Source organism: Streptomyces sp. NPDC003036, from assembly GCF_040611175.1.
In the GTDB taxonomy this organism is placed as follows: Bacteria; Actinomycetota; Actinomycetes; order Streptomycetales; family Streptomycetaceae; genus Streptomyces.
On the sequence record NZ_JBEXNO010000001.1, the window covers coordinates 56,657 to 112,983 of the forward strand.

General features: G+C 71.5%; 51 protein-coding genes, 3 tRNA genes and 1 pseudogene (2 of these 55 running past the window's edge). 28 read left to right on the forward strand and 27 right to left on the reverse strand.

Going from position 1 to position 56,327, the window contains the following annotated elements; all coding sequences use genetic code 11:
* The 5 genes in view from paaA to ABZX67_RS00265 are tightly spaced (each overlapping or abutting the next) and all read left to right on the forward strand, a layout consistent with a single transcriptional unit that may run on beyond the window.
* Positions 1-226, forward strand: the 3' end of a protein-coding gene (gene paaA, locus ABZX67_RS00245) for a 1,2-phenylacetyl-CoA epoxidase subunit PaaA (RefSeq protein ID WP_355352010.1). It extends 782 nt beyond the left edge of the window; 226 of the gene's 1,008 nt are visible here — the last part of the coding sequence; the start codon falls outside the window, past its left edge; the stop codon is at positions 224-226.
* Entirely contained in the window at positions 223-510 is a 288-nt protein-coding gene (gene paaB, locus ABZX67_RS00250) for a 1,2-phenylacetyl-CoA epoxidase subunit PaaB (RefSeq protein WP_355352013.1), read from the forward strand. Before paaA ends, paaB begins: the two co-directional genes overlap by 4 nt.
* Entirely contained in the window at positions 507-1,232 is a 726-nt protein-coding gene (gene paaC / locus ABZX67_RS00255) for a 1,2-phenylacetyl-CoA epoxidase subunit PaaC (protein WP_355352015.1), read from the forward strand. The genes paaB and paaC overlap by 4 nt, the downstream gene beginning before the upstream one ends.
* Positions 1,226-1,738 carry a 1,2-phenylacetyl-CoA epoxidase subunit PaaD gene (gene paaD / locus ABZX67_RS00260; protein ID WP_355352018.1) on the forward strand — a complete coding sequence of 171 codons (513 nt, stop codon included), beginning with the start codon at positions 1,226-1,228 and terminating at the stop codon, positions 1,736-1,738. Before paaC ends, paaD begins: the two co-directional genes overlap by 7 nt.
* Entirely contained in the window at positions 1,739-2,800 is a 1,062-nt protein-coding gene (locus tag ABZX67_RS00265; RefSeq protein ID WP_355352021.1) for a 2Fe-2S iron-sulfur cluster-binding protein, read from the forward strand.
* A 79-nt stretch (positions 2,801-2,879) separates the two neighbouring features.
* On the opposite strand, the gene ABZX67_RS00270 is transcribed toward ABZX67_RS00265, so the two are convergent.
* From ABZX67_RS00270 to ABZX67_RS00280, 3 genes are all read right to left on the reverse strand, one after another.
* On the reverse strand, positions 2,880-3,224 hold the full coding sequence (locus tag ABZX67_RS00270; RefSeq protein ID WP_355352024.1) for a rhodanese-like domain-containing protein: 345 nt from the start codon (positions 3,222-3,224) through the stop codon (positions 2,880-2,882).
* 84 nt (positions 3,225-3,308) lie between these two features.
* A complete protein-coding gene (locus tag ABZX67_RS00275) occupies positions 3,309-4,130 on the reverse strand; it encodes a hypothetical protein (RefSeq protein WP_355352708.1) in 822 nt (273 codons plus the stop codon).
* A gap of 55 nt (positions 4,131-4,185) precedes the next feature.
* Positions 4,186-5,619 (reverse strand): DUF2252 domain-containing protein, encoded by a 1,434-nt coding sequence (locus tag ABZX67_RS00280; RefSeq protein ID WP_355352027.1) that lies wholly within the window; start codon positions 5,617-5,619, stop codon positions 4,186-4,188.
* A 183-nt stretch (positions 5,620-5,802) separates the two neighbouring features.
* Between ABZX67_RS00280 and ABZX67_RS00285 the strand changes: the two genes are divergently transcribed.
* On the forward strand, positions 5,803-6,297 hold the full coding sequence (locus ABZX67_RS00285; protein WP_355352030.1) for a MarR family winged helix-turn-helix transcriptional regulator: 495 nt from the start codon (positions 5,803-5,805) through the stop codon (positions 6,295-6,297).
* A 20-nt stretch (positions 6,298-6,317) separates the two neighbouring features.
* Here ABZX67_RS00285 and ABZX67_RS00290 read toward each other — a convergent pair whose 3' ends face one another.
* On the reverse strand, positions 6,318-6,722 hold the full coding sequence (locus tag ABZX67_RS00290; protein ID WP_355352033.1) for a metalloregulator ArsR/SmtB family transcription factor: 405 nt from the start codon (positions 6,720-6,722) through the stop codon (positions 6,318-6,320).
* Positions 6,723-6,801: 79 nt separating this feature from the next.
* Between ABZX67_RS00290 and ABZX67_RS00295 the strand changes: the two genes are divergently transcribed.
* The 3 genes from ABZX67_RS00295 (at position 6,802) to ABZX67_RS00305 (ending at position 10,711) form a co-directional block, all read left to right on the forward strand.
* Positions 6,802-8,235, forward strand: a complete 1,434-nt coding sequence (locus ABZX67_RS00295; RefSeq protein WP_355352036.1) for an NAD(P)-binding domain-containing protein — start codon at positions 6,802-6,804, stop codon at positions 8,233-8,235.
* A gap of 300 nt (positions 8,236-8,535) precedes the next feature.
* A complete protein-coding gene (locus ABZX67_RS00300; protein WP_355352039.1) occupies positions 8,536-9,174 on the forward strand; it encodes an aminotransferase class IV in 639 nt (212 codons plus the stop codon).
* Between the two features lie 340 nt (positions 9,175-9,514).
* On the forward strand, positions 9,515-10,711 hold the full coding sequence (locus ABZX67_RS00305) for an amino acid--tRNA ligase-related protein (protein ID WP_355352042.1): 1,197 nt from the start codon (positions 9,515-9,517) through the stop codon (positions 10,709-10,711).
* Here ABZX67_RS00305 and ABZX67_RS00310 read toward each other — a convergent pair.
* From ABZX67_RS00310 to ABZX67_RS00320, 3 genes are all read right to left on the reverse strand, one after another.
* Entirely contained in the window at positions 10,656-15,539 is a 4,884-nt protein-coding gene (locus ABZX67_RS00310) for a DNA repair ATPase (RefSeq protein ID WP_355352045.1), read from the reverse strand. The two genes, ABZX67_RS00305 and ABZX67_RS00310, sit on opposite strands and share 56 nt — an antisense overlap.
* A gap of 95 nt (positions 15,540-15,634) precedes the next feature.
* Entirely contained in the window at positions 15,635-17,680 is a 2,046-nt protein-coding gene (locus tag ABZX67_RS00315) for an SPFH domain-containing protein (RefSeq protein ID WP_355352048.1), read from the reverse strand.
* Positions 17,681-17,751: 71 nt separating this feature from the next.
* Positions 17,752-18,357, reverse strand: coding sequence for a hypothetical protein (locus ABZX67_RS00320; RefSeq protein ID WP_355352051.1), 606 nt, complete (start codon positions 18,355-18,357; stop codon positions 17,752-17,754).
* Between the two features lie 215 nt (positions 18,358-18,572).
* Between ABZX67_RS00320 and ABZX67_RS00325 the strand changes: the two genes are divergently transcribed.
* The gene (locus ABZX67_RS00325) at positions 18,573-19,634 is read left to right on the forward strand and encodes a helix-turn-helix domain-containing protein (protein ID WP_355352054.1); all 1,062 of its coding nucleotides are present in this window, start codon (positions 18,573-18,575) and stop codon (positions 19,632-19,634) included.
* Between the two features lie 3 nt (positions 19,635-19,637).
* Here ABZX67_RS00325 and ABZX67_RS00330 read toward each other — a convergent pair whose 3' ends face one another.
* Positions 19,638-21,536 carry an NAD-binding protein gene (locus ABZX67_RS00330; protein WP_355352711.1) on the reverse strand — a complete coding sequence of 633 codons (1,899 nt, stop codon included), beginning with the start codon at positions 21,534-21,536 and terminating at the stop codon, positions 19,638-19,640.
* Between the two features lie 416 nt (positions 21,537-21,952).
* On the opposite strand from ABZX67_RS00330, the gene ABZX67_RS00335 reads away from it, so the two are divergent.
* Positions 21,953-23,497, forward strand: a complete 1,545-nt coding sequence (locus ABZX67_RS00335) for an alanine/glycine:cation symporter family protein (RefSeq protein ID WP_355352057.1) — start codon at positions 21,953-21,955, stop codon at positions 23,495-23,497.
* 262 nt (positions 23,498-23,759) lie between these two features.
* Entirely contained in the window at positions 23,760-25,058 is a 1,299-nt protein-coding gene (gene nhaA / locus ABZX67_RS00340; protein ID WP_355352060.1) for a Na+/H+ antiporter NhaA, read from the forward strand.
* A 116-nt stretch (positions 25,059-25,174) separates the two neighbouring features.
* On the opposite strand, the gene ABZX67_RS00345 is transcribed toward nhaA, so the two are convergent.
* Positions 25,175-25,261 (reverse strand) — tRNA-Leu (locus ABZX67_RS00345).
* Between the two features lie 356 nt (positions 25,262-25,617).
* Between ABZX67_RS00345 and ABZX67_RS00350 the strand changes: the two genes are divergently transcribed.
* The 6 genes from ABZX67_RS00350 to pknB all read left to right on the forward strand — a co-directional run bounded on the left by ABZX67_RS00350 (position 25,618) and on the right by pknB (position 33,703).
* A complete protein-coding gene (locus ABZX67_RS00350; RefSeq protein WP_355352063.1) occupies positions 25,618-26,487 on the forward strand; it encodes a DUF3662 and FHA domain-containing protein in 870 nt (289 codons plus the stop codon).
* Positions 26,488-26,497: 10 nt separating this feature from the next.
* On the forward strand, positions 26,498-27,007 hold the full coding sequence (locus ABZX67_RS00355) for an FHA domain-containing protein (protein ID WP_355352067.1): 510 nt from the start codon (positions 26,498-26,500) through the stop codon (positions 27,005-27,007).
* Between the two features lie 138 nt (positions 27,008-27,145).
* The gene (locus ABZX67_RS00360) at positions 27,146-28,639 is read left to right on the forward strand and encodes a Stp1/IreP family PP2C-type Ser/Thr phosphatase (protein ID WP_355352070.1); all 1,494 of its coding nucleotides are present in this window, start codon (positions 27,146-27,148) and stop codon (positions 28,637-28,639) included.
* A 27-nt stretch (positions 28,640-28,666) separates the two neighbouring features.
* Positions 28,667-30,097: an FtsW/RodA/SpoVE family cell cycle protein gene (locus ABZX67_RS00365; protein ID WP_355352073.1), complete on the forward strand. Its 1,431-nt coding sequence runs from the start codon at positions 28,667-28,669 to the stop codon at positions 30,095-30,097.
* Positions 30,094-31,554 carry a penicillin-binding transpeptidase domain-containing protein gene (locus ABZX67_RS00370; RefSeq protein WP_355352076.1) on the forward strand — a complete coding sequence of 487 codons (1,461 nt, stop codon included), beginning with the start codon at positions 30,094-30,096 and terminating at the stop codon, positions 31,552-31,554. Before ABZX67_RS00365 ends, ABZX67_RS00370 begins: the two co-directional genes overlap by 4 nt.
* Positions 31,555-31,699: 145 nt before the next feature.
* Positions 31,700-33,703, forward strand: coding sequence for a Stk1 family PASTA domain-containing Ser/Thr kinase (gene pknB / locus ABZX67_RS00375; protein ID WP_355352079.1), 2,004 nt, complete (start codon positions 31,700-31,702; stop codon positions 33,701-33,703).
* 74 nt (positions 33,704-33,777) lie between these two features.
* Here pknB and ABZX67_RS00380 read toward each other — a convergent pair whose 3' ends face one another.
* The 5 genes from ABZX67_RS00380 to ABZX67_RS00400 form a co-directional block, all read right to left on the reverse strand.
* Positions 33,778-34,455: a class E sortase gene (locus tag ABZX67_RS00380; protein ID WP_355352082.1), complete on the reverse strand. Its 678-nt coding sequence runs from the start codon at positions 34,453-34,455 to the stop codon at positions 33,778-33,780.
* Between the two features lie 36 nt (positions 34,456-34,491).
* Positions 34,492-35,586 carry a class E sortase gene (locus ABZX67_RS00385; protein ID WP_355352085.1) on the reverse strand — a complete coding sequence of 365 codons (1,095 nt, stop codon included), beginning with the start codon at positions 35,584-35,586 and terminating at the stop codon, positions 34,492-34,494.
* Positions 35,583-36,221, reverse strand: a complete 639-nt coding sequence (locus ABZX67_RS00390) for an aminodeoxychorismate/anthranilate synthase component II (RefSeq protein ID WP_355352088.1) — start codon at positions 36,219-36,221, stop codon at positions 35,583-35,585. The genes ABZX67_RS00385 and ABZX67_RS00390 overlap by 4 nt, the downstream gene beginning before the upstream one ends.
* Entirely contained in the window at positions 36,218-36,379 is a 162-nt protein-coding gene (locus ABZX67_RS00395) for a hypothetical protein (protein ID WP_355352091.1), read from the reverse strand. The genes ABZX67_RS00390 and ABZX67_RS00395 overlap by 4 nt, the downstream gene beginning before the upstream one ends.
* A 113-nt stretch (positions 36,380-36,492) precedes the next feature.
* Positions 36,493-37,260, reverse strand: coding sequence for a DUF881 domain-containing protein (locus ABZX67_RS00400; protein WP_355352094.1), 768 nt, complete (start codon positions 37,258-37,260; stop codon positions 36,493-36,495).
* A 151-nt stretch (positions 37,261-37,411) separates the two neighbouring features.
* Between ABZX67_RS00400 and crgA the strand changes: the two genes are divergently transcribed.
* Positions 37,412-37,669: a cell division protein CrgA gene (gene crgA / locus ABZX67_RS00405; RefSeq protein WP_355352097.1), complete on the forward strand. Its 258-nt coding sequence runs from the start codon at positions 37,412-37,414 to the stop codon at positions 37,667-37,669.
* A 258-nt stretch (positions 37,670-37,927) separates the two neighbouring features.
* Here crgA and ABZX67_RS00410 read toward each other — a convergent pair whose 3' ends face one another.
* Both ABZX67_RS00410 and ABZX67_RS00415 read right to left on the reverse strand, forming a co-directional pair.
* Positions 37,928-38,791, reverse strand: a complete 864-nt coding sequence (locus ABZX67_RS00410; RefSeq protein ID WP_355352100.1) for a rhomboid family intramembrane serine protease — start codon at positions 38,789-38,791, stop codon at positions 37,928-37,930.
* A 77-nt stretch (positions 38,792-38,868) separates the two neighbouring features.
* A complete protein-coding gene (locus tag ABZX67_RS00415; protein WP_355352103.1) occupies positions 38,869-39,402 on the reverse strand; it encodes a peptidylprolyl isomerase in 534 nt (177 codons plus the stop codon).
* 163 nt (positions 39,403-39,565) lie between these two features.
* Between ABZX67_RS00415 and ABZX67_RS00420 the strand changes: the two genes are divergently transcribed.
* Positions 39,566-40,258, forward strand: a complete 693-nt coding sequence (locus ABZX67_RS00420; protein WP_355352106.1) for a DUF5324 family protein — start codon at positions 39,566-39,568, stop codon at positions 40,256-40,258.
* 10 nt (positions 40,259-40,268) lie between these two features.
* On the opposite strand, the gene ABZX67_RS00425 is transcribed toward ABZX67_RS00420, so the two are convergent.
* The 3 genes from ABZX67_RS00425 to ABZX67_RS00435 form a co-directional block, all read right to left on the reverse strand.
* Positions 40,269-40,604, reverse strand: a complete 336-nt coding sequence (locus ABZX67_RS00425) for a DUF6344 domain-containing protein (RefSeq protein ID WP_355352109.1) — start codon at positions 40,602-40,604, stop codon at positions 40,269-40,271.
* A 164-nt stretch (positions 40,605-40,768) separates the two neighbouring features.
* Positions 40,769-41,851 carry an ACR3 family arsenite efflux transporter gene (gene arsB / locus ABZX67_RS00430; protein WP_355352112.1) on the reverse strand — a complete coding sequence of 361 codons (1,083 nt, stop codon included), beginning with the start codon at positions 41,849-41,851 and terminating at the stop codon, positions 40,769-40,771.
* Positions 41,848-42,156 (reverse strand): metalloregulator ArsR/SmtB family transcription factor, encoded by a 309-nt coding sequence (locus ABZX67_RS00435; protein WP_355352115.1) that lies wholly within the window; start codon positions 42,154-42,156, stop codon positions 41,848-41,850. The genes arsB and ABZX67_RS00435 overlap by 4 nt, the downstream gene beginning before the upstream one ends.
* Positions 42,157-42,208: 52 nt before the next feature.
* Here ABZX67_RS00435 and ABZX67_RS00440 point away from each other — a divergent pair, with 52 nt between their 5' ends.
* Complete coding sequence (locus ABZX67_RS00440; protein ID WP_355352117.1) at positions 42,209-42,640, forward strand: arsenate reductase ArsC; 432 nt, start codon at positions 42,209-42,211, stop codon at positions 42,638-42,640.
* 41 nt (positions 42,641-42,681) lie between these two features.
* Here ABZX67_RS00440 and ABZX67_RS00445 read toward each other — a convergent pair.
* Positions 42,682-43,743 (reverse strand): annotated as a pseudogene (locus tag ABZX67_RS00445) (glycosyltransferase 87 family protein); the annotation flags it as partial.
* Between the two features lie 100 nt (positions 43,744-43,843).
* Positions 43,844-44,437, reverse strand: coding sequence for a GNAT family N-acetyltransferase (locus ABZX67_RS00450; RefSeq protein WP_355352120.1), 594 nt, complete (start codon positions 44,435-44,437; stop codon positions 43,844-43,846).
* 176 nt (positions 44,438-44,613) lie between these two features.
* Here ABZX67_RS00450 and ABZX67_RS00455 point away from each other — a divergent pair, with 176 nt between their 5' ends.
* From ABZX67_RS00455 to ABZX67_RS00475, 5 genes are all read left to right on the forward strand, one after another.
* Positions 44,614-44,928, forward strand: coding sequence for a hypothetical protein (locus tag ABZX67_RS00455; protein ID WP_355352122.1), 315 nt, complete (start codon positions 44,614-44,616; stop codon positions 44,926-44,928).
* A 72-nt stretch (positions 44,929-45,000) separates the two neighbouring features.
* Complete coding sequence (locus tag ABZX67_RS00460; RefSeq protein ID WP_355352125.1) at positions 45,001-45,735, forward strand: hypothetical protein; 735 nt, start codon at positions 45,001-45,003, stop codon at positions 45,733-45,735.
* Positions 45,728-46,453 carry a hypothetical protein gene (locus ABZX67_RS00465; protein ID WP_355352128.1) on the forward strand — a complete coding sequence of 242 codons (726 nt, stop codon included), beginning with the start codon at positions 45,728-45,730 and terminating at the stop codon, positions 46,451-46,453. Before ABZX67_RS00460 ends, ABZX67_RS00465 begins: the two co-directional genes overlap by 8 nt.
* Positions 46,450-48,357: a carbamoyltransferase C-terminal domain-containing protein gene (locus tag ABZX67_RS00470; RefSeq protein ID WP_355352131.1), complete on the forward strand. Its 1,908-nt coding sequence runs from the start codon at positions 46,450-46,452 to the stop codon at positions 48,355-48,357. The genes ABZX67_RS00465 and ABZX67_RS00470 overlap by 4 nt, the downstream gene beginning before the upstream one ends.
* Before the next feature lie 41 nt (positions 48,358-48,398).
* Positions 48,399-49,700, forward strand: a complete 1,302-nt coding sequence (locus ABZX67_RS00475; RefSeq protein WP_355352134.1) for an MFS transporter — start codon at positions 48,399-48,401, stop codon at positions 49,698-49,700.
* Between the two features lie 71 nt (positions 49,701-49,771).
* Here ABZX67_RS00475 and ABZX67_RS00480 read toward each other — a convergent pair.
* Positions 49,772-49,844 (reverse strand) — tRNA-Ala (locus ABZX67_RS00480).
* A 150-nt stretch (positions 49,845-49,994) separates the two neighbouring features.
* Here ABZX67_RS00480 and ABZX67_RS00485 point away from each other — a divergent pair.
* Both ABZX67_RS00485 and ABZX67_RS00490 read left to right on the forward strand, forming a co-directional pair.
* Positions 49,995-50,543, forward strand: a complete 549-nt coding sequence (locus tag ABZX67_RS00485; protein WP_355352137.1) for a DNA-binding protein — start codon at positions 49,995-49,997, stop codon at positions 50,541-50,543.
* A 59-nt stretch (positions 50,544-50,602) separates the two neighbouring features.
* On the forward strand, positions 50,603-51,805 hold the full coding sequence (locus ABZX67_RS00490) for a serine/threonine-protein kinase (RefSeq protein ID WP_355352140.1): 1,203 nt from the start codon (positions 50,603-50,605) through the stop codon (positions 51,803-51,805).
* A gap of 13 nt (positions 51,806-51,818) precedes the next feature.
* Here the strand turns inward: ABZX67_RS00490 and ABZX67_RS00495 are convergent, their stop codons facing one another.
* The 5 genes from ABZX67_RS00495 to gyrA all read right to left on the reverse strand — a co-directional run.
* Complete coding sequence (locus ABZX67_RS00495) at positions 51,819-53,120, reverse strand: hypothetical protein (protein ID WP_355352143.1); 1,302 nt, start codon at positions 53,118-53,120, stop codon at positions 51,819-51,821.
* Between the two features lie 184 nt (positions 53,121-53,304).
* Positions 53,305-53,439, reverse strand: a complete 135-nt coding sequence (locus ABZX67_RS00500) for a DLW-39 family protein (RefSeq protein ID WP_003958712.1) — start codon at positions 53,437-53,439, stop codon at positions 53,305-53,307.
* Positions 53,440-53,605: 166 nt separating this feature from the next.
* Positions 53,606-53,679, reverse strand: a tRNA-Ile gene (locus ABZX67_RS00505).
* Between the two features lie 93 nt (positions 53,680-53,772).
* Positions 53,773-54,366: a DUF3566 domain-containing protein gene (locus tag ABZX67_RS00510; RefSeq protein ID WP_355352146.1), complete on the reverse strand. Its 594-nt coding sequence runs from the start codon at positions 54,364-54,366 to the stop codon at positions 53,773-53,775.
* A 3-nt stretch (positions 54,367-54,369) separates the two neighbouring features.
* A protein-coding gene (gene gyrA, locus ABZX67_RS00515; protein ID WP_355352149.1) for a DNA gyrase subunit A crosses the window boundary here: on the reverse strand, positions 54,370-56,327 show its 3' portion. Its footprint extends 709 nt past the window's final position; only the last 1,958 of its 2,667 coding nucleotides appear in the window; its start codon lies beyond the right edge, outside the window; the stop codon is at positions 54,370-54,372.

The following is a 56,327-nucleotide window of genomic DNA, read 5'->3' on the forward strand; positions in this document are numbered from 1 at the left end:
GGAGCGCGGGCACTACGACTTCGGCCCGATCGACTGGGCGGAGTTCTGGGAGGTCCTCAAGGGCGACGGCCCCTGCAACGAACAGCGGATCACCCAGCGGCGGCGGGCGCACGAAGAGGGCGCCTGGGTCAGGGAAGCCGCGGCGGCCTACGCCGCGAAGCACCGGCCCGAAGCCCCTGACCAGCACGCGAACCACCAGCAGCAGCACGGAAAGGCGACTCCATGACGACCAGCGACTGGCCGCTGTGGGAGGTGTTCGTGCGCTCGCGCCGCGGGCTGTCCCACACCCACGCGGGAAGCCTGCACGCACCGGACGCGGAGCTCGCCCTGCGCAATGCCCGCGATCTGTACACCCGCAGGAGCGAGGGCGTGTCGATCTGGGTGGTCCCCTCCTCGGCGATCACCGCGTCCTCACCGGACGAGAAGGACCCGTTCTTCGAGCCGGCCGCCGACAAGCCGTACCGGCACCCGACCTTCTACGAGGTCCCGGAGGGGGTGAAGAACCTGTGACCGCCACCGTGAGCACCGCCGCGGCGCTCGCCCTCGGCGACGACGCGCTCGTGCTGTCCCACCGGCTGGGGGAGTGGGCCGGCCACGCCCCCGTCCTCGAGGAGGAGGTGGCCCTCGCCAACATCGCGCTGGACCTCCTCGGCCAGGCGCGGGTGCTGCTCTCCCTCGTCGGCGACGAGGACGAGCTCGCCTATCTGCGCGAGGAGCGGGCCTTCCGCAACGTCCAGCTGGTGGAGCAGCCCAACGGCGACTTCGCCCACACCATCGCCCGCCAGCTCTACTTCTCCACCTATCAGCGGCTGCTGTACGGCCGGCTGGCCGCGGCGGCGGACGCGGGCGACCTCTCAGGTCTCGCAGCGAAGGCGGTCAAGGAGGTCGCCTACCACCAGGACCACGCCGAGCAGTGGACGCTGCGGCTCGGCGACGGCACCGCCGAGAGCCATGAGCGGATGCAGCGGGCCTGCGCGGCGCTGTGGCGCTTCACGGGCGAGCTGTTCCGGCCGGTGGAGGGGCTCGACGTCGACTGGCGGGAGCTGGAGTCCGACTGGCTGGCGTCGGTGACGGCGGTCCTGGAGCGGGCCACGCTCACCGTGCCGGACGGCCCGCGCGCCGGCGCGTGGCGAGCGGGCGCCGGGCGGCAGGGCCTGCACACGGAGCCGTTCGGCCGGATGCTCGCCGAGATGCAGCACCTGCACCGCAGCCACCCGGGGGCGTCGTGGTGACCGGCACGGCCGACCCGACGGCGCTGGAGGAGGAGCTGAGCCGGCTCGCCGGCTCGGTCCCCGACCCCGAGCTGCCCGTACTGACGCTGGAGGAGCTAGGTGTGCTGCGGGGGGTGCGTGTCCTCGCCCCCGGCCGGGTGGAGGTCGAGCTGACCCCCACGTACACCGGCTGCCCCGCCATCGAGGCGATGTCCTCGGACATCGAGCGGGTGCTGCACGACCACGGCGTACCGGACGTGTCCGTGGTGACGGTGCTCTCCCCCGCCTGGTCGACCGACGACATCAGCGCGGAAGGGCGCCGCAAGCTCGCCGAGTTCGGCATAGCGCCACCCCGCCATCAGGGCGGGGGCGGGGCCGGGCCGGTGCCGGTGTCGCTCGCGATCCGGTGCCCGCACTGCGGCTCGACCGACACCGAGCTGTTGAGCCGGTTCTCCTCCACCGCCTGCAAGGCGCTGCGCCGCTGCACCGCCTGCCGCGAACCGTTCGACCACTTCAAGGAGTTGTAGATGTTCCATCCGCTCCGGGTGAGCGAGGTCGAGCGGCTCACGGACGACTCGGTGGCGGTCACCTTCGACGTGCCGCCCGAGCTGCGCGAGACCTTCCGGCACACGCCGGGCCAGCACGTCACCCTGCGCCGCGCCACGGCCCGGGGAGAGGAGATCCGCCGGACGTACTCGATCTGCTCCCCCGCCGCGCCCCCGGGGGTCGACCCCGTGCTGAAGGTGGGCATCCGGCTGGTGGACGGCGGCGAATTCTCGACGTACGCGCTCAAGGAGCTCGCCGCCGGGGACACGGTCGACGTCATGGAGCCGATGGGCCGGTTCCTGCTGGAACCGCGCCCGGGGCGCTTCGCGGCGATCGTCGGCGGCAGCGGCATCACGCCGGTGCTGTCGATGGCGGCGACGGTGCTGGAGCGGGAGCCCGACGCGCGGTTCTGCCTCATACGCAGCGACCGCACCGCCGCCTCGACGATGTTCGTGGACGAGGCCGCCGAGCTGAAGGACCGCTTCCCCGGCCGTTTCCATCTGGTCACCGTGTTGTCGCGGGAGGAGCAGCAGGCCGGGCTGCCGTCCGGGCGGCTCGACCGTGAGCGGCTGACCGAGCTGCTGCCCCGGCTGCTGCCGGTCGGGGAGGTCGACGGTTGGTACCTGTGCGGGCCGTTCGGGCTCGTCCAGGCCGCCGAGCGCGCGCTGCGCGGACTCGGTGTGGAGCGTGGCCGTGTCCACCAGGAGATCTTCCACGTGGACGACGGGACGGCGTCCGCCGCCGTGCGGGCCGCCGCGATACCCGCCCATGCCACGCTGACCGCGACCCTGGACGGCCGGTCCGGCACCTGGCCGGTGCGGGAGGCGGAGTCGCTCCTCGACACGGTGCTGCGCGCCCGCGCGGACGCGCCGTACGCGTGCAAGGGCGGCGTCTGCGGGACCTGCCGGGCGTTCCTGGTCAGCGGCGAGGTGCGGATGGACCGCAACTACGCGCTGGAGCCCGAGGAGACCGAGGCGGGCTATGTGCTGGCCTGCCAGTCGCATCCCGCGACGCCGGAGGTCGAGCTGGACTTCGACCGCTGACGGCTGCGACACCGGGCTGGGCCGCGCGGGGCTGGGCCGCGCGGCCCGGTCGGTCCGTCGGGCCGACCACGGCCGGCTCCTACAGGACGAAAGGCTCGGTGCCGTTGTCCGTGACCATCGGGCGGCCGGCACCGTCCCAGGCGAGCATGCCGCCGTCGACGTTCACGGCGTCGATGCCCTGCTGGATCAGGTACTGCGTGACCTGGGCGGAGCGGCCGCCGACCCGGCACATCACATAGGCGCGCCGCCCGTCGGCCACCGCCTCCGTCACCTCGCCGAAGCGGGCCACGAAGTCGCTCATCGGCACGTGCAGCGCGCCCTCGACGTGTCCGGCCGCCCACTCGTCGGTCTCGCGGACGTCCAGTACCAGCCCGTCGGCCGGGACGGACGCGGCGTCCACCGCGGGCAGCTGGGCGAAGTTCATGGGTCACGCCTTCTCTCGTCGCCTCGGACGTACGTCACGTAGGTTCACCACGCACGCACACCACGTCTCACGTACGTCTCGAACCTACTGCACCTGCCGCGTGAGCGCGGCAAGCTCCTCCTCGCGCTCGGCGACCTGCGCGAGCAGCTGCTCGGCGACCTCGTCCAGCAGTCGGTCCGGGTCGTCGGGCGCCATCCGGAGCATCGCGCCGATCGCGCTCTCCTCCAGGTCCTGCGCCACGATCGTCAGCAGCTCCTTGCGGCGGGCCAGCCAGTCCAGCCGGGCGTAGAGCTCCTCGCTCTCACTCAGCTCGGCCGCCGCCGGAACCGGGCCGCGCGCCCACTCCTCGGACAGCTCCCGCAGCAGCGCCTCGTCACCGCGGCCGTAGGCGGCGTTGACGCGCGTGATGAACTCCTCGCGCCGCTGCCGCTCCTCCTCGTCGCGCGCCAGGTCCGGGTGGGCCTTGCGGGCCAGCTCGCGGTAGAGCTTGCGCACCTCGTCGCGGACCCGCACCCGCTTCGGCGGCTGCACGGGCCGGTCGGTGAGCATCGCGGCGGCCTCGGGGGACAGCCCGTCGGAGTCGACCCAGTGGTGGAAGAGCTCCTCGACACCCGGCATGGGCAGCACCATCGCCCGGGCCTCCCGCGCCTTGCGCAGGTCCTCCGGGTCTCCGGTGCGGGCCGCCCGCGCCTCGGCGATGAGGGCGTCCAGCTCGTCCAGGCGGGCGTACATCGGGCCGAGCCTCTGGTGGTGGAGCCGGGAGAAGTTCTCCACCTCGACCCGGAAGGTCTCCACCGCGATCTCGAACTCGATCAGCGCCTGCTCGGCCGCGCGCACCGCCCGCTCCAGCCGCGCCTCGGGCCGCTCGGCGCCCTGCTGCTCGGCGCCCTGCTGCTCGCCGGTCATGTCGTCGCTCGGGGTCGTCACCCGACCAGCGTACGGGCGGAAACCGCCTCGCCGGTCACACCCCCGGCTCCGCGGGGATCCGCCCGCTCCTGACCGCCGCCACCAGGGACGTGTGATCCGCCTCCGTGCGGTCCGCGTACGCCACGGCGAACCGTGCGACCGCCTCCTCCAGCTCGTCGTTCTTGCCGCAGTACCCGGCGATGAGCCGGGGGTCCGCGCTGTGGGCGTGGGCCCGGGCCAGCAGGGCCCCGGTCATCCGCCCGTAGTCGTCGATCTGGTCGGCCGCGAGGGCCGCCGGGTCCACGCTGCCCTTGCGGTTGCGGAACTGGCGCACCTGGTACGGCCTGCCGTCGACCGTCGTCCAGCCCAGCAGACTGTCGCTGACCACCTGCATCCGCTTCTGCCCGAGGACCACGCGCCGCCCCTCGTGCTCCACGACCGGCGCCTCGAACCCCGCCCGGGGCAGGTGCGGCAGCAGCGCCGAGGGCCGTGCCTCCTTCACCTGGAGCACCAGCGGTTCGCCCCGGTGGTCGAGCAGCAGCACCACGTACGAGCGGGTCCCCACGCTGCCGGTGCCCACCACCCGGAACGCCACATCGTGGATGGCGTACCGGGCGAGCAGCGGCAGCCGGTCCTCCGGGAGCGTCCGCAGGTACTCCCCCAGCGACGCGGCGACCGCCGCCGCCTCCGCGTCCGGCACCCGGCTCAGGACGGGCGGCGCGTCCACGAACCGCCGTCCGCCGTCCGCGCACTCCTCCGTCGACTTGGCGGCGAAGCGGGCGCTGGTGTTGGCCCGGGCCTTCTCCTCGACCCGCTCCAGCGTGCCCAGCAGGTCGCGCGCGTCCGTGTGGGAGACGAGCTCCTCGTCGGCGATGGCGTTCCAGGCGTCCAGCGCCGGCATCCTGGCCAGCAGCCGCATGGTCCGCCGGTAGGCGCCCACCGCGTCGAACGCCGCCGCCCGGCACACGTCCTCGTCCGCGCCCGCCTCCCGCCCCGCGAGCACCAGCGACGTCGCCAGCCGCTTGACGTCCCACTCCCAGGGCCCGGTCACGGTCTCGTCGAAGTCGTTCAGGTCGATGACGAGCCCGCCCCGCGCGTCGCCGTACAGGCCGAAGTTGGCCGCGTGCGCGTCACCGCATATCTGCGCGCCGACGCCGGTGACGGGCGTGCCCGCCAGGTCGTACGCCATCAGCCCGGCGGCGCCGCGCAGGAAGGCGAACGGCGTCGCGACCATCCTGCCCACCCGGATCGGCACCAGCGATTCCACCCGCCCGCGGTTGGACTCCTCCACGGCGCGCACCGCGTCCGGCCGCTCCTCGCCCGGCGACGCCAACGCCGCGTGCGAGGCCCTCGGCACCCGGTCGCGCAGCGCCTTGCCCCGCGCCTTCACGGACTGCGCCGCCGCACCGGCCGCCCCCGAGGTCCGCCGCGCGAACCCCGGCACCACCGGTATCCGCTCGCCCTCGTACGTCTCGTGCTCCTCGTACATGAAGCCCCCCCGTCCGCACACCGCCGCCGCCCGAATGACGCAGACCGTACCGCCGCCTTCGCACACGCGTCTCCCCCTGTGGACAACTCGCTGTGGATAACCCGCGCACCACGCGGTACCCGACCTCGTGCACACCCCAGACCGCACACCCCAGACCGCACACACCCCAGGGAAAGGCCGACGATGCCCGGGGCGCGCCACGAGTCCCTCCACGACGTCCGCGACGTCCACACCGTCCGCGACGAGGCCGTCGACGTCATCCAGCGCGAGCTCACGGCGTTCGCCCGCCGCGCCCGCGCCGCGGCCGCCCGGCTGCACCCCGAGCTGCCCCTCGTCTCGTACACGCTCCTCGCGCACATCGACCACTGCCACGGCTGCCGCGCCACCGACCTCGCAGCCCACTACATGCTCGACAAGTCGACCGTCAGCCGCCAGATCGCCGTGCTCGAGAAACTGGGCCTCGTCGAGCGCCGCCCCGACCTCAGCGACCACCGCGTCCAGGTCCTGCACCCCACCGAGGCCGGCCGCCGGCTGCTGTCCTCGACCCACGCCAGCCGCCGCGCCGCCTACGAAGCCCGGCTCGCCGACTGGTCCACCGAGGACCTCGACCGCTTCGCCGCGTACCTGCTGCGCTACAACGCCGCGGCCGCCGACGACCGGGGTTCCCGCCCCTGCTGACCGCCGTCTGCCGACCGCCGTCACGCGCCGCTGGTGAGCACCTTCCCGAGGGCGGCCATGACGGACGGCTCCACCCGGTAGAAGACCCAGGTGCCGCGCCGCTCGGAGGTGAGCAGTCCCGCCTCCTTCAGCTTCTTCAAGTGGTGGGACACCGTCGGCTGGGAGACGCCGACGTCGGAGATGTCGCAGACGCACGCCTCCCCGCCCTCATGAGAGGCGACGGCGGAGAACAGCCGCAGGCGCACCGGATCGCCGAGCGCCTTGAACATCGCGGCGGCCCGCACCGCCTCGTCGGCGGTCAGCGGGCGTTCGTTCAGCGGCGGGCAGCACGGCTCGACGCCCGGGCCCGGCCCCCGGCCCAAGCCCGGGTCCCGGCCCGGGTCCCGGTCAGGCTCCAGAAGCGGCAGCAGCTGGTTATTCGACATACATCTATGTTGACACATGTCGAATCAGAGGCAAGGCTGGGAACAAGACATCGACATACGTCGAATCAAGGAGCCCGCCGTGAACGCGCCCACCGCCCCGCCCACCACCCCGCCCGTCCAGTCCGAGCTGCCCGTCGTCGTGATCGGGGCCGGTCCGGTCGGTCTGGCCGCCGCCGCCCACCTCGTCTCGCGCGGCCTGGAGCCGCTGGTCCTGGAGGCGGGACCGGCCGCCGGATCGGCCGTACGGGAGTGGGCCCACGTGCGCCTCTTCTCCCGCTGGGCCGAGCTCGTCGACCCGGCCGCCGAGAAGCTGCTGGCGCCGACCGGCTGGGTGAAGCCCGACGGCGCCGCCTACCCGACGGGCGGCGACTGGGCGGACCGGTACCTCCAGCCGCTGGCCGACGCCCTCGGCGACCGCGTCCGGTACGGCGCGCGGGTCACCGGCGTCTCCCGGGCGGGCCGCGACCGGGTCGTGGACGCCGACCGTGACGCCCAGCCCTTCACCGTCCACATCACCGGGGCGGACGGCCGCGAGCAGCGGCTCCTCGCCCGCGCGGTGATCGACGCCTCCGGCACCTGGTCCACCCCCGGCCCGCTCGGCGGCGACGGCCTGCCCGCCCTCGGCGAGCGCGCGGCCGGCGACCGCGTCGCCTACCGCGTGCCGGACCTCCAGGACCCCGCCGTACGGGCCCGTTACGCGGGCAGGCGCACCGCCGTCGTCGGTTCCGGCGCCTCCGCCTTCACCGCCCTCGCGGCCCTCGCCGACCTGGCGGAGAGCGCGCCGGGCACCCACGCAGTCTGGGTGCTGCGCCGCGGACTGACCGACTCCACCTACGGCGGCGGCAAGGCCGACGAGCTGCCCGCCCGCGGCGCGCTGGGCCTGCGCGCCAAGGCGGCCGTGGAGGCCGGGCACGCGAGCGCGGTCACCGGCTTCCGTACGGAGGCGGTCGAGCGCGACGGCGACCGCCTGATCCTCGTCGGCGAGGACGGCCGCCGCCTCGACCCCGTCGACGAGGTCATCGTCCTGACCGGCCTCCGCCCCGACCTGTCCTTCCTCACCGAACTCCGCCTCGGCCTCGACGAACGGCTCCAGGCCCCCACCGCGCTGGCGCCCCTCATCGACCCGAACGTCCACTCCTGCGGCACCGTCTACCCCCACGGCGTACGCGAGCTGGCCCACCCGGAGAAGGACGTCTACCTGGTCGGCATGAAGTCCTACGGCCGCGCCCCGACCTTCCTCGCCATGACCGGCTACGAACAGGTCCGCTCCCTCGCCGCCGCCCTCTCCGGCGACCACGAGGCCGCCGAACGCGTCGAACTCACCCTCCCCGAAACCGGCGTCTGCGGCGGCGCCGGCCTCTTCGACGAGCCCAACACCCCCGAGGCAGAGGCCGGCGGCGGCTGCTGCGGCGCACCGGCCACGGCCCCGGCTCCAGCCCCGGCCACGGCCCCGGCCACCCTCCTCCCGACGCACCACGACCACGACCACGGCAAGGGCCCGCAGCCCGCGTGATGGCCATGACGGCCGCCCGGCGCGCGGCCCCGGACCCTGCCGGGGCCGCTTGGGCACCTGCCTGCCAGACCGCAAGCTGCCAGGCGGATTGCTTGGTCCCGGGGTGATAGGCGGCGCAGAATCGCCTTACCGCTTCGCATCAACAGGGGGAAACATCATGGAACTTCTCGTTCGCGCTGCCGCAGGTATTTCGGCTCTCGCCGCCGCGCTGGTGGTCGGGGGAATCGGAATCCACGGCGGGATCAGCGCCGTTTCCGCGCAGCACGGGACCACGACCGCGAACACGAGCCGAGCCTGGGCGTGCGGCCGTCGTGGGAGTACCTGTTCGCGGTGATCGCCTCGCCGGTGGACTACTTCTTCGCCGACGGCTACCAGGCCATCGACGTGTGGTGCGCGCCGGACCACATCCGCGCCGCGCCCGGCGGCACGGGCGCCGCCAAGTGCGCGGGCAACTACGCGGGCAGCCTCGCCGCCAACGCGGAGGCCCTGGCACGGGGTTGCCACGAGGTGCTGTGGCTGGACGCGCGGGAGCACCGCTGGGTCGAGGAGCTGGGGGCGATGAACTTCTTCTGCGTCACCCGCGACAGGACCGGCGGCCCGGTGCTGGCCACCCCGCGCCTGTCGGGGACCATCCTGGCCGGCAACACCCGGGGCAGCCTGATCGAACTGGCCTCCGCGCTGGGCATCCCCACCGTTCAGCGGCCGATCTCCCTGGAGGAGCTGACCGCGGGCGACGGCCGCGTGACCGAGGCGTTCACCTGCGGCACGGCCGCGTCCGTCGTGCCCATCGGGGCCGTGACGACCGACTCCGGGCGCAGCGTCATCGCCGACGGCCGGCCCGGCGAGGTCACCACGCGGCTGCGCGACGAGCTCGCCGCCATCCAGTACGGAGACCGGGCAGACCGGTTCGGCTGGATGCACACGGTGTCCGTTCCGTAGGAGAAGAACATTCCGTGAAGGCCGTTCCGTAGAAGGCCATTCCGTGAAACACGAGAAGTGAAAGGGCTGTTGCTGCCGGGAACCCCCGGCGGCAACAGCCCCTTTCGCTTTTCCAGAGCTTTTCACTCCCCTTTCCGTACGGTCCCCTGGGCCACCGGAATTCGCGCCTCCGGGCAGGAGGATGCCAGGCAGCCTCGCGCCAGAGGAAAACGATGACGTGAGCGCCGCGGACGCGCAGGATGGGACGCACGAAACCGATCCGGTTTCCGGCGCGTTCGGCTCTGCCGCGTACGGCGCGGAGCATCGGATCGCCCATTTCTAGGGGACTTAGGGGAATACATTGGCCACGCCCACGTACACGCACGGTGGTTGGCGTCCTTCCGCGGACCGCTTCCTGGAGATCGTCGACCAGCCGCTGTACCGCACGCTCGTGGACCTTCAGGACCTCGTGACCACCGAGACCGCGCTGTTCTGGAGCGAGCGCGGCGTCAAGTCCGTGCACCTGCCCATCACCACCAACAGCATCTCCAGCCCGATGGGCCTCGGCAGCGACTCCCTGCCGGTCGAGATCGACCTCTTCGGCCAGCGCACCTTCCTCGCCGACTCCATGCAGTTCATGCTGGAGTACGGCTGCCGCCTCAGCCCGCAGGGCAGCTGGTACCTGATGCCGAGCTTCCGCGGCGAGGACTGCGACGAGACCCACCTCAACCAGTTCTTCCACAGCGAGGCGGAGCTGCCCGGCGGCCTGGACGAGTGCATCGACGCCGTCAACGCCTACATGCGCCGGCTGGCCCGGTCCGTCCTGGACCGCTACGCCGACGACGTCCGCGCCATCGCCGGCACCACCGAGCACCTTGAGCGCATGGCGGGCCTGGAGTCCTTCCCGCGCATCACCTTCGAGGAGGCCGTCGCCCACCTCGGCGACGACCCGGACGCCGTCGAGCACCACGGCGGCTGGCGCACCCTCTCGCGCCACGGCGAGCGCCGCCTGATGGACGAGATCAGCCCGATCCTGTGGGTCACCCACTACGACCACCTGTCGGTGCCCTTCTACCAGGCGTACGGCGACGAGGAGGGCCGCACCGCCCTCAACGGCGACCTGCTCTTCGGCATCGGCGAGACGGTCGGCTGCGGCGAGCGCCACGTGGACGGCGAGCAGACCCGCAAGGCGCTGGCCCACCACGAGGTGCCGGAGGCGGACTACGACTGGTACGTCCGCATGAAGGAGGCGCGCCCGCAGCACCCGCGCCCTTTCAGAGGTCATCAGCGCGAAGTTGCCGGAATCCGCAGGCCCTTGGCGCGTTCATTATCGCTCACAGCCCATACATCCGTACATGCTGTGAGATGTGTCATGACACGACCGCGGTTGGCAGGCGTCTCGCCAGGCAGGTGCGGCCGGTCCCGCCGCCGCTGCCGCCAGTCCCTGCCGCCGCGGTGGCGGTGGCCGAAACCCGTCCACCGCCCACGTCGCCGACCGCACATTACCGGCCAGGCTCCCGGCGGCTCAGCAGGTGGCGGGGGTCCGCAGCCCGGGTGATCGCCGTCTCGACGGCGGCGATCCGGTCGGCCAGCAGGCCCAGCGCGGCCACCGTCCGGCCCAGGGCGTCGTCCCCGGAGCCGCCGCCGAGGGCCTGGGTGCGGACGTACGCCGCGGTGACGGCCGCCCAGCGCGCCTCCCCTTCCGCGGTGAGCGTGCCCCGCAGGGCGGCCAGCTTGAGGAGGTTGGCCTCGGCCCCGGTGGTGAGGGTCTGTGCCTCACCCGCGTAGTGGTCGTCGACGACGGCGGCCAGCTCGGCGTCGTTCATGACGGGGGAGACGCGCGCCGCGATCTTGTTCATGTCGCGGTACGAGCCCTGCAGCCGGAACGGCGGCTCGGTGCGCGTCGCGTCCGATTGGGCGGCGGAAGCGAGGTACGCCCGGTTGACGGCGAGGACCGTGTCGCGTGCGGTGAGCAGGTGGCGCAGCACCGCGAGGATCCGGTCGAGTTCGGCCGCCGCGTAGGGGTGCGTGAGCCCGGACGCGACGAGCGGGGGCGCCGCGGAGCGGCTCGTCGAGGGGTGGTGGCCGGGTGACGGGTGGGCCGCCGGGTCGCCGGCGGCGAGGCGTACGAGCAGCTCCAGGTCGGCGCGGTCGCGCCCGGCGAGGGGAGCGAGCACGGGGTGGGAGGTGAGGGCGTTCTCGATGAAGCTGAACGCGAAGGCGTCCTCCTTGCCGGTCAGGACGTCGCCGAGGTTCCGGACGTCGGCGCGGTTGGCGAGCATGTCGGGGATGCGGAAGCGCTGCCCGGACTCCGTGTAGGGGTTGCCGGCCATGCAGACGGCGAAGCGCTTGCCGCGCAGGTCGTGGCCGTTCAGGGTGCGGGTGGCGTCGCACAGCGGGATGAACTTCTGCAGCAGCTCGGGGGACGTGTGCTGGATGTCGTCCAGGTACAACAGCACGTTGTTCCCGGCCGCCAGCGCGAAGTCGATCTTCTCGACCTCCCGGCGCGCGGTGGCGTTCGGCGCCTCCGCCGGGTCGAGGGACGTGGTGGAGTGCCCGAGAGCGGGCCCGTCGACCTTCACCAGGAGCAGGCCGAGGCGGTCGGCGACGTACTCCATGAGGGTGGTCTTGCCGTAGCCGGGCGGTGAGACGAGCAGCAGCAGACCGTGGCTGTCGGTCCGCTTGCCGGCCCCGGCGGCGCCGAGCTGCTTGGCCAGGTTCTCCCCGACGAGCGGCAGGTACACCTCGTCGACCAGCCGGCCCCGTACGAACGACGACATGACGCGGGGCCGGTACTCGTCCAGGCGCAGCCGCCGGCGTTCGGCGGCGACCAGGTCCGCCCTCCGCCGCTGGTAGGCGCGGAAGCCGGGCACCACGCCGGACGTGAAGTCGGCCGTCCTGGCCAGGAACTCGTCGAGCCGCAGGGCCAGGGTGCCCCGCACGATCCTCGGGTGCGTACCGAGCAGGCCCTCGACCACGGCCGTGAGCGCGGCGTCCGCCTCATGCCGTACGAGCGCGGGGCAGACCTCGATCGCGACGGCCTCGGCGAGGTCGCCGGCGTCCGGCTCCTCGCCGCTCGCGGCGGCGTACGAGGCGAGCCAGCCCTCGACGAGCCGGCGCGCGGCCTCGGTGTCACCGGCGTCCAGCCGGTCGCGTACGTCCCGCGCGTACGGAGTCGACTCCACCGACCGGCGGAACTTCTCCAGCAGCGTGCGCGCCGCCGGCCCGGCGACGAAGGACCCGCCGGTGGCGAGCTCCTCGACGAGGTACTCCGCCGCGCGAGCCGTCAGCGCGCCCGCCCCCGCGTCGGCGAGTTCACCGCGCAGCGCGTCCAGCGCGGCCGGCGCGGTGCGGAACGTCTCCCGCGCCCGTACCAGCGACGCGGCCTGCCGCGCCCACAGGTCGCGGTCCCCGGGGGTGGTGCCGTGCGCCCAGAACAGCTGGGCGGCGGCGCGGTCTGCGGCCGGGTACCGCAGCAGCCCGGCCCGCTCCCGCAGGCGCAGCACCACGGAGAGGATCGCCGCCGCGTCGTGGTCGTGGACGCCGCGCTCGTACCCCTCGTCGTACGCGGCCTCGGCCGCCCGCCGGGTGACGGCGGGGAGGTCCACGCCGGTGAGGGCGTCCGCGCCGTGCTCGGCCAGCAGCCGCGCCGCCAGGTACTCCGCGCGGTAGACGTCGGCGTTCTCGGAGGGCAGCAGCTGCTGCCAGAAGGCGCGGGTGTCCGCGAAGTCGGGGTCGTCGACCGGGCGCCGGTAGTCGGTGCCGGTCAGCGCGAACGCCATCCCGTCGTCGCCGTCGGGTACGAGGGTGAGCTCGGGCGGCCGGGTGTTCACGGCGAAGCGGTGCGCGCCCAGGCGGAGGGTGTCGCCGCCGTCCGCGTACAGCTCGGTGCGGTCCCGCAGGGCCCGGCCGGCCTCCTGGCGGGCGGCCTTGAGACGCCCCTCCAGCTCCTCGGCGCGGGCCGGGTCCCCGAGCGCGCGCAGCTCGTCGGCGGTACGGCGGACCTTGGCGGCCATCGGGTCGGAGGCGAAGTACGTGGTGACGGCTTCGGCGCTGTCCAGGGCGGCCGCCCGGCGGGCGATCGCCTCCAGGACGCGCGCGGCGGACTCGGCGAGGCGTTCGGCGCGCCGGGCCCGGTCGTCCTGGAGGGTCTGCCGGCGGGCGGCGAAGGCGTCGTGGACCTCGGCGCGCTGGTCGGCGATCTCGGCGAGGAAGCCGTCGTGGTCGGCGAACCGCGACTCCAGGGTGTCCAGTTGGAGGAGCAGCCGGGCCAGCTGCGCGTCACAGGCCTCCGGGGTGTCGGCCGCCGCCAGCGCTCCGGTGACGGACTGCGCGAGCAGCGCGAACCGCGCCGCGAACTCCGCGCGCCCCTCCTGCTCGACGAGGTCGCGGCGGCGGGCGGCCAGGATCGCGCGGGCGCGGTTCAGCCCGGCCAGCACTTCCGCGATCCGCCCGAGGATCGCGGTGCGCACGGTGGCGTCGGCGATGTCGAGGCCGGCGACGACCTCGGTGAGGGTCTGGAGGCCGGCGACCTGCTCGTCCAGCCTCTCCGTGACCGGGTCCGCCGCGGCGGTCGTGGCGATCGCCCCCGCCTCGGCGGTGAGCCGCTCCACCTCCGCGTGGTGGCCCGCGAAGGCGTCGTCGCGCCGGAGGAAGGCCACCGCCCGCCGCGCGGTGGACGCGATGTGCCGCTCGGTCTCCTCGGCGAGCACGTCGATGGCGTCCGTGTCCGCGTACCGCATCTCCTTCAGGGTCACCAGGCGCCCCTGGGCGCGGCGCAGCGCGGAGATGCGCTCGATCCACTCGCCGGCGCCGGCGGGGGCTTCCCCCTGGACGCGCCGCACCAGCCGCCGCAGGTGCTCGGCGCTCTCCGCGACCGCCTCGGCCGCCTGCCGGGTCAGGGCCCGGACGGACGCGAACTCCGCCAGCACCTGCTCCGCGGTGGCCTTCAGCTCCTCCAGCGGGGTGCGCAGGTCACCGGCGTCCTCGTCGCCCAGCCAGTGGAAGCGGTCGGCGGCCCGCGCGCAGGCGGCGATCAGCGTCTCGTACAGCTCGGTGGTGGCGGTGGTGGCGGTGGTCTCGCGGACCTGGCGGGCGATGGCGAGGCAGTCGGAGATGCCGCGTACGAGGTCGGCGTTGCCGATCCGGGCGAGCGGACCGTCCGCCACGGGGACGGCGTGGGTGTCGGAGACGTACGGCGTGCGCCACACCTGCACCGGGTGGACGCGCGCCGGTTCGCCGGACTCGGGGCGCAGCAGGGCGAGGGTGCCGTCGTCGAAGAGGGCGTAGCCGCGGCAGGTCAGCGGGGTGGCGGCCTCCTTGCGGATGAGGTGGTACGGCAGGAGGAGGGTGCGGCCCTCGGCCCGGTCGTGGAAGACGAACAGCACGTCCTCGCCGTTGGGAGAGCGGACGGCGCGCTCGAACTCCAGGCCTTCGGTCCGCTCCGTGTCGAAGGTCTTCACCGTCCCGGTGGCGAGGCAGTAGCCGCCGGGGAAGACGATGCCCTGGTCGTCGGGCAGGCGCCGGCACGACTGCCCGATGCCGTCCAGCCGTACGACGGACTTGGTGAGCGTGTTGTAGACCAGGTACCGCCGGTTCTCCTCCTTGTACGGCCGGACGCGGATCAGGATCAGGGCGCCGACGGCCGCGTACGCCACCTCGGCGTCGGCGAGCGACTGCAGCGGCTCGTCGACGGGCTCGCTGTGGATGTACTCAAGGGTCTCGGTGTCGTTCTCGGTCTTCACGGTGAGCGTGCCGCCGACCGTCGAGACGAACAGCGTGCCGTCGGCGACGGTGATGTGCGGGTGCCGCCCGACGACGTGATCGTCCCGGGTGGCCTCGGTCCACGTGAAGTCGTACGGCGTGGGCAGGACGTGGTCGCGCTCGCCGCGGGCGTCCAGGAACCGCACCTCGCCGGACGGAGCGAGGGACCAGCGCAGGACACGGATGTCCTCGGCCTGGGCCCCGGTCCGGAACACGGCGAGCAGCTTGCCGTCCACCTGCCGCAGCCGCAGCAGGCGCGCGCCCCGGTAGTAGCGGTACAGCGCGGCGAACTCGGTGACGAAGGCGGGATCGTCGAGCAGGCCGGGCACCGCGTCGTCCGGGAGCCGGTTCAGGTCGCGGTCGTGGAGCGCCAGGACGTCCTCGGGCGACGGTGCCTCGTACCCGGTGAGCAGCACGTCGCCGACCGCGACGACGTCCCGGGCCACGAGGTCCCGTTCGGCGCGGAGATGGCCGGTGGCGGTGAGGGCGAGCCCGGTGGCGCCGAAGGCGGCGACGCGTGCGGTGTTCAGGGCGTCCGCGCGGCGGGCCAGTTCGCCGGCCCGGGCCCCGAGCCGGTCGCGCAGTACCTCGTACGCACCGGCGTCCATCCCCGTCGCTTCCATGCTCTCCCGCTCCCTCGTGTGCGTGGTGAGAAAGGTCCGGAGCTGCCGCCCCCCGCGCGGCAGCTCCGGAATCCCTTGGCCCCCCTGGGCGGCCGTCAGCTCTTCGCGGTGCCGTTCAGGTCCGCGAGTTCGGCGACCGGCATGTCGGCCAGACCCAACTGCCGGGCCTTGCCGATGAGCTCGTCGAGCCGACCGGACCCGGCCGGCATGAGCTTCGTCAGCAGGGCGGACACGGTCAGGTTCTGTACGTCGGCGGTGGAGACCGACCCGAGCACCTTCGTCAGGTCCTCGGTGAAGGAGGCCGAACCGTCCAGCCACGGCCCGGCCAGCGCCTGCGCGGTCTGCGAGCTGTCCATGAACCCGTCGACGCTCTTGCCGAGGGACATGGCCCCGACGATCCGGTCGAAGAACACCGACTCGCCTCCGACGATGTTGATGTCGGCGTTCTCCAGGCCGGTGGCGAGCACGGCGGCCTGCGCCTCGGCGACCTGCCGCTGCACCTCCAGCCCCGCGAGCCGGATGTCCTTCTCCGCCTCCAGGCGCAGCCGGTACTCCTCGTGCGTACGGGACGCCTCGTCCAGCGCGGCCATGGCGGCCGCCTTCTCGGTCAGGCCCGCGGCCTCCGCCTTCAGCTTCTCGCCGATGGCGGTGGCCTCGGCCAGCGCCTTCTCGCGGGCGCCCTCGGCCTCCGCCTTCAGCCGGGCGGCCATCGCCTCGGCCTCGGCGCGGCCCGCCTTCTCGATGGCGTCCGCCTCCTTCTCCCGGACCTGGACGGCGGCCAGGCCCTCGGCCGCCGACTCGGCCTGGATGCCCTCGGCGAGGCGAACCTTGGCGCGGGCGTCCAGGTCGGCGGCCTTGTGGCGGGCCTCCGCCAGCGTGAGCTCCTCGGCCGCGCGGTGGACCGCGGCCTGCTCGGCGGCCTCGGCGGCCTTGATGTCCTTCACCAGCCGCTCCTGCGCCTCCGCCTCGGCGGCGATGACGACGGCCTGCCGCTGCCGCTCGGCCTCCTCGACGGCGCGCAGCCGCTTGATGGACTCCTCCTGCTCGGCGACCGTACGGTCCACGGCGACCCGCTCGCGGATCACCTCGGCGATCTCGCGGCGCTCGGTCTCGACCTCCTTCTCCGCGGAGATGCGGGTCAACTCGGTCTCCCGCTCGCGGGCGATGACCTCCAGCAGGCGGTCCTTCTCGATGCGCTCGTTCTCGATGGCGATGACCCGCTCGCGGTTCTTCTGCGCGACGGCGACCTCGCGGGCCTGGTTCTCGCGCTGGATGCCGAGCTGTTCCTCGGTCTTCAGGAAGGCGCTCTGCGCCCGCAGCCGCTCCTCCTCGGCCACCCGGGCCGTCTCGGCCTCCTCCCGGGCCCGTACGGTCTCGATCTCGCGCTTCTGCTTGATCTCGGCGTCGGCCTGGCGGCGCTCCAGCTCCAGGATCGCCTCGCGGGCGTCGACGTTCTGCCGGGTGATCTCCTTCTCCTCCGTGCGCCGGAACTCGTTGGTGCGCACGTGCTCCACGGCCGTCAGCTCGGTGATCTTCCGGATGCCCTGGGCGTCGAGGATGTTGGAGGCGTCCAGCTGCGCGAGCGGGGTCTGCTCCAGGTAGTCGATCGCCGCGTCCTCCAGGCTGTAGCCGTTCAGATCGGTGCCGATGACCTGGATGATCCGGTCCCGGAACTCGTCGCGCTTGGTGTAGAGGTCGGTGAAGTCGAGCTGCTTGCCGACGGTCTTCAGCGCCTCGGAGAACTTGGCGTTGAACAGTTCCTGCAGGGTCGCCTGGTCGCTGGCGCGGGCGGTGCCGATGGCCTGGGCGACCTTGACGACGTCCTCGACGGTCTTGTTGACGCGGACGAAGAACGAGATGCGGATGTCGGCGCGGATGTTGTCCCGGCAGATCAGACCGTCCCGTCCGGTACGGGAGATCTCGATGGTCTTCACCGAGATGTCCATCACCTCGGCCTTGTGCAGCACCGGCAGGACGACCTGCCCGGTGAAGGTGACGTCGACCTTCCGCATCTTCGACACGATCAGCGCCTTGCCCTGCTCCACTTTGCGGAAGAGCCGGCTGATCACGAACAGCATGGCGAGGGCGATGAGCAGGACAACGGCGACGAGCACGCCGATGCCCCAGGTGATGGCATCCATGAGCAATCCCCGGTTCGAAGGGTGGGATCTGACGTGGGAGGGGAGGGGGAGGAGCAGAGAGGGCGGCGGGGTCAGCCGCGCGGGTCCAGCGCCGTGTCGAAGGGCGCGACCCAGAAGAACTCGCCGGCGTCGTCGTACGCGTACAGCAGCCCGGTGCTGCCGAGCGCCAGCCGGGCGCCGTCGTTCTGACGGACCTGTACGACCGCGGTGGACCCGTCCCTGGCCGCGACCTCCGCCTGACCGAAGTCCGCGTCCACCCGCCCGGTGCGAATGGTGCAGGTCAGTCCGACGAAGTCGTGCCGGGACGGCCCGGGTTCGTCGGGGAAGAGCTTGGCCAACGGGCGCACGAGCCCCCGGGTCAGGCGCCAGGAGGCGAAGAGGGAGGCGAACAGCAGGGCGGCACCCAGCAGGTGGACCAGGGCGTCGGACCATCCCGTACGGGCGAGGAGCACGGACCCGGTGACGGTGAAGAACCACGCGAAGGAGATCAGCAGGGAGGCGGAGACCGAGACGGGCACCCCGCCCAGGTTCAGGGCGTCGGCGTCCACGTCCGCGTCGAAGCCGTCGTGGTCGGCCGCGCCCAGCAGGACCAGCAGCCAGAAGCCGACGACGACCACGAGGGCCGCGGTGAACAGCACGGCGGGAAAGGTGGCGAGGGCGTGCAGGAACTCGGCCATGACTCTTCCCCCTTGGTTTCACCGTACGGCGTGCCGATTTCCGGGGCCCGGCATCGAACTGACGTGTCTGCCCCGGCGGGCTTATCGTGGCAGGACGGCATGTGTGCGCGCATTGCCGTAACCCGGCAATCTTTGCGGCTCCTTGATGCCGGTGGCCGCCCCTCGGTGTACGCATGCCACCCTTGACATCCGCACGCCGGGACACGGGAGGGGCGATGACGGAACGGGTCACGGTCGGGGAGTATCTGGAGGGCTATGACCGGATCCTCACCGGTGCCTGCGCCACCGGCCGCCGCCTGAGCCGGGACGAAGTGGAGGCGCTGCGGTCCCAGGGCGAGCGCGCCGCGGAGGCCGGCATCGGGCTGCGGCTCCTGGTGCGCGCCCACCTCTCCGCCGCCCAGGACGTACGGACCTGCCTGAGCGCGGCGGCCGCCGACCACTTGCTCGCAGCGGTGGAGCAGGCCGTGGACGCCTTCGCCGAGGGGCACGAACGCGCCCAGCGGCTCGCCATCCGCCGGCAGGAGGCGGCCCGGCGCGAGTTCGTCGACGACCTGCTCCACGGCCGCAGCGACGCCGGGCGCCTGGCCGAACGGGCCGAGCGGTTCGGGCTGCTGCTGTCCCACGCCCACGCGGTCGCCGTGGCCCAGGGCGCGGAGCCGTACGAGGACGGATACGCGGTCACGCGCGGCATCGAGTCGGCCCTCGCCGCCCGCTTCGGCGACCGCCGCGTCCTGCTGACGACCAAGAACGGACGCCTCATCTGCATCGCTCCGGCCGACCAGGACGACGTCCTGTCCTCCTTCGCCAAACAGGCCTACGCCGCCACCGACGGCGGCCAGGTGGCCATCGGCCGGGCGCACCCCGGCGTCGGCGGGGTCGTCCACTCCTACGAGGAGGCGCTCAACGCCCTGGACCTCGCGGCGCGCATGGACCTGGACGAGCCGGTGCTGCACGCCGCGGACCTCCTGGTCTATCCGGTGCTGACGCGCGACCGCCAGGCCATGGCCGACCTCGTACGCACGGTCCTCGGCCCGCTGCAGCAGGCCCGCGGCGGAGCGCAGCCCCTCATCGACACCCTCACCGCGTACTTCGACACCGGCTGTGTGGCCGCCGAGGCCGCCCGGCGGCTCTCCCTGAGCGTCCGCGCCATGACCTACCGACTGGACCGCATCCACCGGCTCACCGGGGCCGACCCCGGCGACCCGGTGAGCCGCTACACCCTGCAGACCGCCGTCATCGGGGCCCGGTTGCTCGACTGGCCCGAGCAGTCGCTCTGAGGGTCACCGCCCGACGGACCCGGGCTGCCGGTGCCGGCCGAGAAGTTCGGCCAGGCCGCGGCGTGTGGCGGCCAGAACGACGCGGTCCTCGGGCCGCAGGACGTATCCGGGGTGCAGGTCCCACACGAGACCGGTGGCGTGCCGCTCGCCGTCGGCGGGGCGCGGGGTGGCCAGGTCGGGGCGCCGGTCGGCAGGCGCGGTGGTGTCGAGGGCGAGCACACGCCAGGCACCGGGCCGGAAGGCTTCCTCGATGGTGCGGCCCTCCAGCTGCGGGTGGCCCGCGACGACGAGCGCGGCGAAGACGAGCACCTTGCGTTCGACCGGTATGGCGCCCAGGATCTGGCGGCCCATCATCGCCCCGGCGAAGGCGGGCGCGGCCAGGTGCGAGACGCTGCGGCTCCGGGTGAGCGCGTCGGGGTGCGCGGCCCGCAGCGTGCGGTAGACGGCCGTGGCGAAGTCGTCGTCGTACAGCCGCAGGGCCACCCGCAGGTCGGCCTTGACCGTACGGGCGTAGAGCGCGGCTTCCAGGTTGGTGGTGTCGGAGCTGGTCAGCGCCAGCAGGGCGTGTGCGCGCTGGATCTTGGCCGCCTCGAGGACGCCCTCCTGTGTGACGTCACCGATCACGGTCGGTACGCGCAGGCGGCGGGCCAGCGCGACCCCGCGCGCCTCCGGGTCCTCCTCGACGCACACGACCGGGATGCCGAGGTCGCGCAGCCGGGCGAGCACGCGGGTGCCGATCTTGCCGAGCCCGAGCAGGACGACATGGCCGGAGAGCCCGCGCGGCGGACGGCGCAGGGCGGACGCGCTGCGGAACGCGCCCAGCGCCTCCAGCGCGCCCGCGACGAGGAGGGGCAGCAGCGCCAGGCCCACCAGCCCCGACAGCAGCTGGAGCACCTGCCGGGCCGTGGACTCGCCGACGGCGGGGTCGTTGATGGAGAACAGGTCCAGCAGCGTGACGTAGGCGGCGTGCAGCGGGTGGTCCCCCGTGGTCAGCCAGGACGCGACGGCGAGACCGACCACGGCCAGGCACGTGACGGCGGCGGCCCAGCGAAGGCGGCGGGAGAAGAGCTCGGAGAACGGAATGCCGCGGCCGGCCAGACGCCCGGCCGGCAGCACCGGGCCGGTGTGGGTCACCGCCTCCAGGACGACCGTGCCGCGTCCGGTCGCGGCGGTGACGGTGCTCGGGTCGGGCAGCAGCCGGGGGCCGGCCGTCCCGCTGCTGTCCGACCCCTCCTCGCCGGCGGGATCGTTGGTGGTGGCGGAGAGCAGGGCGAGAGTGCACAGCCCCGGATCGGCGACGTCGCCACGGCCGGGCGGGGTGCGCTCCACGGCCCGCAGCAGCAGCCCGTCGGCATGGACGATCTTGCTCGTGCCGGCGACCGCGGTCGCGGCCAGGGCCGGCGCCGCCGTGTCCGCGTCGGAGAGCACGGTGGTGGACGCGTCGACCTCACCGGGGCTCAGGTCCGGCAGGGCCACGAGAGCGGCCTGGTCGAGCAGCTGCTCCAGGTGCTGGCCCAGCTTGCGGTTGTAGAGCCGGATCACCAGGCGCAAGCCCGGGTTGAGGCGGCGTGCCGCCAGGGCGGCACGGATGTTGGTCTCGTCGTCGTCGTATACGAGCGCCAGAGCCGCCGCGCCCGCCACACCCGCCGACGCCAGCACCGCCTCCGTGGGCTCGTCGGCCTCCACCACCTCCGGGAGCCCTCCCGTCGCGGGCGGCGCTCCCGTCATGACCGCGGAGACCCGCCCGAGGAGTGCCGACGCCCGCCCCTGCCCCGGAACGGCCAGCCGCGGCCCGGCCGCCGGCCCGCCGGCCGGGCCGACGAGAACGACGCGCTCCCGGTAGACCTCCCGCAGTTCCGCCGCCAAGCGGTGGGCGAGCGCGTCGTCACCACAGACGACCATGTGTCCGGACGGACCGGCGGGCGCGCGCTGCGCGGAGAGTGAAGGCACCCGCCCAGGATGCCGCCCGCCGCGGTGGCTCCCCCGGATAGCTGTCCGATGAACGGATCAAGCCGACCGCATAACGGTCTTATTTCGTTCGCTGGCATTTTCGAAGATTACTGACGGTCATGTGATTTGCATCACTAAAGAATCCGTAAAGGTCGTGGTAGAACTGCGCAACTCCGCAGGTGGCACCACCCCTCGCCACCGTGGACACGTCGGCACACGCGCCGACCGCACGACCAGGGTGATCACGTTCCGCGTCCACGGACCATGCGCCCAGGGTCGCCGATCGGACAACGGCGTTCGCTCAAAGACCGCACATCTTCCCGACGCAGCCTCCCCTGCGCCGGTACTGCGCCATCGAGGTAGCCACCGTGTCACTCGACTCCATCACCACGTCCGTCGACGAAGCCGTCAGCGGACTCTTCGAGCCCATAGCCAGCTGGCTTGTGGACGTCGTCTTCTACTCCCAGCCGATCGGCGGTACGGAAGTCCCGCTCATCGTCGTCTGGCTCGTCGTCGCCGGACTGGTCTTCACCGCCTGGTTCGGCCTCGTCCAGGTCCGCAAGTTCAAGCTCGCCATCGACGTGGTGCGCGGAAAGTACGACGAGAAGGGGTCGGCCGGCGAGGTCAACCACTTCCAGGCCCTGACCGCCGCAGTCTCCGGGACCGTCGGCCTCGGCAACATCGCCGGTGTGGCCGTCGCCGTCTCCATCGGCGGCCCCGGTGCCACCTTCTGGATGATCCTGTGCGGCCTGCTGGGCATGGCCACCAAGTTCGTCGAGGTCACGCTCGGCGTGAAGTACCGCGAGGTGCACGCCGACGGCACCGTCTCCGGCGGCCCGATGCACTACCTGCCCAAGGGCCTGGCCGACCGCTTCGGCAAGAACGGCAAGACCCTGGGCAAGGTCCTCGCGGTCCTCGCCTCCTTCTTCGTCCTGTTCTTCGGCCTCTTCGGCGGCAACCTCTTCCAGGTCAACCAGTCGTACGCGCAGCTGGTCTCGGTCACCGGCGGCGACGACGGCCTGATGGGCTCCTCCGCCGGCGCGCTGTTCTTCGGCATCCTCGTCGCCGCGCTCGTCGGCATCGTGCTGCTGGGCGGCATCCGCTCCATCGCCAACGTCACCAGCAAGCTCGTCCCCGCCATGGCGGGCATCTACATCGCCGCCTGCCTGGTCGTCATCCTGGTGCACGTCACGGCCGTCCCGGCCGCCATCGCCACGATCGTCGAGGGCGCCTTCAACCCGCAGGGCGTGGCCGGCGGTGTGCTCGGCGCGCTGATCATCGGATTCAAGCGGGCCGCGTTCTCCAACGAGGCCGGTCTCGGCTCCGCGCCGATCGCGCACTCCGCGGTCAAGACCAAGCACCCCGCCAGCGAGGGCCTGGTCGCCCTGCTGGAGCCGTTCATCGACACGGTCGTCATCTGCACCATGACGGCGCTGACCATCGTCATCGCCAACCCGGCCAGCTACGCCGAGGCCCGCAAGGGCGAGTCGATCGGCGGTGTCACCCTCACCTCGGACGCCTTCGCGACGGTCCTGCCCTGGTTCCCGTACATCCTCACCATCGCGGTGCTGCTCTTCGCCATCTCGACGGTGCTGACCTGGGGCTACTACGGCGAGAAGGCCTGGACGTACCTCTTCGGCCGGAGCCGGACCAGCGTGCTGTCGTACAAGGTCGTCTACACCCTGTTCGCGGTCGCCGGTTCGCTGCTGACGCTGCAGACCCTCATCGACATGGCCGACGCGGTGCTGTTCATGCTCGCGGTCATCAACATCATCGGCCTGTACCTCCTCGCCCCGGTCGTCAAGCGCGAGCTCGCCTCCTTCCTGGAGTTCGTCCGCGCCCGCGACGCCGGTGAGATCACCCAGGACGACGGGTCCGACGAGGACCGGGAGTCGGTGAAGACCACCGTCTGACCGCCCCCGCGGCCCGGCTCCCGAGCGGCCTGTACACACCTCGCGCCTTGGTGTGTACGGGCCGCCCGCCATGCCTGCAGGCGACCATTTCCGCAGGTCAGACAGGGGGTGGCGGGATCCCGGCGGCCGTGGTTAGGTGTGAGGAACGCGTCAACGTCCGCCTTCCGAGCGGCTGCCACGGACGCGCGGTGTGCCGGGAAGTCTGGTCGGCGTCCCAGGGGCTCGTATGCCCTCAAGCCGATCCCCCCGGAGGTACTCCCCGATGGCTGCCGCACCCCGCGAGCGTTCCCCCTTCCTGGGGCTCCTGCCCCTGCCCGAGCGCAACGCCGTGGTCCAGGCCCTGCGAACGGAGACCGTCGGCGGGCTCGTCCTCCTCGCGGCCGCCGTCATCGCGCTGGTGTGGGCGAACACCCCGTGGAGCGGCTCCTACGAACAGATACGCGACGCCCACTTCGGCATACCCGCCCTCGGCCTGGACCTGTCGGTCGAGCACTGGGCCTCCGACGGCCTGCTCACCCTCTTCTTCCTCGTCGCCGGCATCGAGCTGAAGCGCGAGCTCGTCGTCGGCGAACTGCGCACCCCGGCCACGGCCGCCCTGCCGGTCATCGCCGCCCTCTGCGGCATGGTCGTGCCCGCCGCCCTCTACGCCGTCACCGCCTCGGCGGGCGGGGGCAGCCTGGACGGCTGGGCCGTGCCCATGGCCACCGACATCGCCTTCGCCCTCGCCGTCCTCGCGGTCCTCAGCAGCCACCTGCCGTCCGCGCTGCGCGCCTTCCTGCTCACCCTCGCCGTCGTCGACGACCTGGGCGCCATCCTCATCATCGCGATCTTCTTCACCGGCGACCTGAACTTCGCCGCGCTCGGCGGGGCCGTCGCCTGCCTGGTCCTCTTCTACGCGCTCCAGCGCCTCCGCGTCCGCGGCTGGTGGTGGTACGTCCCCCTCGGCGTCGTCACCTGGGCGCTGATGTACAACAGCGGCGTCCACGCCACCGTCGCGGGCGTCGCCATGGGCCTGATCCTGCGCACCACCCGCGACGAGGGCGAGACCGCCTCCCCGGCCGAGCGCACCTCCCACCGGGTCCACCCGTTCTCGGCGGGGGTCGTGGTGCCCCTGTTCGCGCTCTTCGCCGCAGGCGTCGGCGTTTCGGGCGCGGCCCTGGCCGAGGTCTTCACGCGGCCGGAGCCGCTGGGCGTGGTCCTGGGCCTGGTCGTCGGCAAGACCCTCGGCATCTTCGTCGGCACCTACCTGGCCGCCCGCTTCACCCGCGCCCAGCTCAACCCGGAACTGGCCTGGGCGGACGTCTTCGCCCTCGCCGTACTCGCGGGGATCGGCTTCACCGTGGCGCTGCTGATCGGCGAACTGGCCTTCCCCGACCCGGCCATGGCGGAGCGCGTCAAGGCCGCGGTCCTGATCGGCTCCCTCGCCGCCGCCGGCCTGGCCGCCCTCCTCATCAGGCGCCGCAACGGCATCTACCGCCGCCTGTACGAGGAGGAGGAGCGCGACGAGGACCACGACGGCATCCCGGACATCTACCAGCGCACCGCCGCCTCCGAGCGCTGACCCGGCGGCGCCACCCGGCCCTCCCCCGAGGGGGTCGGGTGTCGTCGCGCCATCCACGCATAAACGAGAGACGGGCCCCTGCCAGAACTTTCGTCCTGGCAGAGACCCGTCTCTGCTGGTGCGCGAGGGGGGAGTTGAACCCCCACGCCCTTGCGGGCACTGGAACCTGAATCCAGCGCGTCTGCCTATTCCGCCACCCGCGCATTGGGTGTTGCCGCTGTCGGCCCCGGTTTTTTCCGCCGGAGCGCCTGGCGACATCAGAAGATTAGCACGTCGTCGGGGGTGGATTCACATCCGTTGTTTCGGGGCCCCGGCCCGCGAACAGAGACAGGGAGGGGAGGAACGGAGAAGACGACGGGAACACGGCGAACCGGACCCCGCCGCACCCACTCCTCCACGGTGCACCCGGGGTGCGGGACACTGTCATGAGGCCCCCTCTACGATCCCTGTGAGAGGTGACACTCATCCACAGGCCAGAGAAGGGGAACCAGCCGATTTCCCGACGCGTGGATACGATCAGTAAGCAGTACCAGGACGGCAACGACGGAGGAGGTGCCCCATGGGAGTCCTGAAGCGATTCGAGCAGCGACTCGAAGGCCTGGTCAACGGCACCTTCGCCAAGGTCTTCAAGTCCGAGGTCCAGCCCGTCGAGATCGCGGGCGCCCTCCAGCGGGAGTGCGACAACAACGCGACGATCTGGAACCGCGAGCGGACCGTCGTCCCCAACGACTTCATCGTCGAGCTGAGCGCGCCGGACTACGAGCGCCTCAGCCCGTACTCGGGCCAGCTCGGCGACGAGCTGTCCGGCCTGGTCCGCGACTACGCCAAGCAGCAGCGGTACACCTTCATGGGGCCGATCAAGGTCCACCTGGAGAAGGCGGACGACCTCGACACCGGGCTGTACCGGGTGCGCAGCCGCACCCTCGCGTCGAGTACGTCACAGTCGCAGGCTCCCGCGGGCCCGGCAGGCCTCGCGGGCCCCGCAGGCCCGGCCGCACCGGCCGGACCCGCACCGAGCGGTCGCCCCGGCGGTTACGGATACCCCCCGGCCGGCGCCCCTCCCATGCCCGCGGCCCCGCCGCCCGGCATGAACCGTCCGCCCGCCGCCGGCCGCCCGCCGGCCGGTCCGGGCCCCATGCCCGGCGCCCAGGTGCGCCGCTGGATCGAGATCAACGGCACGCGCCACCAGATCTCCCGCCCGACGCTCGTGCTGGGCCGCAGCACCGACGCCGACGTGCGGATCGACGACCCCGGCGTATCGCGCCGCCACTGCGAGATCCGGACCGGAACGCCCTCGACGATCCAGGATCTCGGGTCCACCAACGGCATCGTGGTGGACGGGCAGCACACCACCCGCGCTACGCTCCGCGACGGCTCGCGGATCGTCGTGGGCAGTACCACCATCGTTTACCGGCAAGCCGAAGGGTGAAGCGGGGGCAATGTCAGAGCTGACCCTCACGGTCATGCGGTTGGGTTTCCTCGCCGTACTGTGGCTGTTCGTCATCGTGGCCGTTCAGGTCATCCGCAGCGACCTGTTCGGTACGCGTGTCACGCAGCGCGGTTCGCGCCGTGACGGCGCGCGCCCGCAGCAGACGGCACGGCAGGGTTCCGCCCCTCCGCCCCAGCGCCAGCAGGCCGGCCGCCAGCGCCGCGGCGCGCCGACCAAGCTGGTCGTGTCCGAGGGCAGCCTGACCGGCACCACGGTCGCGCTCCAGGGCCAGACCATCACGCTGGGCCGGGCGCACGACTCCACGATCGTGCTGGACGACGACTACGCCTCCAGCAGGCATGCCAGGATCTACCCGGACCGTGACGGCCAGTGGATCGTCGAGGATCTCGGGTCCACCAACGGCACGTATCTCGACCGGACCCGACTCACCACCCCGACCCCCATTCCGCTGGGCGCGCCGATCCGCATCGGCAAGACCGTCATCGAGCTGCGGAAGTAGTACGACAATGAGCGAGCGGAGCGAGCGAGCCGCAGCGGTGGCGCCCACAGGCGACCGGCACCGGCTCCCGACCGGAGGGTGGGCAGTGTGGCTCGAGACCGGCTGTACCCCGAGGCAGAGTCGACAGGGCAGGTGCGCATGAGCCTTTCACTGCGCTTCGCCGCCGGATCGCACAAGGGCATGATCCGCGAGGGCAACGAGGACTCGGGTTACGCCGGTCCCCGCCTGCTCGCGATCGCCGACGGCATGGGGGGCCAGGCCGCCGGCGAGGTCGCCTCCTCCGAGGTGATCTCCACGATCGTCACCCTCGACGACGACGTGCCCGGCTCGGACATCCTCACCTCGCTCGGCACGGCCGTGCAGCGCGCCAACGAGCAGCTGCGGATGATGGTCGAGGAGGACCCGCAGCTCGAGGGCATGGGCACCACCCTGACCGCCCTGCTGTGGACGGGCCAGCGCCTCGGCCTGGTCCACGTCGGCGACTCGCGCGCGTACCTGCTGCGCGACGGCGTGCTGACGCAGATCACGCAGGACCACACCTGGGTGCAGCGGCTGGTCGACGAGGGCCGCATCACCGAGGAGGAGGCCACCACCCACCCGCAGCGCTCGCTGCTGATGCGCGCCCTGGGCAGCGGCGACCACGTCGAGCCGGACCTGTCCATCCGCGAGGTGCGGGCCGGGGACCGGTATCTCATCTGCTCCGACGGCCTGTCCGGCGTCGTCTCCCACCAGACGATGGAGGAGACCCTCGCCAGCTACCAGGGCCCCCAGGAGACCGTCCAGGACCTGATCCAGCTCGCGCTGCGCGGCGGCGGCCCCGACAACATCACCGTGATCGTCGCGGACGTCCTCGACGTGGACGGCGGCGACACCCTCGCCGGTCAGCTCAGCGACACCCCGGTCATCGTCGGCGCGGTCGCCGAGAACCAGCCGCAGCTGAACGACGGCGGCGCCATGGAGACCCCGGCGGGCCGCGCCTCCGGCCTCGGCCGCCCGGCCCCGCAGGCGCCGCAGGGGGGCTTCGGCCCGCCCGGCAGCGGCGGCGACCTCGGCTACGGCTCCGGTATGCCGCCCGAGGGCTCCTTCGGCGCGTACGGCGACGACGACTTCACCAAGCCCCGCAAGAGCCGCGCCTGGCTGAAGCGCTCCTTCTTCATCGTGCTCGCGCTGGCCGTGGTCGGCGGCGGTCTGTACGGCGGCTACCGCTGGACGCAGACGCAGTACTACGTCGGCGCCAACGACGAGCACGTCGCGCTCTATCGCGGCATCAGCCAGGACCTGGCGTGGATCTCGCTCTCGGAGGTCGAGAAGGACCACCCCGAGATCGAACTCAAGTACCTCCCCGAGTACCGGCGCAAGCAGGTCGAGGAGACCATCACCGGCGGCAGCCTCGCCAAGGCGCAGGCGAAGGTCGCGGAGCTCGCCGCCCAGGCCTCCGCCTGCAAGAAGCTGGAGCAGCGCCGGGAGGCGGCGGACCGCGCGAACACCGCACCGCCCGGTGAGGGCCAGGCCGGCGGCACGACCGGCGTCCCCACCACCACCAAGCCCACCGCAGCCACTGCCACTCCTTCCCCGGGCCCCAGCCTCTCGGAGGAGGAGCAGAAGCTGGCCTCGAACTGCGGCAAGCAGTAAGGACCCGTAGGGGGGCCTTTCACCACCATGAGCGTTGTCACCAACACGACCACCATCGGCGCGATCGACCTGCCGAGCCGCCGCAACACCGAACTGGCGCTGCTCGGCTTCGCCGTCGCCATCCCGGTGTTCGCGTACCTCAACGTCGGCCTCGCCCTGGACGGCAAGGTCCCGGCGGGCATGCTCGGGTACGGCGTCGGGCTGGCGCTGCTCGCGGGTGTCGCGCACCTGCTGGTGCGGAAGTTCGCGAAGTACTCCGACCCGATCCTGCTGCCGCTGGCGACGCTGCTCAACGGCCTGGGGCTGGTGCTGATCTGGCGGCTGGACCAGTCGCCGCGCATCATCGCGCGGTACGACACCTTCACCCCGGACGCGCCCAAGCAGCTGATGTACTCGGCGATCGGCGTCGCGCTGTTCCTGCTGGTGCTGATGTTCCTGAAGGACCACCGCGTCCTGCAGCGCTACACGTACATCTCCATGGTGGCGGCGATCGTCCTGCTGCTGCTGCCGCTCGTGCCGGGTCTCGGTGCCGACGTCTTCGGCGCCAAGATCTGGATCAGGGTGGGGCCGTTCTCCATCCAGCCCGGTGAGTTCGCGAAGATCGTGATCGCGGTCTTCTTCTCCGGCTACCTGATGGTGAAGCGCGACGCGCTCGCGCTGGCCAGCCGCCGCTTCATGGGGCTGTACCTGCCGCGCGGCCGCGACCTCGGCCCGATCCTCACCATCTGGGCCGTCAGCCTGCTCATCCTGGTCTTCGAGAACGACCTCGGTACGTCGCTGCTGTTCTTCGGCATGTTCGTGATCATGCTGTACGTGGCGACCGAGCGGACCAGCTGGATCATCATGGGTCTGCTGATGGCCGTGGGCGGCGCGGTCGTCGTCGGCTCGACCGCCAGCCACGTCAAGTCCCGTGTGGCCGCCTGGCTCGACCCCTTCGAGTGCCTCAAGACGGCGCCCGAGGGGTCCAACATGGCCGCCGCCTGCGACCAGATGTCCCAGGTGCTGATGTCGTTCGGCTCCGGCGGCACCCTCGGCGCCGGACTCGGCCAGGGCAACTCCGACCTCATCGGCTTCGCCGCCAACTCCGACTTCATCTTCGCCACCGTCGGCGAGGAACTCGGCCTCGCGGGCGTCATGGCGTTCCTGCTGATGTACGCGCTGATCGTCGAGCGCGGCATCCGCACCGCGCTGGCCGCCCGCGACCCGTTCGGCAAGCTCCTCGCGACCGGCCTGTCCGGCGCCTTCGCCCTCCAGATCTTCGTGGTGGCCGGCGGTGTCATGGGCCTCGTCCCGCTGACCGGTATGACCATGCCGTTCCTCGCGTACGGCGGTTCGTCCGTGATCGCGAACTGGGCCCTGATCGCCATCCTGCTGCGGATCAGCGACACCGCGCGCCGTCCCGCGCCGGCCCCCGCCCCGTCCCCCGACGCCGAGATGACCCAGGTGGTCCGACCGTGAACAAGCCCCTGCGCCATATCGCGATCTTCTGCGGACTGCTGGTGCTCGCCCTGCTCATCCGGGACAACTGGATCCAGTACGTCCGCGCCGGGGAGCTGTCCGCGCACGAGCGCAACAAGCGCGTCACCATCGAGCGGTACGCCAACCCGCGCGGCAACATCATCGTCGACGGCAAGCCGATCACCGGCTCCGTCGACTCGAAGGACCCCTTCTACAAGTACAAGCGCACCTACATCGACGGCCCCATGTGGGCGCCGGTCACCGGCTACGCGTCGCAGGCGTACGACGCCAACCAGATCGAGAAGCTCGAGGACGGCATCCTCACCGGCAACGACGACCGGCTCTTCTTCGACCGCACCATGTCGATGTTCACGGGCGACAAGAAGAGGGGCGGCGACGTGATCACCACCCTCAACGGCGCCGCCCAGAAGGCCGCCTTCGAAGGCCTCGGCAAGAAGAAGGGCGCCGTCGCCGCCATCGAGCCGTCCACCGGCAAGATCCTGGCGCTCGCCTCGACCCCGTCGTACGACCCGTCGACCTTCGCCGGCTACAGCGCGAAGGACGAGAAGGCCTGGGTCGCGCTGGAGAAGGACAAGGACAAGCCAAAGCTGAACCGCGCGCTGCGCGAGGTCTACCCTCCCGGCTCCACCTTCAAGGTGCTGACCGCCGCGGCTGCCCTGGAGACCGGCAAGGTCACCGACATCAACGCGCCGACGGACACGCCGGAGCCGTACATCCTCCCCAACACGCGCACGCCCATGAAGAACCACGCCCAGGGGTGCGAGAACGCCACGCTCAACCGGGCCATGGAGGTCTCCTGCAACTCGGTCTTCGCCAAGCTCGGTGACGAGGTCGGGCGTGACGAGATGGTGAAGATGGCGGAGAAGTTCGGCTTCAACAACGGGGAGATCGACACCCCCGTCCGCGCCGCCAAGTCGGTCTACGACACGCAGATGGACCGCCCGGGCAACGCGCTCTCCTCCATCGGCCAGTTCAACACCGCCACCACCCCCCTCCAGATGGCCATGGTCACCGCGGCGATCGCCAACGACGGCAAGCTGATGAAGCCGTACATGGTCGACCACGTCACCGGCCCCGACCTGGACATCCTCGAGCGCAACGAGCCCGAGGAGATGAGCCGGCCGATGTCCGGGAAGACCGCGCAGCTGGTCCAGCAGATGATGGAGAACGTCGTCGAGAACGGCACCGGCCGCAAGGCGGCCATCGACGGCGTCACGGTCGGTGGCAAGACGGGTACCGCGCAGCACGGCGAGAAGAACAAGGCCCGCCCCTACGCGTGGTTCATCTCATACGCGAAGACCGACAGCGGCTCTCCGGTCGCCGTAGCGGTTATCGTCGAAGACTCCGACGCGACCCGCGACGACATCAGCGGTGGCGGCCTGGCCGGACCCATCGCGCGCGATGTGATGAAGGCGGTTCTGGACAGCAAGAAGTGACGGCTGTGGCTGTGTACCGGTCGCGTATCAGCTGGCGGTCGCGGTCCGCACGGCTCGCCGTGGCCGGTAGCGTATGCGCGGACAGCACACCGCCGGACCACACAGAGGGGTGCGGTCGGGACTGACGGAGAGGGCTGGAACAGTTATGGAAGAGCCGCGTCGCCTCGGCGGCCGGTACGAGCTGGGCTCGGTGCTCGGCCGCGGTGGCATGGCGGAGGTCTACCTCGCCCACGACACCCGGCTCGGTCGCACCGTCGCCGTGAAGACGCTGCGGGCCGACCTCGCCCGTGACCCGTCCTTCCAGGCCCGGTTCCGCCGTGAGGCCCAGTCGGCCGCCTCGCTCAACCACCCGGCGATCGTCGCGGTCTACGACACCGGCGAGGACTACGTCGACAACATCTCCATCCCGTACATCGTGATGGAGTACGTCGACGGCTCCACCCTGCGTGAGCTGCTGCACTCCGGGCGCAAGCTGCTGCCCGAGCGCACGCTGGAGATGACCGTCGGCATCCTCCAGGCCCTGGAGTACTCGCACCGCGCCGGCATCGTCCACCGCGACATCAAGCCGGCCAACGTCATGCTGACCCGTACCGGCCAGGTCAAGGTCATGGACTTCGGCATCGCCCGCGCCATGGGCGACGCCGGTATGACCATGACCCAGACCGCCGCCGTGATCGGCACCGCCCAGTACCTCTCCCCGGAGCAGGCCAAGGGCGAGCAGGTCGACGCCCGCTCCGACCTGTACTCCACCGGCTGCCTGCTGTACGAGCTGCTGACCGTGCGCCCGCCCTTCGTGGGCGACTCGCCGGTCGCGGTGGCGTACCAGCACGTGCGCGAGGAGCCGCAGCCGCCGAGCAACTTCGACCCCGAGATCACGCCCGAGATGGACGCCATCGTCCTGAAGGCGCTGGTCAAGGACCCGGACTACCGCTACCAGTCGGCCGACGAGATGCGCGCCGACATCGAGGCGTGCCTCGACGGCCAGCCGGTCGCCGCGACCGCCGCCATGGGCGCCGTCGGCTACGGCGGGTACGCCCCCGACGAGCAGCCGACGACGGCGCTGCGCCAGGCAGACCCGGCCGGGCAGACGTCGATGCTGCCGCCGATGAACCCGGACGACGGCGGCTACGGCTACGACGACCGCCCGGACCGCCGCCGCCAGCGGAAGTCGAGCACCTCGACCGTGCTGCTGGCCCTGGCGGGCATCCTGGTGCTGGTCGGCGCGATCCTGATCGGCCGATCCGTCTTCGACAGCAAGGACGGCGCCACCCAGGTGCCGGTGCCGAACGTGGTCGGCCAGACGCTGGAGAAGGCACAGGCCCAGGCAACCAACGCGGACGTCAAGGTCACCCGGGCCGGCACCGAGCGCTGCGACCAGCCCAAGGACAGCATCTGCCGGCAACTGCCCGCTGCCGCCCCGGGCGCCCAGATGAACCAGGGCGACACCATCCAGGTCTGGCTCTCCGAGGGTGCCCCGAAGATCGAGCTGCCGGACGTCACGGAGAAGTCCGAGGAGAGCGCGACGCAGGCGCTCCAGGACAAGGGCTTCAAGGTCGACGTGAAGTACGAGGAGTCCGAGCAGCAGCCGGGCGAGGTGATCCGGCAGAGCCCCGAGGGCGGCACCCAGCAGGAGAAGGGCGCCACGGTCACCCTCACGGTCTCCAAGCAGGCCCAGGTGAACGTGCCCCCGGTCACCGGCCAGCAGTTCGACGCCGCGAAGAGCCAGCTGGAGACGCTGGAGTTCAAGGTCAAGCGGGAGGACGTCGACTCCGACCAGCCCGCGGGCACCGTCCTGGACCAGAACCCGCCCGGCAACAGCAAGGCCTCCAAGGGCAGCGAGATCACCCTGAAGGTCTCCAAGGGCCCGCAGCAGCAGGCGCAGGTGCCGCAGCTGGTCGGGCAGCAGCTCGGCCAGGCCAAGCAGGCGCTCCAGCAGGCGGGGCTCCAGCTCGGCAACGTGGACGGCCCGAAGGACGACACCGCCTTCGTGGTCGCCCAGGACCCGCCGCCGGGCACCCCGGCCCAGCCGAACCAGCCGGTCAACGTGAAGACCATGGGCGGCAACGGCAACGGCAACAACGGCGACGGGAACGAAGGCGACGGCGGCTTCTTCGGCGGCCCCACGGGGGCCGTCCTCCCCAAGGACTGACACCCGGGACGCCCGCGTACGACGGAGCCCCGGCACCCACCTCAGTGAGGGTGCCGGGGCTCCGTCGTAGGCGGCTAGCGCAGCTCCGCGGGCGGGGTGCGCCGGGCGTCGACCTTCTCCGTGCGCTCCAGCTCGCCCCAGACGATGTAGCGGTAGTCCGAGGTGTAGACCGGCGTGCAGGTCGTCAGGGTGATGTAGCGGCCCGGCTTCGTCTTGCCCGACTCCTTCGGGACCGGGTCCAGGACGCGGACGTTGAACTTCGACGTCTCCGGGAGGGTCTTGTAGACCTTGTAGACGTACCAGAGGTCCTTCGTCTCGAAGACGATCGCGTCGCCGTGCTTCAGCTTGTGGATGTTGTGGAACTTCGCCCCGTGGCCGTCGCGGTGCGCGGCCAGGGTGAAGTTGCCCTGCTTGTCGGAGGGCAGCGCGGACGCGATGGGGTCCGTGTAGTAGCCGGCGACGCCGTGGTTGAGGGTGTCGGCGTCGGTGCCCTTCTTGACCAGCACCTCGCCGTTCTTCATCGCCGGTACGTGGAGGAAGCCGATGCCGCCCTTGGTGTCGAGCGCGCCGGGGGCCGCCGAGACCCATGCGTGGCGTACGTCGTCGCCCTGCTTGTCCGCCTCGCGGTCGGCCAGCACGTTCGTCCACCACAGGGAGTAGACGACGAACAGGCCCATCACCAGGCCCCCGGTGATCAGCAGTTCACCGAAGACACTGATGACGCCGGCGATCCGGCTGCGCGCACGTGCCACTGCATCTGTCCCGTCAAGAAGTCTGGAAGTCGGTCGTCAGCCTACGAGCGCGTCCGGTTTCCCCTTGCTGCGTGGGCGTTCCTCGACCATCTTGCCCCACACGATCAGGCGGTACGTACTGGTGAACTCGGGGGTGCAGGTGGTGAGCGTGAGGTAGCGGCCCGGGCCCGTGAAGCCGGAGCCGTCGGGGACCGGCTGGATCACCGAGATGTTGGAGGGCGGCGTCTGCGGCAGGATGCTCGTCATCTCGTACGTGTAGAACGCGTCCTGGGTCTCGACGACGATGGGGTCGCCCGGCTGGAGGCGGTTGATGTAGCGGAACGGTTCGCCGTGGGTGTTGCGGTGCCCGGCGACCGCGAAGTTGCCCTGCTTGTCGGAGGGCATGGCGGTCTTCAGCGGGCCCTCGGCGTAGTGGCCGACCATGCCGCGGTCGAGGACCTTCTCCTTGTCGATGCCCTCGGCGATCGGCACGACGACGTCGAGCTTCGGGATGTACATGATCGCGAACCCCTGGCCGGGCTCGAACGCGCCGGGCTTGCGCCCCTCGGCCCAGGCTTCCTCGATGCCCTTCTTCGCCTGGTCGGCCTGTAGTCCGGCGCGGACGTTGGTCCACCACAGCTGGTACGTGACGAAGAGGAGCATCACGACGCCGAAGGTGATGAACAGCTCGCCCACCACGCGGCTCGCGACCACGCCGACGCTGTCCTTGCGGGCGCGGGCGGCGCGCCGGGCCTCGACGCGCGACAGCGGCCGGTCGGGCCCGGCGGACGGGGGCGGTGCGGCCGGCGCCGGGGCGTGCTTGCCCGCGCGGCGGCGGCCGCGGCCCTTGGCGGCCCTGCGGCGCTCGGCGCGGCCGCCGGTCGGAGGGAGGTCGGGCGTGGGGCTGTCGGGTGTGGGGCTGTCCAGCGGAGGGCCGGCCGCCACGCGCCGGGTGTCCTCCGTGCGGAGGGCCATCGTCTCCGGGTCGGGGGCTTCCGGAACCTCGTACGGAGGGGTCTCGTACCCCGGCGCCTCGTACGCCGGCGCCTCGTACGCCGGCGGCGCCTCAAGCGGAGGATCTGGTTCCGCCGGTAGGTTCGCGGCCCGGAACCACGGCGAACCGTGCTCGCGCTCCGGGCGCACGGGGGTCACGCGACGGCCTTGCCCACCACCGGCGCGAGCCCTGCCGACCGGCCGACCGCGCCGGTGTCGCCGCACTGCTCCAGCCAGTTGGCGAGCATCAGGTGCCCGTGCTCCGTGAGCACCGACTCCGGGTGGAACTGGACGCCCTCCACCGCGAGGTCGCGGTGGCGCAGCCCCATGATGATGCCGTCCTCCGTCCACGCCGTGACCTCGAGCTCGTCGGGCAGGTCGCCCGGCTCGGCGGCCAGCGAGTGGTACCGGGTCGCGGTGAAGGGCGACGGCAGCCCGGCGAAGACGCCCCGCCCCTCGTGCGTGACGAGCGAGGTCTTGCCGTGCAGCAGCTCGGGGGCGCGGTCGACGACACCGCCGTACGCCACGGCCATCGACTGCATGCCGAGGCACACGCCGAAGACGGGGACACCGGTGCCGGCGCAGTGCCGGACCATGTCGACGCAGACCCCGGCCTCCTCGGGCGTACCGGGGCCGGGCGACAGCAGGACGCCGTCGAAGCCGTCCTGCGCGTGGCTCAGCTCGACCTGGTCGTTGCGCCGGACCTCGCACTCGGCGCCCAGCTGGTACAGGTACTGGACCAGGTTGAAGACGAAGCTGTCGTAGTTGTCGACTACGAGGATGCGCGCGCTCACTGACCGTCCACCGTCACATCATTGAACGGAAGCAGAGGCTCCGCCCAGGGGAACACGTACTGGAAGAGCACGTAGACCACCGCCAGGATCAGGACGAGCGAAATGACCGCCCGCACCCAGGCGTTGCCCGGCAGATGCCGCCAGATCCAGCCGTACATGACGTCTGCTGGTCCTTCCTCGAATGCCCTTCGATACCGAACCCAGAGTACGGGTCCGCACCGCCCGGATGGGTCAGCTGTCCAAAGCAGGTGGTTCGCCCCAGGTCGTGTCCCTAGGAAGTGGGCTTGGCGTAGTGGAGGTCCACGGGGCCGGAGTAGCCGGGGAGGGAGACCTTGTCGTGCTCGTCGACCTTCCAGCCCAGGCCGTACGCCTTCACGTACAGCAGGTAGTTCTGGATGGCCGTGGAGCCCTCCAGGGCGCGCTGGAGCCTTCCGGTGTCACCCACCGCCGTGATCTTGTACGGCGGGGAGTAGACGCGGCCCTGGAGGATGAGGGTGTTGCCGACGCAGCGGACCGCGCTGGTGGAGATCAGCCGCTGGTCCATGACGCGGATGCCCTCGGCGCCGCCCTTCCACAGGGCGTTGACGACCGCCTGGAGGTCCTGCTGGTGGATCACCAGGTCGTTGGCCTGCGGCTCGGGGTAGCCGGGGGCCGCCTGGGCATTGGGCGGGGCGTCGTTGAGGGTGACGGTCAGGCCGCGGCCGGCGACGGGCGTCGTGCCCGCGGTCTTCTCCAGGGCGCCGAGCCTCTCGTCCTCCGCCTTGGTGGAGCCGTCGTCGCGGCGGGCGAGGGCGTCGACCTCACCGCGTACCACCGCGGTGGACTCGTCGAGCTCGGCGTTCTTCCGGCTGCGCTCGCGGATCAGGTCGGAGAGTTTCAGCAGCGAGGCGTCCTCGCGGATGTTGGTGCCCTGGGCGGTGTTGAAGCTCGTCACGAAGATCAGGCCGGCGAGGGCGAAGACGCCGGCGGTGAGCACCCGGACCGGTCGCCAGGTGCGGCGCCGGGCGGGCTCTGCTGGAGAGTCGGCGGAATTGCTCAACGTACCCTTATCTCCTTCAGCGCCGCGGAAGCACTACGCTAACGGACGCCCGGGCGACGCAGTGGTCCCCCTCGGTCTCAGCCCCGGCGACACCAGCACACGCCACAGTTTCCCTGCGCGGTAACGCAGCGCATCGACAGGAGAGTCCCTCGTGCCGAAGTCACGTATCCGCAAGAAGGCCGACTTCACGCCGCCGCCGGCCGCGAAGCAGGCGACCACCATCAAGCTGACCAACCGCAGTTGGGTGGCGCCGGTGATGCTGGCTCTCTTCGCCATCGGGCTTGCCTGGATCGTCGTCTTCTACGTCACCGACGGCTCGCTGCCCATCAAGTCGCTCACCAACTGGAACATCGTCGTCGGCTTCGGCTTCATCGCCGGCGGCTTCGGCGTCTCCACCCAGTGGAAGTGACGCCCGGGAAGTGACGGCTTCCGCTTCGGCTGAGCCGTCAAGCCGTGCCCAGAGGTTATCCACAGCGTTGTGCACAGGCCAGTGGAAAAAGGTCAGACGATCTGTGGATAACCTCCACGGTGTTGACGCCGATGTGACTACGCCCGCCCCTCGCCCCGCCGCGTAAAACCGCAGGTCAACAGTGAGGGGCACAGGCGTTCCCCACCCGGTGCACAAGATCCGCCACCCGCTGTGGACAACGATGGGGAAAGCTTCCGCTCAGCTGAGCGCGACAGTCCTCAGAACCACGGTGCCGAGCGTCAACACGAGGACCAGCCCGCAGGCCGCCCACTGGGTCACCCTCCGCCGCTCGCGCGGGCCGCCGACCATCCCGTACGCGATCACCGCACCGGCGACCAGGCCGCCGATGTGCGCCTGCCAGGCGATGTTGTCCCAGAAGAAGGTCAGCACCAGGTTCAGTACGAGCAGGGTCATCACCGGCCGCATGTCGTACTTGAGCCGCCGCACCAGCACCACCGTCGCCCCCAGCAGGCCGAAGACCGCGCCGGACGCCCCGAGCGACGGCTGGTTCTGCGCCGCGACGAAGTAGGTGAAGGCGCTGCCCGCGAGCGCGGAGAGCAGGTAGAGGGCGAGGTAGCGCACCCGCCCGAGCGCGGCCTCCAAGGGGCCGCCCAGCCACCACACCCCGAGCATGTTGAAGCCGATGTGCCAGATCTCCCAGTGCAAGAACGCCGCCGTCAGCAGCCGGAACCACTCACCCTCCGCGACACCGACCACCTCGCCGAACTGGGGGACGAAAGCCAGCCCGATGAGGTCCAGCCGGTCCAGCAGCTCCGGCTTGGCCCGTACCGCCAGGAACACGGCCAGGTTCACGGCGATGAGGATCTTGGTGATGAGCTGCGGGTCGCCGGCCGTGATCACCCCGCCCGCGACCGTCCGCGGCCGGCTCGCCGAGGGCGCGTGGCCCGTGCCGGACCCGCCCCGCACGCACTCCGGGCACTGGAAGCCGACCGACGCCTCCATCATGCAGTCCGGGCAGATCGGCCGCTCGCAGCGGGTGCACCGGATACCGGTCTCCACGCCCGGGTGGCGATAGCAGCTCGGCGCCTGCGCCTGCTCCATGGGGTTCCCCTCTCAACGCGACGCCCCGTCCATCCTTAGGGACGGACGGGGCGGGGCGAAAAGTGCCCGGTCAGGCCTCAGCTCTTACGGGACTCGATCACGACGGACTGGATGACCACGTCCGTCACCGGACGGTCCGTGCGCGAGCTGGTCTCGGCGTCGGCGATGGCGTCCACGACCCGCTTGCTCGCCTCGTCCGCGACCTCACCGAAGATGGTGTGCTTGCCGGTCAGCCAGACGGTCGGCGAGACGGTGATGAAGAACTGCGAGCCGTTGGTGCCCGGGCCGGCGTTGGCCATGGCCAGCAGGTACGGCTTGTTGAAGGACAGCTCCGGGTGGAACTCGTCGGCGAACTCGTACCCGGGGCCGCCGGTGCCGTTGCCGAGCGGGTCGCCGCCCTGGATCATGAAGCCGCTGATGACCCGATGGAAGACCGTGCCGTTGTAGAGCGGGTCCGTGGTCTTCACGCCCGTTTCCGGGTTGGTCCACTCGCGCTCGCCCTTGGCGAGCTCCACGAAGTTCCTGACCGTCTTCGGGGCGTGGAACGGCAGGAGCCGGATCGCGATGTCGCCCATGGTGGTCTTGAGGGTGGCGTAAAGCTGCTCGGCCACGGTGCGCCTTCCGTAAGTCTGGTCTGACGTCTGCCGATCCTCCCACGGGAGAGGGCCGATGCCCCGGATGCCCGTACCGCATGCCGACCACGACGGCGGCAGGCATGATTTCAAAAAGGACGGAAAGGCGAATAGCGACCCCGCCACCGAGGAGGAGGATCCCGTGACCCGCAAGGACAGCGTGCGCGCCGCGACCGATTCGGCAATGGACAGCGTGCGGCACGCCGCGGAAGTGGTGGCGCCCTACGCGAGCACGGCGAAGGACTCGGCCGTGCACTACGCGACCGAAGCGCGCGTACGGGTCGCGCCGAAGGTCTCGAACGCCGCCCATCAGGCTCGTACGCAGGCCCGCGCCCAGTACGCCACGATGGTCGCGCCCCACGTGCCGCCGAAGCTCGACCAGGCCGCGCACCGCGCGGTGACGCAGACCCGCAGGGCCGCGCGCGAGGCGGCGCGGTACACGGCGCCGCGCATGGAGAAGGCGATGGCGGCGGCCCAGCCCGTACGGGCGGAGGCGATGAACCGCTCGGCCGCGGCGGTGGCCGCGCTGCGGGGCCAGGTGACGGCCCAGGAGATCCAGCGGCTCGTCCGGAGGCACGAGCGCCGGGCGAGGACCGGGCGGATGTTCAAGAAGGTGGCGGCCGTCGGGATGCTGGCGGGTGCCGCGTTCGCCGCGTGGAAGTGGTGGGACAAGCAGGCCAACCCGGACTGGCTGGTGGAGCCCCCGGCCGCGACCGAGGTCTCGGAGGGCCCGCTGACGTCGGTCGACGGCAGCCTGGGGCCGCTGGACCCGGAGGTGGAGGCCAAGCAGGCGGAGAGCGAGTCGTCCGAGCGGAACCGCGAGGACCGCCCCTGAACCGGGCCCGTCAGGCCGCGAGGGCCAGGTCCGTCAGGTCCGGCTCGGCAGGGGCGGCAGCCGGCAGATGGCGCACGGAGGGCGACGACCCGTGCGCCTCGGCGCGGATGCGCTGCTTGATCGTGGGCGGCAGGGCCCGGGGCCGTACGGGCCCGGGCGACGCCCCGCGCTGCACCGGTACGGACACGGAGGCGGAGCCGGATACGGAGGCGGCGGCGGCCGGGGCCGGCGCCGTCCGCGCCGCGGTGCCGCGGCCGAAACCCAGAGCGCCGAGGAGCGCGGTCAGCAGGGCGATCAGCGGAGAGATGAGCGTCCGGACGTACGACGTGAACCTGACGGCGGCCATGGCCCCTCGCTTTCTTGGGCGATTTGCATACCTTTCTCATGATGTGTATGGGGGCCGGGATCGCGAGCACCGGCGCCGCGCCCCGGCAGATCTTCCGATGAACAGCACTCGTCCGGCGTAACAGAAGTGGCGGACCGCGAGGACGGGCCAGAGGACGGGCCGCCTCAGGCGGCGGTGAACCTCCGGCGCCAGGCCAGCGACACGTACACGAGCGCCACCAGCACCGGGACCTCGATGAGCGGGCCGACGACGCCGGAGAGGGCCTGGCCGGACGTCACGCCGAAGGTGGCGATGGCGACCGCGATCGCGAGCTCGAAGTTGTTGCCGGCGGCGGTGAAGGCGAGGGTCGCGGTGCGGTCGTACGCGAGGCCGATGGCCTTGCCGAGGGCGAAGGTGCCGAACCACATGACCGCGAAGTACACGAGCAGCGGGAGCGCGATCCGGGCGACGTCGAGCGGCTGCGAGGTGATGGTCTTCCCCTGGAGGGCGAAGAGGATGACGATCGTGAAGAGCAGGCCGTAGAGGGCCCACGGGCCGATCTTCGGCAGGAAGCCGCCCTCGTAGGACTCCCGGCCGAGCTTCTTCTCGCCGATCCGGCGGGTAAGGAAGCCCGCGAGGAGCGGGATGCCGAGGAAGATGACGACGTTGAGCGCGATCTTCCCCATGGAGATGTCGAGCGACGCGCCGTTGCCGAGGCCGAGCCAGCCGGGCAGCAGGTCCAGGTAGAACCAGCCGAGCACGCCGAAGGCGAGGACCTGGAACACGCTGTTGAGCGCCACCAGCACGGCCGCCGCCTCGCGGTCGCCGCAAGCCAGGTCGTTCCAGATGATGACCATGGCGATACAGCGGGCGAGGCCGACGATGATCAGGCCGGTGCGGTACTCGGGCAGGTCCGGCAGGAAGATCCAGGCAAGGGCGAACATCACCGCGGGGCCCAGGACCCAGTTGATGACCAGCGACGACACCATCAGCTTCCGGTCACCGGTGACGGCGTCGAGCTTGTCGTAGCGGACCTTCGCCAGGACCGGGTACATCATGATCAGCAGACCGACGGCGATCGGCAGCGAGACCCCGCCGATCTCCACCTTCGCGAGGGCGTCGTTCAGGCCCGGAACCAGGCGGCCGAGGCCGAGGCCCAGCGCCATCGCCAGCAGGATCCATACGGCCAGGAAGCGGTCGAGCGTGGAGAGCTTCGCGACGACGGACGCTGCCTCGGTGGTGGTCGCGGGTGCTTCGGTGCGGGTCACGGACAGGCCCTCTTGTTGTCGGCGGCGGTACGAGCGGTGGCGGCCAGCTCGGCGATTTGGTCGGCGAGTTGCGCGATGACGTCGGGCCGCAGCTTGTAGTACGTGAACCGGCCGCACGGCTCGGTCTCCACGACCCCCGCCTCGCGCAGCACCCTCAGGTGGTTGGAGAGGTTCGTCTGACGCGCACCGGTCTCCTCCACGAGATGGGTGGTGCAGAGCGTCTCGCGGGCGAGCAGGGTCACGATCCGGAGCCTCAGCGGGTCGGCCAGGACCCGGATCAGTTCAGTGTCGACTGACGTCATCATGGACTGATACTGTCACATCACTCCTGGCTGACATATCCGAAGAGAGCCCTCGATGGCCGACAAGCCTTCCGTCCTGTTCGTCTGCGTCCACAACGCCGGCCGCTCCCAGATGGCCGCCGCCTGGCTGAACCACCTCGCCGGGGACCGGATCGAGGTCCGCTCGGCCGGGTCCGCCCCGGCCGACGCCGTCAACCCTGCCGCCGTCGAGGCCATGCGCGAGGTCGGCATCGACATGTCCGCCGAGACCCCCAAGATCCTCACCGTCGACGCGGTCAAGGCGTCCGACGTCTGCATCACCATGGGCTGCGGCGACACCTGCCCGGTCTTCCCCGGCAAGCGCTACCTGGACTGGAAGCTGGACGACCCGGCCGGCCAGGGCGTCGAGGCCGTACGCCCCATCCGCGACGAGATCAAGAAGCTCGTCGAAGGACTCATCGAAGAGATCGACGCCAGCCGGAACCAGCCGGCCAGCACGAACGGGTAGAGCAGGTAGCCGAAGCGGGTGGCCGGAGCCAGGCACATCGCCAGGGCCAGCCCCACGGCCAGGAGGTCCGCCGCCGCGTGGGCGTCCCGCGGCGGCCGCCTGAAGAGGCGGACGCCCACCGCCACGGCACCGAGCACCAGCGCTCCGGTCGCGAGCACGAACCCGCCGGGTACGAACGAGGCCACCAGGCGACCGGGCAGGGGGCTCGCCGCGGGGGAGGCCGCGCCGCCCCTCCCCAGCGGGAAGAGGACGAGCTGCTCCACGAACGTGGCGGGGTGCGCCGCCACGACGGGCGCGACCGCCACCAGGAGCACCCCGCCGGCCGCTCCCGCCGCGCGGAGGGCGGCCCGGCCGCCGCGTACCGAGGCCAGCAGGACCAGCACCACCGGAAGCAGGGGCCACGCCGTCCACTTGAGCGCCGCCGCGGCACCCATCGCGAGCCCCGCACGGCCGGCCGCACCCCGCGAGGCGAGCGCCGGCGCGAGGCACATGAGGCCGACGACCGGGAGGTCGGTGCCGCCGACGGCCAGGGGCAGCGCCACGGCGGGGAAGGCCGCGAGGACCACCAGGGCCTGATGGCGGCCGATACCGGGCCACCGCCGGGCCGCCGGACTCCGGGCCGCCACAGCCCGCGCCGCTCCCGCCATGGACGCGAGGAACGCCGCCGCGAACCACCAACGCGCGTCGGCGAGCGGGAAGTCGCCCCACAGCGCGCGCGGCAGGCCGAACACCGCCATGCCGGGCAGGTAGGGGTTGTAGTCCTCCACACCGAGCGGGCGCTCCACGTACGGGCTGCCGCCGGCCGGCAGCAGGGCCCCGGAGCGCTCCACCACGTCGACTTCCAGCTGGGCACGCCCCCGCGCGACGAGCACCACGAGCGGCACCACCACGGAACCGGCCAGCGCGGCCAGCCTGCCCGGCAGCGCCCGGCCCCGAGCGACGACACACGCGGCGACCGCGTACCCCACGGTCGCCGTGGTGCCCCACAGCCGGTGGGTGCCGAGCGCCGTCACCAGGGCGAGGAGCCCTGCGAACGCCGCGCACACCGCCCATAACGCGGCCTCCCGGCGCGCTCCCGGGACGGTCGACCGGTCTGCCCTCATGCGTACGCCTCCTCGGGTCGGAAGCGAACGACTCTGCGGGCGAAGGGGGGTTGAGGTCGTCACACGGGGGTCGCATCCCTCGGTCACCCCGAGGTACTACTCACCCCGAGGAACGTTCCCGCGGGTCGAAGTCGGCCCACAGCAACTCGGAGTCGTGGACCTCGCCCGTCGGCTTCATGCCCAGGGCGCTCGCGATGCCTGCCGACGCCTCATGACCGGGGTGTACGTGGGCCACGAAGCCGGCCACCCCCTGGGTACGCAGCCACCGGACCATGGTGGAGGCCCCCTCCTTGCCGTAGCCGGCGCCCTGGAAGGCATGGCCGACGACCCAGGCGAGCTCGGCTTCGACACGGTCGGGGGAGGGTCCGGGGCCGTCGGGGGAGGCTTCGACACCGTCGGGGGAGGACCGGTACAGCGTCGCCTGGACCGTTCCGATCAGCTGCCCGTCGGTCTTCCTCCTCAGCATCCAATTCAGCCAACCCTGCCGCCCGTCGGGCGAATGCCCGACGGCCTGCCGCCGATAGCGCCGCTCCAGCTCCTCCCGTGTGGGGGGAGTGCCGCCGATCCACGTGTGCAAACGCTCGTCGCCGAGAATTTCCGCAGCCTCCTCGGCATGCGTGATCGCCAGGGGTTCCAATAGCACACGCGGCCCCTGGAGCGGAGCGGCAGTCGGCCATAAATTCATTTCGGACATGGATGGATCTTAACTCCCGGCGGCAAGGGCCCACCCCCCGGCCACCGGCGGGGATTCTCCCGCGCAGGACCTCTGGGAGAAACGGGTTCGACCCGGTAGCTTGTTTGACCGTTGTAGCGAGCAAGGAAAGCGAGCGAGAAACCTGGGCGCGATCCGCCCAAAAAGGAGGTAAAAGGATGGCGAACGAAACGGAAGTCACCACCCCGAACCCCGATCTTCTGCTCGACGCCGAATTGGACGCGGCGGCGCTGGAAGCCGCGCTTCCCACGCTGGCCGAAAAGCTCGGCATTCTCTCCGCGGAGCTCACCGCGGACGAGCGTGCCGTACTCAGCTCCATCGTGACCTCGGCCAGCATGCACCTGCAGGAGCTGCAGAAGGGCAACGAAGAGGCCCTGTTCATCTTCGCCAAGCCGATCTCGGCGGCCGCCACCCCGGAGATCCGGAACCGCCTGATCGACCTTCCCGGAGAACTCGGGTTCGTCGGGGACTGATCCCTCGTCAAGATAGGCGCTGATCGCACGTACGGACAGTCATCACCCGGGAGAAGGTCAGGGGATCCTCATATGGCATCTGCGGAGGAAGCTTCGGCGTTGGTGCAGCGGTTGTCTCAGCTGTCGACGGATCTGACCGCCGCGGAACGGGAGAACCTGAAATTCCTCCTGAGCATGGCCGCGGGCGGTGTGCTCAGCGGCCATGCTCAACACATTCCGGAAGAATTACGTGAGCGCGCCCTCGGAGCCACGCAGCATTCGCTGCCGAAACTCATAGCCGGGGCGCGGGAGAAGTTCCCCACCGGTGTGGTGTTCCATGGCCGGGGGCCTTTCCTCACCGATGAGGAACGCGAAGCGCTGGACCGGGAATCACGCTCCTGCCGCCCCCGGGCCGAACGCTTCCTCGACCACTACGTGGCCTCCGGCGCCCCCGTGGCCAGGGACATCTCCCTCTCCCGGCCCATCCGCGCGTTCCTCGCCGAGAACGTCGGCCCCATCGCACCGACGCGCCGCGCGAACTACCTGTATTACGACGAGCCCGGGCTCGGTATCGACCCGCACGTCGACAAGGACGAGTTCTCGCTGAACATCCTCACCATGCTCGAACACCGGTCGAGCGGCCCGCAGCGGTCCGAGCTCATCCTTCATCCGCCCGGCCGGGAAGCGATGCGCTTCCACCTCCAGCCGGGCGAGTCCCTGGTCTTCTTCGCGGACAGCGTCACGCACCAGCGCACCAGGACCGTCGCGGACGAGGCGATCCGCCTGGTGTCCTTCGGCTACCGCACGCTTGGGGGAACACATGAGTGACACGTCGACCATGGGCCGACGCCTCGCCGGCCTGCACGAGCGGCTCACGCCCGCCGAGCAGGCGAACCTGAAGCTGATCCTGGGCCTGTCCGCCGGACGCCTGGTGGCGGCGACCGAGGCCGAGGCGGCACCGGGCCGCGCCGCGGTGACCGACGCGCTGGAGATGCTCTGCCCCTACGACGTACCGGACCCGCGCGGGGTGCAGTACCGGGGACGCCCCGCCTTCCTCACCGACGAGCTGCTGGCCTCCCTGATCGAGGAGTCCGACCACGTCGGCAGGACCGCGGTGCCCTACGACGAGCACTACCTCGGCTACGGCGGCCCCCTCGCGAGCCGCGTGGCGACCAGCCGGGAACTGGCCGACCTGGTGGCCACGGTCGTACCGAAGGCGGTGGCGACCGGCGTGGCGAGCTACCTCTACTACCGCGACGCCGGCCAGGGCATCATCCCGCACATCGACACCGACATCTTCTCGCTGAACGTGCTGATGATGCTCGCGCACGACATCCCCGAGGGGACGCCGGAGCCCTCCGCGCTGCACATGCACTACGCGGACGGCAGCAAGGAGCGCTTCCAGCTGGAGCCCGGCGAGGTCGTCATCTTCCTGGCCGGGACGCAGGCGCACAGCCGCACGCCGATCCGGCAGGACGAGCGGGTCTCCATCCTCACGTTCGGCTTCATGCCCGAAGGCGCCCCGCTGGAGAACTACAAGCAATGACCGTCGCCCTCGGAATCCACTGCGGACACGAGTCGTCCTGCGCCGTCGTCCGGGACGGCGTCCTGCTGGCCGCGATCCAGCAGGAGCGGGTCACCCGGCGCAAGTACGACGGCCAGGAGGCGCTGACCAACAGGCTCCCGGTGCGCGAGGTACTGGCCGCGGCCGGCCTGGCGCTGGAGGACGTCGACGTCGTCGTCAGCTCCTTCCAGGCCGCAGGGCCGTCCGGAGTCGGCCTGCAACGCCCCCTGGTGTCCCCCTCCTTCGACCTCTTCGACCCGTTCGACGCCCGCCACCACGTGGTCTCCCACCACCTGGCGCACGCGGCGTCCGCCGTGTACGCGTCCGGCTTCCCGGAGGCGGCGGTGCTGGTCTCGGACAGCGCCGGCACCTCGTCATGGGACGGCGCGGACTTCCACGTCCCGTTCGGGGAGTTCCACCGCACGTACTACAGCGACGCGCCGACCGGCCCGGCCTCGCGGATCCTCACCGAGATGCGGTCCCTGTACGCCTTCCGGCAGGGCCGGTTCGAGCTGCTGGAGCGGGCGTTCAGCGAACCGCACAACCAGCCGGACGTCTTCGTCCAGAGCGAAGCGAGCCTCTACGACAACGTCGCCCGGTTCCTGTTCCGCAAGGAGCACGCCCACGGCCAGCTGATGGCGCTGGCCGCCCTGCCCTTCGAGGGGCCCGCCCGGCTGACCGCCGACGACATCGTCACCCCGGGTCCGCGGCCGAGGCCGCGCAACGGCTGGCAGATCCTGGAAGCGGCCACGGACATCACCCGGAACGCCGACATCGCGCACGCGGTGCAGGAGGCCTTCAACCGGCTCGTCGTCGCCCATGCCGCACGCGCCGTCGCCCTCAGCGGGATACCGGACCTGTGCTGCGCGGGCGGCGTCTTCCTGAACCTGTCGGGCAACACCGCCATCGGCGCGCTGCCGCAGGTCCGGAACCTGTACGTGCCGTCCTGCCCGCACGACGCGGGCATCTCCGTCGGCGCCGCCTACCTCGGCTGGGCACACGCCTCGGCGCGCGCGCCGCGGACGCCGCGACCCGTCTCCCCCCGGAAGGTCACCTCCGACTTCCTGGGGCGCTCCGCCGAACCGATCACACCGCGGGAGGCGCGGCACCAGGGGTACGCCGTCGCCGCGACGGCGGACCTGAGCCGCCGGGCCGCCGAGGTACTGCTCGACGGGGCGGTCGTGGTCCGGTACGCGGGCCGGGCGGAGTTCGGTCCGCGGGCGCTCGGGAACAGGTCGATCCTGTGCCACCCGGTCGCCTGCCGCAACGCCAAGGCGAAGCTGAACGGCATCAAGAAGCGGCAGCCGTGGCGCCCGGTCGCCCCCATGGTGCGGAGCGAGGACCTGGACACGTACTTCATCGGGCCGGGCGAAGCGCCGTTCATGAACTACGACTTCGAGGTGCGCGAGGAACACCGCGCCGTGCTGAAGGAGATCGTCCACGACGACGGCTCGGCACGGGTCCAGACGGTCACGGCCGACGACAACCCCGCGATCCACGCCCTCCTCACCCACATCGCCGCGATGGGGCAGATCCCGGTCCTGGTCAACACGTCCCTCAACGGCCCCGCCCAGCCCATCATCGAGTCCGCGCCGGACGTGCTGGCCTTCGCCCGGCACGCCGACATCGGGTTCGTCCTGACCGAGGACGGCCTGTACGCCTCTCCCACACCGCGGAAGATCCCCGTCCGCCGCCCGGACGCCACGGTGATGGCGGTCTTCGGGGCGGGCGGCACCACCCGCTACGTACTGAGCAACGGCGGCGCCCACGTCACGGTCGGCCGCGACCTCTTCGTATCCCTGCTGGAGCAGGAGTACGTGCTGACCGACGGCACGGCCGCCGACGTCGCCGAGGCCCTGCGCGCCGGCGTCCTGGCGGAAGCGTAAGAACCCGACCGTCCGAGAACCCGAGAAGAGCCCGAGAACGGATGACGTCCACCACCAAACCGCTCAGAGGGAGCGACTCGCTGGCGGTGTCCCTGCCAGTGGCGAACTTCCTCTCCTTCTTCGCCATCGCCGCCGTCGAGTTCTCGGTGCCGTTCGTCGCCGTGGACGCCCTCGGCGCCAACGCGACGATCGTCGCCCTGCTCGGCATCTGCCGCTTCGCGCCGCAGGTGCTGCTCGCCGGGCCGGCCGCCCGGCTGGTCGAACGGTTCGACCAGCGAGCCGTGATGATCGGCTCGGAGCTGCTGCGCGTGGCCGCCTTCGCCCTGGCGGCGCTCGGCCTCGCCTTCGCGCCCGGTGTGGCGCTCGGCGTCTTCTGCCTGGCCAACATCTCCCTGGCCTGCGGCTCCATTCTGACCGCGATCTCCACCCAGGTACTGATCCCGCGGACCTTCACCGACGAAGCCCTGCCGAAGATCTACTCACGCCTCGGCATGGCCGAGTCGTCCGCCGACGCGGCGGCGCCCTTCCTGACCGGCCTCGCCCTGGCCGCGTTCGGCCTGGCACCCACGTACGGCACGGCGGCGGCGCTGGCCCTGGCCGCCTGCGGGCTGCTGCTGGGCATCCCGCGCGTACGGGTGCCGAGCGGCACACCGGAAGACCCGGCGGACCCGGCGGACCCGAAAGACCTGGCAGAAGGCGCCGGGGACCCGCCCGCTCCCCGGAAGAGCACGCTGCGCGGCGGGCTGGCCGTCAACTTCCGCACCCCCGCGCTGCGGACCGTCACCGTCTGGTCCCTCTCGTACAACTTCGGGCAGTGCGTCATCGAGGCCGTCCTGCTGATCACGCTGCTCGACACGACGCCCCTGTCCGCGGCGACCTACGGCGTCATCCGCAGCTGCTCCGTCCTGTTCGCCGTCCTCGGCTCCTACCTCGCCGAACGCCTCCCGCGAGCGCTCCGCAGCGGTTGGGGCACCTCACTGTTCGGCTGCGGGGCCGTCGGCGCCTACACGGTGATCGGGATCGGGGCGTACCTCGGCGGCACCAGGGGACTGCTGCTGGTGCTCCTGGGATTCGTCATCGACGAGTTCTGCTCGGGCGTCGTCCTGGTCCGGGTCCAGACCTTCCGCGCCCGTGCCATCACCGACGCGGAACGCCCCATGGCCACCGCCTCCTACCGCGCGGCGAACCTCACCGCGGTCCCCCTCGGGCTCGCCGTCGGCGGCATCGCCGGCGTCCTGATGAGTTCGGCGACGCTGCTGCTGGCCATCGGCCTCCTCATGGTCGTCCCGGCCGCCCTGATCTGGTCCCGCCCGGTCCGGGAGTCGGAGCCCGTCGCGGCGTGAGGAACGAGGGGAAGTAGCGCGAAAACACCCCCCTGACAGCGTTTCCGCAGGTCAGGGGGGTGCATAGGGTGTGGAGCCTAGGGGAGTCGAACCCCTGACATCTGCCATGCAAAGACAGCGCTCTACCAACTGAGCTAAGGCCCCGCGCCGGCCGACGAGCGGCCGGTGCCGCAGACCAGAGTACCGGGTGCCGGGGGGTGTACCGCAAAAGGATGGGGACTCCCCCGGAACGACCACTCTCCGTAAGATGCTGGGCAGGTTCGCAGCCGCGAACCACAGCGATGGGGAGACGCAATGGATACAGCACAGCAGGAAGCGACCGCGAGAGCCAGAGAGCTCCAGCGCAGTTGGTACGGGGAGCCGTTGGGGGCGCTCTTCCGTCGGCTCATCGACGATCTGGGCCTCAACCAGGCACGTCTCGCGGCGGTGCTCGGGCTGTCGGCTCCCATGCTGTCCCAGCTGATGAGCGGTCAGCGCGCCAAGATCGGCAACCCTGCCGTGGTGCAGCGCGTCCAGGCCCTCCAGGAGCTGGCGAGCCAGGTCGCCGACGGCAGCGTGAGCGCCGCCGAGGCCACCGACCGGATGGACGAGATCAAGAAGTCCCAGGGAGGCTCGGTGCTCACCGGATCCAGCCAGACGACCGCCAGCTCGGGGGCGCCGACGGTCAAGCGCGTGGTCCGGGAGATCCAGTCGCTGCTGCGCTCGGTCTCGGCGGCCGGCGACATCATCGATGCGGCCGACTCGCTCGCACCGACCCACCCGGAGCTGGCAGAGTTCCTCCGGGTGTACGGCGCGGGGCGCACCGCGGACGCGGTCGCCCACTACGAGTCGCACCAGAGCTGACAGCGGGCCGGGCGAAGGCCAGCGGCCGGAAGCGGACGGACGGGGAGCGGCGCAGCGCGATGGGTGAGGTCTTCGCGGGTCGGTACGAGTTGATCGATCCGATCGGGCGTGGTGGTGTGGGCGCCGTCTGGCGTGCCTGGGACCACCGCCGGCGCCGTTACGTCGCGGCCAAGGTGCTCCAGCAGAGCGACGCGCACACGCTGCTGCGCTTCGTACGCGAACAGGCGCTGAGGATCGACCACCCGCACGTCCTCGCCCCGGCCAGCTGGGCCGCGGACGACGACAAGGTGCTGTTCACCATGGACCTGGTGAGCGGCGGGTCGCTGGCCCATGTCATCGGGGACTACGGGCCGTTGCCGCCCCGTTTCGTCTGCACCCTGCTCGATCAGCTGTTGTCCGGACTGGCCGCGGTGCACGCGGAGGGGGTCGTGCACCGCGACATCAAGCCGGCCAACATCCTGCTGGAGGCGACCGGGACGGGGCGGCCGCATCTGCGGCTGTCCGACTTCGGCATCTCCATGCGCAAGGGCGAGCCACGGCTGACCGAGACCAACTACGTGGTCGGCACGCCGGGTTACTTCGCGCCCGAGCAGCTGATGGGTGCGGAGCCCGACTTCCCGGCCGACCTGTTCGCGGTCGGCCTGGTCGCCCTGTACCTGCTGCAGGGTCAGAAGCCCGACGCGCAGGCCCTGGTGGAGTACTTCACGGCGTACGGCACGCCCGGCGCCCCGCAGGGCATCCCGGAGGCGCTGTGGCAGGTCCTGGCGGGCCTGCTCCAGCCCGATCCGCAGGCTCGTTTCCGTACGGCGACGGGGGCGCGCAAGGCGCTGTCGGCGGCGGTCGAGCTGCTGCCCGAAGCCGACGGCACGGAGGAGCCCGTCGAGGTCTTCGACCAACTCGGTCCGCTCCCGGCCGGTTTCGGCCCGGAGGGCCCCGTCACGGCCGCTCCGGAACCGGCACCGGCCCCCGCACCGGCCCCCGCGCCCGAAGCCGTCCCGGTGCCGCCCGTACCCGTGGCCACGCCCGCCCCCGTGACGGCCCCTGTGTACGCGCCGCCCGTTCCGCCCGCGCCGTCCGAGACGGGGAGCTTCCACCTGGCCCCGCCGTCCCAGGCCACGCCGACGCACCCCTACACCGCCGCGGCGCCCGCCCCGAGCCCCGCGCCGAAGCGACCCGGCCCGCCGGCGAAGGTGGCGGTTCCGGTGCTGCTGACCGCGCTGCTCTGCTTCGCGGTCGGCATCTGGGCGCTGACCCAGGTCTGATCAGCCGGCCGGATCAGCCGGTGGGAAGAGCGCGTCGGCGCGCCAGCAGCGTCCACACCCCGAGCCCGAGCACCAGCACGGTCCCGCTGCCGATCCCGGCCGCCGCGACGACCTTCATCGTGTCGCTGCGCTCCGCCTCCGGGCCGCTCTGCCCGCTGGCCGCCCGCTCCTTGTCGTCCTGCGTGACGGCGAAGATCCCGGCCGGCCCGTCGTACGCTGGCGCCGGCCGCGCCTCCCCCCGGACGTTGACGCGCAGCGTCAGCCCGTACGGCTTCTTCCCGAACTTCTCGCCCACCTCCGGGCTGAGGCTGACGCGCAGGTAGTACCAGCCCGCGAACCGCATGTCCTCGAACGTGGCGCTGGAGTCGAAGCGGTTCTCGTACCGCACCGGCGGCAGCGGGTCGAGCGCCGCCGCCTTCTGCTTGCCGTCGTACGAGACCGAGTCGACAGTGCCGACCTCCCCCTGCATGGGGTTGAACAGCGTCATCGAGAGCGCGCTGCCGACGAAGCCCTGGCCCGCCGAGCTGCCGATGTCCGCGCTGGCGAAGATCTGCTGGCCCCAGTCCACCGGCACCCGGTAGAAGCGCGACTGGCCGGGCTCGATGCGGTCGGTCCACTCGCCTTGGGTGAGGCCGGTCGCATCGAAGAAGCCGGCGCCGCCGGACCGTTCGCGCGGGCCGCCGGCCGGGGGCGGGGGCGAGGCGCTGGGCCAGGCCGACGGCGCGGCGGTCGGCCCGACCTCCTTCACCTTGGGCTCGATCTGGTGCCGGATCTCCAGCTCCCACGGCTCGGCCCCGCCCTTGCCCTCGGATGCCGTGCGCTCGACGACGACGTAGTACGAGTCGGCCTTCTGACAGGAGCTGCGGTCCTTCTCGATGGTCCGGTGCGCGTAGGCGGCGAGCGGGCGCGGGAACTCGGCGGAGCGGAACTTGCTGTCGTTGGAGCTGCACTCGTAGCCGTCGCGGTCCTGCAGCGACACCTCCAGGCCGTCGGCGAAGGCGACCTTGGCGCCCGGCTCGGGGACGGCCACGGCGGACACGTACGCGTCCCGCTCCGCGTCCAGGTCGATCCGGTAGACCAGCTTCTCACCGCGGTCGATGCTGTCCCGGTACGTCGCGCCGGCGGTCAGCCGCGGGGCCTCACTGGTGCTGGCGGCACCCTTCGTCCGCTGGGCCCCCTCGGCGAAGGTGTACGGCGCCGGCTGCCCGGCCGCGCGCGCCTGGCCGGCCGCCCCTGTCTGCGCGCCCAGCACCACCACGGCGCCCATCGCCACCGCCCCGGCCACCGCCTTGCCGCCGCCCCGCCGCCTCTTCACGCTCTTCCCCTCCGTACGCGTACCAGCTCAGCTCCGAGCGGGGACCATCCTGCCCCGCCCGTCCTGGCGCTGTCTGCCGCACTCCACGCGCTTTGCAACAGCAAGCGAAATATTCGCTACCGGAAACAGCACAAGGCCCCGACCGCTTCAGCGGCCGGGGCCCGTACGCAGACTGCGTGTCGTCTCACACACCGGAACCTGCGGGCACGGAGTCGGTCGCCTCCGTCCACAGGTCCTGCTCGGCGCGATCCGCCTGGATCTGGCGGTACACGAGGAGCCCGCCGATGGCGGCCAGTGCGACCAGGAGAAGCTTCTTCACCGCGCGACCTCGTCTTTCGTTGACGTGGGAATCCTTATGGCGCCCGACTATACACACCGGTCGAGACCATACGGTGACCTACGTCCACCGAAAAAGGCGCCGAAAGGGCGCGGGAAAAGCGAGCGGCCCGGTCGGATTTCTCCGACCGGGCCGATCACCGTCACTGTGGGGCTAACAGGATTTGAACCTGTGGCCTCATCCTTATCAGGGATGCGCTCTAACCAACTGAGCTATAGCCCCTCCGCGTCGGGCTCGCCGCCCGCGCTGACCTCTGAAGATTAGCGCACGGAGCGGCGAGTTCCCAAATCCGCACCCGCCCGTCGGCGGTCCCGCTCACTCGTCCTCGGCGAGGGTGAGCTCCACACCCCCCACGAAGCCCGCGGAGAGGTTGTAGATGAAGGCGCCCAGCGTCGCCAGCGCCGTGGCCAGCACCACGTCGATGACCGCGATCACCGACGTGAAGACGAGCACGCGCGGCAGCGAGAGGAAGGCCTGGAGGTCGAAGCCATTGCTCTCGTTGGAGCCGGTGGCCTCGCTGATCGTGCCGCCGACGGTCGAGAACACGCCCATCGCGTCCATGACCATCCACAGCACCGCGGCCGCGACCACCGTGCAGATGCCCAGCGCGATGGAGAGCAGGAAGCTCACCTTCATCACCGACCACGGGTCGGCCTTGGCCACCCGCAGCCTCGCCTTGCGCGTCCGCGGCATGGTCTTCGCCCCGGGACGCTGCTGCGCCGTGGCGTACGCCTGCGGTGGCTGGTACGGCTGTGACGCCTGCGCAGCCTGCTTCGGGTCGACGGGCCGCTCGCCGGGCAGTGGACCCTTGTCGTACGTGGTCACCGTAACTCCCTGGGAGTCCGTGGCAGGGCCACGGGCACCGTTCGCTCCGGAAGCGGCCGATCCGGCGCCCGTGGCTCCACTCACGCTTTACTCCTCGTACTCCCCGGCCGGCGGCTCCGTACCCCCGGCGGCCTCGGCCGTCGCTTCGATGCCTGCGGCAGCACCCTCGGTCACATCGGCACCCTCGGCGCCTTCCGCACCTTCGGTCCCGTCGATCCCGTCGGTCCCGTCGACCTCTTCGGCCTCGCGACCCGCCTCGGCGTTACGTGCGATACCGACGACGGCATCGCGCTTGCCCAGATTGATCAGTTGGACGCCCATGGTGTCACGGCCCGTCTCCCTGACTTCATTGACTCGCGTACGAATCACACCACCGGACAACGTGATGGCGAGGATCTCGTCCGTCTCCTCGACCACCAGCGCGCCGACGAGCGAACCGCGGTCCTCCACGATCTTGGCAGCCTTGATGCCGAGGCCGCCACGCCCCTGGACGCGGTACTCGTCGACACGGGTGCGCTTCGCGTACCCGCCGTCCGTCGCGGTGAACACGAACGTACCCGGCCGGACCACGTTCATCGACAGCAGCTCGTCGCCCTCGCGGAAGCTCATGCCCTTCACGCCGGAGGTGGCACGCCCCATCGGGCGCAGCGCCTCGTCCGTCGCGGTGAACCGGATCGACTGCGCCTTCTTGGAGATCAGCAGCAGGTCGTCCTCGGCCGACACCAGCTCCGCGCCGATCAGCTCGTCGTCACGGCCGTCCTCCGTCTCGCGGAGGTTGATCGCGATGACGCCGCCCGAGCGCGGCGAGTCGTAGTCCTTCAGCGGGGTCTTCTTCACCAGGCCGCCCTTGGTGGCGAGCACCAGGTACGGCGCGGCCTCGTAGTCGCGGATCGCGAGGATCTCGGCGATCTGCTCGTCCGGCTGGAAGGCCAGCAGGTTGGCGACGTGCTGACCGCGCGCGTCGCGGCCGGCGTCGGGGAGCTCGTACGCCTTGGCGCGGTAGACCCGGCCCTTGTTGGTGAAGAAGAGCAGCCAGTGGTGCGTGGTGGAGACGAAGAAGTGGTCGACGATGTCGTCTTCCTTCAGCTTCGTGCCGCGCACGCCCTTGCCGCCGCGCTTCTGCGAGCGGTAGTCGTCCGTCTTCGTCCGCTTGACGTAGCCGCCGCGCGTGATGGTGACGACGATGTCCTCCTCGGCGATCAGGTCCTCCATGGACATGTCGCCGTCGAAGGGCACGAGCTTGGAGCGGCGGTCGTCGCCGTACTTCTCGACGAGCGCGGCCAGCTCCTCGCTGACGATCTGACGCTGGCGCGCCTCGGAGGCCAGGATCTGGTTGTACTCGTTGATCTTGGCCTGGAGCTCGTCGTGCTCCTGGATGATCTTCTGGCGCTCCAGGGCGGCGAGACGGCGCAGCTGCATCTCGAGGATGGCGTTGGCCTGGATCTCGTCGATGTCGAGCAGGCCCATCAGGCCCTCGCGCGCGACCTCGACGGTGTCGCTGCGCCGGATCAGCGCGATGACCTCGTCGATCGCGTCGAGCGCCTTGAGCAGACCGCGCAGGATGTGCGCCCGCTCCTCCGCCTTGCGCAGGCGGAAGCGCGTACGCCGGACGATGACCTCGATCTGGTGCGTCACCCAGTGGCGGATGAACGCGTCGAGCGAGAGCGTGCGCGGCACACCGTCGACGAGCGCCAGCATGTTGGCGCCGAAGTTCGTCTGGAGGTCGGTGTGCTTGTAGAGGTTGTTGAGGACGACCTTGGCGACCGCGTCCCGCTTGAGGACGATGACCAGCCGCTGGCCGGTGCGCGACGACGTCTCGTCGCGGACGTCGGCGATGCCGCCGATCTTGCCGTCCTTGACGAGGTCGGCGATCTTCTGCGCGAGGTTGTCGGGGTTGACCTGGTACGGCAGCTCCGTGACCACCAGGCACTGGCGGTTCTGGATCTCCTCGACCTCGACGACCGCGCGCATGGTGATGGAGCCGCGCCCGGTGCGGTACGCCTCCTCGATGCCCTTGCGGCCGACGACGAGCGCGCCGGACGGGA

What these genes read in the sequence shown, in the direction of transcription:
- ABZX67_RS00490 (WP_355352140.1), top strand. Translation starts at nt 50,603, where the DNA reads ATGGGTGAGGTCTTCGCGGGTCGGTACGAGTTGATCGATCCGATCGGG.
- ABZX67_RS00290 (WP_355352033.1), bottom strand. Translation starts at nt 6,722, where the DNA reads ATGTCGAATAACCAGCTGCTGCCGCTTCTGGAGCCTGACCGGGACCCG.
- ABZX67_RS00325 (WP_355352054.1), top strand. Translation starts at nt 18,573, where the DNA reads ATGACGGAACGGGTCACGGTCGGGGAGTATCTGGAGGGCTATGACCGG.
- ABZX67_RS00460 (WP_355352125.1), top strand. Translation starts at nt 45,001, where the DNA reads ATGGCATCTGCGGAGGAAGCTTCGGCGTTGGTGCAGCGGTTGTCTCAG.
- ABZX67_RS00275 (WP_355352708.1), bottom strand. Translation starts at nt 4,130, where the DNA reads ATGACCGGCGAGCAGCAGGGCGCCGAGCAGCAGGGCGCCGAGCGGCCC.
- ABZX67_RS00395 (WP_355352091.1), bottom strand. Translation starts at nt 36,379, where the DNA reads ATGTACGGCTGGATCTGGCGGCATCTGCCGGGCAACGCCTGGGTGCGG.
- ABZX67_RS00360 (WP_355352070.1), top strand. Translation starts at nt 27,146, where the DNA reads ATGAGCCTTTCACTGCGCTTCGCCGCCGGATCGCACAAGGGCATGATC.
- pknB (WP_355352079.1), top strand. Translation starts at nt 31,700, where the DNA reads ATGGAAGAGCCGCGTCGCCTCGGCGGCCGGTACGAGCTGGGCTCGGTG.
- ABZX67_RS00315 (WP_355352048.1), bottom strand. Translation starts at nt 17,680, where the DNA reads ATGGATGCCATCACCTGGGGCATCGGCGTGCTCGTCGCCGTTGTCCTG.
- ABZX67_RS00320 (WP_355352051.1), bottom strand. Translation starts at nt 18,357, where the DNA reads ATGGCCGAGTTCCTGCACGCCCTCGCCACCTTTCCCGCCGTGCTGTTC.
- ABZX67_RS00435 (WP_355352115.1), bottom strand. Translation starts at nt 42,156, where the DNA reads ATGATGACGTCAGTCGACACTGAACTGATCCGGGTCCTGGCCGACCCG.
- ABZX67_RS00350 (WP_355352063.1), top strand. Translation starts at nt 25,618, where the DNA reads ATGGGAGTCCTGAAGCGATTCGAGCAGCGACTCGAAGGCCTGGTCAAC.
- ABZX67_RS00470 (WP_355352131.1), top strand. Translation starts at nt 46,450, where the DNA reads ATGACCGTCGCCCTCGGAATCCACTGCGGACACGAGTCGTCCTGCGCC.
- ABZX67_RS00310 (WP_355352045.1), bottom strand. Translation starts at nt 15,539, where the DNA reads ATGGAAGCGACGGGGATGGACGCCGGTGCGTACGAGGTACTGCGCGAC.
- ABZX67_RS00465 (WP_355352128.1), top strand. Translation starts at nt 45,728, where the DNA reads ATGAGTGACACGTCGACCATGGGCCGACGCCTCGCCGGCCTGCACGAG.
- ABZX67_RS00355 (WP_355352067.1), top strand. Translation starts at nt 26,498, where the DNA reads ATGTCAGAGCTGACCCTCACGGTCATGCGGTTGGGTTTCCTCGCCGTA.
- nhaA (WP_355352060.1), top strand. Translation starts at nt 23,760, where the DNA reads ATGGCTGCCGCACCCCGCGAGCGTTCCCCCTTCCTGGGGCTCCTGCCC.
- ABZX67_RS00485 (WP_355352137.1), top strand. Translation starts at nt 49,995, where the DNA reads ATGGATACAGCACAGCAGGAAGCGACCGCGAGAGCCAGAGAGCTCCAG.
- ABZX67_RS00280 (WP_355352027.1), bottom strand. Translation starts at nt 5,619, where the DNA reads ATGTACGAGGAGCACGAGACGTACGAGGGCGAGCGGATACCGGTGGTG.
- ABZX67_RS00450 (WP_355352120.1), bottom strand. Translation starts at nt 44,437, where the DNA reads ATGTCCGAAATGAATTTATGGCCGACTGCCGCTCCGCTCCAGGGGCCG.
- ABZX67_RS00410 (WP_355352100.1), bottom strand. Translation starts at nt 38,791, where the DNA reads ATGGAGCAGGCGCAGGCGCCGAGCTGCTATCGCCACCCGGGCGTGGAG.
- ABZX67_RS00330 (WP_355352711.1), bottom strand. Translation starts at nt 21,536, where the DNA reads ATGGTCGTCTGTGGTGACGACGCGCTCGCCCACCGCTTGGCGGCGGAA.
- ABZX67_RS00365 (WP_355352073.1), top strand. Translation starts at nt 28,667, where the DNA reads ATGAGCGTTGTCACCAACACGACCACCATCGGCGCGATCGACCTGCCG.
- ABZX67_RS00455 (WP_355352122.1), top strand. Translation starts at nt 44,614, where the DNA reads ATGGCGAACGAAACGGAAGTCACCACCCCGAACCCCGATCTTCTGCTC.
- ABZX67_RS00475 (WP_355352134.1), top strand. Translation starts at nt 48,399, where the DNA reads ATGACGTCCACCACCAAACCGCTCAGAGGGAGCGACTCGCTGGCGGTG.
- paaB (WP_355352013.1), top strand. Translation starts at nt 223, where the DNA reads ATGACGACCAGCGACTGGCCGCTGTGGGAGGTGTTCGTGCGCTCGCGC.
- ABZX67_RS00425 (WP_355352109.1), bottom strand. Translation starts at nt 40,604, where the DNA reads ATGGCCGCCGTCAGGTTCACGTCGTACGTCCGGACGCTCATCTCTCCG.
- ABZX67_RS00440 (WP_355352117.1), top strand. Translation starts at nt 42,209, where the DNA reads ATGGCCGACAAGCCTTCCGTCCTGTTCGTCTGCGTCCACAACGCCGGC.
- ABZX67_RS00285 (WP_355352030.1), top strand. Translation starts at nt 5,803, where the DNA reads ATGCCCGGGGCGCGCCACGAGTCCCTCCACGACGTCCGCGACGTCCAC.
- ABZX67_RS00265 (WP_355352021.1), top strand. Translation starts at nt 1,739, where the DNA reads ATGTTCCATCCGCTCCGGGTGAGCGAGGTCGAGCGGCTCACGGACGAC.
- ABZX67_RS00270 (WP_355352024.1), bottom strand. Translation starts at nt 3,224, where the DNA reads ATGAACTTCGCCCAGCTGCCCGCGGTGGACGCCGCGTCCGTCCCGGCC.